This window comes from Pseudoxanthomonas sp. SL93 (assembly GCF_026625825.1).
Classification (GTDB): domain Bacteria; phylum Pseudomonadota; class Gammaproteobacteria; order Xanthomonadales; family Xanthomonadaceae; genus Pseudoxanthomonas_A.
Window position 1 is genome coordinate 3,334,174 of record NZ_CP113065.1, and the last position, 57,198, is coordinate 3,391,371.

Here is a 57,198-nt window from a genome sequence, read left to right on the forward strand (position 1 = left end):
TCAATCGAGACGGAACAAGCGCTACCAGATCGCTACGTTCCAGGATGGTAACGAGGAAGAGGAAATGCGGTACCGACATCACCACACGTCTGGCCATGCCCAGCTTTGAAAGCGCCACGTCGGTGACACCTTGGAAGCCTCCGCCATCCGGCGACGCAATGACATGATCCAACTTGCAGAATTGTGCCAACGTCGGACGCCGCTTCAGTTGTGGATGATCCACGCGGCCGGCTAGCACATACCTCTCGGTAAACAGAGGCCGACTATGTAGTCCTTGTGGAGCTTCAGTAGCCGTCATAAGGGATAGATCGATCTCTCCCCGATCCGCCTTCGTCGCCACGTTTGCTGGCGCACTCTGCAGGATTGCCAGGCGCGAGCTTGGCGCGGCCGCGCGAAGCCTTGCTAGAGCAGGCAACAAGATGGTGAACTCGCCGTAGTCAAAGGCCGCTACTCGCCAAGTCTGCGTTGCCAGCCTGGGGTCGAAAGGGGTTGAGGGAAGGATTGCTTCCGTCAACGTCGCCAATGCGTGCCGCAGAGGCTCGCGTAGTTCGTTGGCTCGTGCGGTGGGCCGCATTCCGCGCGGGCCAGGAAGCAGTAGCGGATCGTCAAAGTATTCCCGTAGACGCGCCAGCTGCACGCTGACGGCCGGTTGGGACAGGTGCAGGCGTCGCGCAGCCCGTGTGACGTTCAGCTCGACAAGCAACGCGTCCAGCGTGATGAGCAGGTTGAGGTCCAAGCGCCGCAGGTAATTAATCATGTAAATACCAAGCATCCACAAAATTCATTTCAACTATAGCGGAGATATCTCCATCCTTGAGCAGACAGGCTCCATCCCGCGCTCAGGGCGCCTCCCGATATTCAGGAGCACTACGATGTCTTTGCGATCCATCCAGCCAACGAATCTTTGGGATTCCTCGCCTTATCTGTTCAGCCAGGTTGTGCAGGCGGATGAGCCTAGACGTTTGGCGTTCATTTCAGGACAGGTTGCGCTGTCAGCGGACGGCTTGCTGGTGGGTGAGGGCGATGTGGACGCTCAAATCAGACAGATCTTCACCAACCTGCGAGCGGCACTTGCCGGAGTGGGCGGCGCGCTGAGTGACATCGCGAGCGTAACGCTGTACGTGAAAGACGTCTCGTACCACAGGAATTACATGAATGTGCAGCGTGAGGAGTTCGCGGGGTGGCGACCCGCGGAAACGCTGGTTCAAGTTTCCGCACTGGCACTGCCGGAGTTGCTCGTAGAGATCCAAGCCATCGCTGTCCTTTAAGCCGAGCAGTGGTCACTCAACCAGCGACGGCATATGCACGAAATCTCCAGCGTGAGTGATGCTCAAGTCCTGTCATGTCTGCGACCTCTCCACACAGGCGTCGCCAGAGCAATGCGCTGAATGATCACGCATCCGACCTGCGATTCTGCAAAGCTTCCTTTCAAAATATAGTGCGAACTCATGAGCAAGACCGTCCTTATCATCTCTGCACAACCGGAGCCCACGTCGCTGACCCAGAGCTTGGCGAGGGTATCTCGCAAGTCCTTGGAGGCATCAGGCCACAAAGTTCTGGTGTCTGATCTCTACGCGATGCGTTGGAAGGCTGTACTTGACGTAGAAGACTTTCCTCATCGGGCGGACTTTAATCGCCTCTCCTTCGGTGCCGAATCGGCACATGCTTGCGCGACCAATCAGCAGGCAGTGGACATTACGACCGAGCAGCAAAAGGTGCTCGCCGCCGACGCCGTGATATTCCATTTTCCGCTGTGGTGGTATGGCATGCCCGCCATCATGAAGGGTTGGATTGACCGCGTATGGGCAGCGGGTCTAGCCCACCAGTACAAGAACGCGGGCAACACGTACCGCTACGGTGAGGGCGCATTCAAAGGGAAGCGCGCAGTGCTTGCAGTCTCTGCGGGTGGTCCCGAAACCGATTACGGGCCGAGGGGCATCAATGGTCCTATTGAGCAGCTGCTCTTTCCGGTGACTCACGGCTCGCTGCACTTCCCAGGCTTCGATGTGCTTCCAACCTTCACGGTCTATGGGGCGGGTCGCATGGAGGCTTCCGAAGTGGCGCATGCCGAAGCACGATGGGAGTCGCGTTTGAAGGGCTTGTTCACGGACGCGCCCATTCCCTTCCGTGCCCAGAACGGTGGCGACTATACGGAACGCTTCGAACTGAAGCCCAGCGTTGCGGTCGGACAAACCGGCCTTATGGCTCATATTGCCGCCACTGACGTCACGAAGAATCTTCAGGATTCGGCGTGAACACGCTCGTGATTCTCAATCGCTCGATCGCTTCGCCAGGCTCGAGTAGATCGTGCAGGGTTTCGCCTTCATCGCGAGCTCTCGTATAACCATGATTAATCAGCGCGATCGCGTAGGCGGCTCGACGCCAACTGCGATGACATCCCGGAATGCCTCCGTAGTGCCGCGTTCCCGCACCTGCGACAAAGCATGACACATGGCGCAACCAGCTGGATGCCGGAACAGATAGGGAAACTCTCCGCTCGCTCCAGCCTTACTCGGATAAGACCCCTGCAACGCTCTTCCCACACAGGAGACCGAAATGGCATTTCGCAATGGAATCAACTCGCTTCTTCATCCGGAAGATTCGGTGCTGCTGCTGATCGACCATCAACCGTATCAACTGGCGAACGTCAACAGTCACGATCCCCAAGCGGTGGTCAACAACACGACAGCCCTGGCCAAGACCGCGCGCGCCTTTGGTGTGCCCACCATCCTGACGAGCGTGCTCGCGGCGCGCGGGGGGCACCTTTTTCCCCATATCACGGACGTGTTTCCCGGGCAGGAGATCATCGACCGAACCTTCATCAATACCTGGGAGGACAGGAAGGTCGTCGATGCCGTCAAGGCGACCGGGCGGACGCAGTTGATCATCGCGGGCTTGTGGACAGAGATTTGTGTCGCCATGCCGGTCATCCATGCCTTGGGCGAGGGCTGGGACGTGACCGTGATTACCGACGCGTCTGGCGCCGTCTCGGTCGAGGCGCATCAGGTGGCCATCCAGCGCATGATCGCTGCTGGGGCCAACGTAATGACCTGGCTGGCGCTGGCCGCCGAGTGGCAGCGCGATTGGGCGCGCACCGAGCATGCGGCCGAACTTGCGGACGTGCTGAAGTACCACGTAGGAGGCAGCGGCATTGTCTACCTGTGGGAGCAGCAGTTGCTCGCTACGCCGGCAGGGTCGGTCTGACCGTTGCGCAGTCGAACACCGGGCCCAGCGCGGTGCATGTAGGCTGCCCGTCGGACGTGATTGCTGCATTCCCGGACGACTGACGTCCGCGATTCGTTCTACTCACCCTGCCGCCGCTGCTCTATCGTCGGTACCTACGATGGTTAGGACACCGCCCATGCATGCAGACGACACCACCGCCGCCCATGTGATCGAGGATGGGACGGACGCCGGCCCAAGAAAGATCGTGTTCCGTACCCGCGGAAGCAAGCATGGGCCGATAACCCGGCTGGTAAGTCCCTCCGATCTGGGTCAGGCGCTCAAGCCGTTCGTGTTCCTGGATCTTTTCGACACGCGGGACATGACGTCATTCCCCAAGTTCGGCTGGCATCCGCATTCGGGCATTGCGACGTTCACCTTCCTCCACGAAGGCGAGGTCGCTTACTCGGACTCGACGGGCAAAAGCGGGATCCTCCCCGAAGGAGGCGTCGAATGGATGCGGGCGGGAAACGGCGTGTGGCATACCGGCGCACCCGTGGGCGACGCGCCCAAGCTGGGCTTCCAGTTGTGGGTGGCGCTGCCTCCGACGGAGGAGAACGCGCCCCCGGAGAGCATCTACCTTGATCCCTGCCAGGTGCCGCAGCAGGGACCTGCCCGGATTCTGCTCGGTTCGCATGACGGGGTAGGCAGTGGCATCCCGGCGCCGGGCGACATGACCTACCTCGGCGTCACGTTGCGCGCCGGCGAGGAGTGGACCTACCTGCCGAGTCCCCGGCACGAGGTGGGCTGGCTTGCCGTCGCCACCGGGGTCTTGCGGGCCGGCGAACAGGTGAGCGCAGGCGAACTGGTCATCTTTGTGGATTCGGAGCAGCCCATCCGGATTACCGCCGACGAAGACACGGCGTTCGTCATCGGATCGGCAGCCCGTCATCCACACGATCTGTGGCTGGGCAACTATTCCGTGCACAGCAGTCGGGAGCGACTGGCCCAGGGCGAGGCCGAGATCCGCCGGCTCGGCATCGCCTTGCGGGATCAGGGACTTTTCAGATCAGCGGACCAGGGTTAGCGCCTCCCTGCCGCCGAACATCGTCGAGGGCGGTGTATGCGCAAGCCGCGCCGCCGCCAGGTCGATGAACTTGGAGACCGCCAGCGGAAGATGCTTCCGGCTGGGATACAGCACGCTCAGCCCGCGGCCCAGGCTCCAGTGGTCTTCAAGCACCCCCACCAGCCGCCCGGTTTCGAGTTCGGCCTTGACCGCTGGTGGCGGCAGCAGGGCGATCCCCAGCCCTTCCACCGCCGCACTTCGCAATGTCTGCACCGTACTGCCGCTCACGCGGATCGGCATTCGGATGCGCATGGCCTGCTGCCCATCGGTGGTCAGGGGCCAGCTGACGTAGCCGCCGGCATGCGGAACACTCACGGCGTGATGGCTCTGCAGTTCCTCCGGGCTGGACGGCATGCCGAATGCGCCCAGATATCGCGGGCTGGCCACCAGGCGCATCCGGTTGGGCGCCACCAGCTGGCGCCCGACGTAGGCCGAGTCTTCCAGCACGCCCTCGCGGAAGGCCACGTCGATACGCTCGGCGATGAGTTCCGACTTGCCGTCGCTCACCACGAAGTCCAGACGCACGTGGGGGTGCTGCGCGAGGAATTCCGCCACCCATGCCATCTTGAAACAGTCGAAGAAGTCCGCCGGGACGCCGACCCTGATCAGGCCGCATGCCTGCTCACTGCCCATCATCGCTTCACGGCCCGCCTCCATCAGCCCGTCCACCTGGCCGACACACCGCTCGTAGAAGGATTTCCCGGCATCAGTCAGGGACAGCTGGCGCGTTGAGCGATGCATCAGTCGCGTGCCGATGCGGTCCTCGAGCTGCTGGACGCGCCGGCTGAGCGTGTTGGCGGGCACGTCCAGCTGCCTCGCTGCGGCGGCAAAACTTCCTTGCCGCACGACTTCGACGAATATCACCACGTTGTTCAGATCAAGCATGGGGCCTCCCAAGTACGGGTGTGCGTCGATGGGCATCACCAGGCAAATTTCGTTTCCAGCCGCACGTAGTCGCTGTCGTGCGCGCCCGCGGCGCGCAGCGCCGCGCCCACGGTGTACCTGACCACTTCGATCGAGCTCGACAGTGCAGGGGTGAACCGGCGCTCCGCCCTCAGTTGTGCGTATGCCCCGGTCCAGGAGCCGCCCCGGCCAGCCATTCCCGCCACCGGGACGAAGGGGAGCGTGTAGACGGCATCGTTCGTGGTTTGGCGCCACAGTGCGCCGATGCCTGCCGTGAGCGTCGTATCCGCCCTCGGGATGATCGAGACCGAAGGCTTGAGGTGGATCAGGTTCGCGTATCCGGTATGTCCGCCCAGCGAGAAGTAGAAACCGTTCGGGAACAGCGGGTAGAGGGTCTCCGCACGGCCATCGTGGGCGTGGCGGTCGCCGGAGGCCACGTCGAACTGCAAGCCGATCCTGGGCGATCCGGGTGTCCCGATGGACGAATACCCGAGACGTGCACCCAGCGCCCACGCTGAGATGTCCGCGCGCCCCACCCTGCCGAACTGCCCCATCGCTTCCACGTCCCAATCGAAGGGCGCCCGCGTACCGACGAAGCGGACATCGACCACTTGCCTGTCCTCCTCACCGAAGGCCTCGAGGTACGCGGCCTGCTTTCGTTGATACAGCGCGTAATACCCGGTCAACTCCCCGTTGCCCCATGCCTGGCGCTCGAGACGGATGCCGGAAAACCGTACGTCGCCGCTCGAGGTATCGTCGAAATGCTCGCGATTCCTGTATTCGACCGGCTGGCTGACCATGGCATACACACGCCATCGTGCTGTCTCCCAGCCTGCCCAGACTGCGTCGAAGGATTGGCGCACGTTGGGCCCGTCGCGGGAGGACATGAACCGTTGCAGGTCGAACGCGATGTCCTGGCGTCCGACCCGCACTTTCAGGACGCCGCGCCCCAGAGGACGGGCGTAGCCGAGGAAGGCGAGCCTGAGGTCCAGCGCATTCGCATCGATGCTGCTGACGACCTTCTTGTCGAACGCCCTTACGTCCTCCACCTGTACGAACCCCTGCCAGCCGGCGCCGAGGCGAACGTCCGCATGGACCTGCGCGCGATGCAGCCCGTACGCGTCGCTGGGAATGGCGGCCACGGTACCCAGCGCAGGTGCGTCGCTGGATTCGAGGATCTCCCGCAACGTCAGCCCGAAAGAAAGATAGCGATCGGGATCGCTGTCGGAGAGGGAGATGTATTTCAGGCCGTCCAAGGCACGGGTGCGTTTGTCCGGCTCGGCCAGGGACGACCAGTCCTCCCGCCAACGATCCGCCTGGAGCACCGGTCGTCCCGCGTCCGTGGAGACCTGATCGTCGGCCATGGCGGCACGCGGCTCGAAGCATCCGGCCAGCGCCACGGCCGCAGACAGGAGCGTCCTGATGTTTCCCCGGCGCTGCATCTCGCGCCCATCCGGATATCGGCGACGCGGGCGGCTGCACCCCTTGACGCCCAACGCCATCACGCGTTCTGCCGCCGCTTCCATCATCGAACCTGACGGGCTGCTCAATCGATTCCAATCCCAGTTCAACCGGATGCATCCTGTGGCGAGGGGACATGGGGGGCGTGGCGAGCGCGTGGGGCCCGATCTGCGCCACGCACCTTGTCATTTCGCTGCCCGCACCGGTAGCGCCATTTTCCGTGCAGCTGTGTCCCGGGAACCGGAACGCCTGGGCGGACGGATTTATGTCAGGCTGTGTTGCGCAACGGGGAACGCCAAGATGGACATCGACGACCTGATGACGTTCGTGGAACTGGCCGAGGCAGGCAGCCTGTCAGCGGCGGCACGTCGGCTCGGTGTGGCCAAGTCGATCGTCAGCAGGCGGCTTGCGCGACTGGAGTCGGAGCTTGGCGTTCAACTCCTCGCACGTACCACGCGCGGCGCGGCGCTCACCGAAGCGGGCATCCTCTTCCGCGAGCATGCAGCCAGGGCCTATGCCGAGATCGACACCTTCCGCGAGATCCTGCAACCCGACGGCGACCTGCGTGGCCGGCTGCGCGTGGCCGCCCCCCTGTCGTTCGGCCCCACCCATTTCGCACCGGTATTCACGGAAATGGCGCGACGACACCCGCACCTCCATCTGCAGACCGTCTACAGCGATCGATTCGTCGATCTGATCGGGGAGGGCTTCGATTGCGCCATACGGGTCGGATATCTGCAGGATTCCAACCTGGTGGCACGTCGTGTCGGACCCATCTACGGAAAGCTGGTCGCCAGCCCCGCCTATATCGAGATGCACGGTGCGCCCGACAGCCCGGACGAGGTCCCCGACCATCCTGCCCTGATGCAGGGCACGGAGACGTGGCAGTTCATGGATGGCGAGCGGGTGGTCACGGTACGTCCGCAAGGACGTTTCAAGGCCGACAATGCCGTCGCGCTGGTCAACGCGGCCCTGGCGGGGCTGGGCATCGCATGGTTGCCCGACGGCCTGACGCAGGAACATGTGGCCTCCGGTGCCCTGGTACCCCTGATGACGCGCTACCCATTGCCGACGGCGGGCATCTACGTGATCCGTCCGCCCAGTCCGCACCCTTCCCGCAAGGTGCGCGTGCTGACCGAGTTGCTGATCGAGTGCTTTGAAGAGGCGCCTCCTCCCGCGAACTTCGGCCGCTAGGCGACAGGCCGTCGTTGCGGTGCGCTGGAAGTTGCGTCGCCATTGCTGACGGTATGGGGGCACTCGTGTCGCGGTGGAATGACGGACCGCCGCGCGATCCATCCATCCATGGACGACTGCACTCCCGCGCCAGCCCTTATCAAGCTCCCCTGGCAACGCTGAAGATCCTCTTCTACCCGAGTGACCCGTTCCGCCGCCGAAGACCCGGATCAGCGATCGCGCACCAAACCCCCCAAGGAGATACCCCGTGAAAGCCCGACTTGCCCTGATGGCCCTCGTGCTGTCCGGCATTACCAGCGGCCACGCCGCGGAAACAAGCGCCGGCGCCGACCTGATCGTCTACAACGCGAAAATCCATACCGGCACGAAGTCGCAGCCGGAAGCCTCCGCGCTTGCGGTGAAAGGAGGCCGCATCTATTCGGTAGGTTCCGACACGGACATCCTGGGCCTGAAGGGAGACAAGACGCGCGTGGTGGATGCGGGGCAGAGGCGCCTGATTCCCGGCATCCATGATGCGCACACCCATGTCCTCAACGAGAGGGGTTACAACTACGTCACGCGATGGGACGGCGTTCCCACCCTCAAGCGTGCGCTCGCCATGTTGAGCGAGCAGGCAAAACGTACCCCGGAGGGACACTGGGTGAAAGTGATCGGCGGGTGGGCGCCGTATCAGTTCGAGGAAAACCGGTTTCCTACCGTGGACGAGTTGCGCAAGGCCGTCCCAGACCGGCCGCTGATCGTGCAGTACGCCTATAACCGTGCTTTCCTGAACGATCTGGCGATGAAGGCCTTCGGCGTGGGAACCGAGAAGTTCCCGACGCCACCGGGTACCGAGTTCGAGAAGGACGCGAGCGGCAACTTTACCGGCGTCGTCCACGGCTTCACCTTCACCTTCATCCCGCTCGAATTCATGGTGCCCCAGCCTTCCTTCGAGGAACAGGTGAGCTCCATCACCAATGCCATCCATGACCTCAATCGCTTCGGCATCACCTCCATCGTCGATGCGGCCCCGTTGATCGGCTATCCCGCAGGGCATGCGCCGATACGGACGCTGATCGACGAGGAGCGCCTCAACGTGCGCTTCCCGTTCATCGATCTGCAGTTCGGCGACGAAAGCAGCGCCAGCCTGGTGGACGCGGAGATCAATGCGGTCACCCGGAAATCGCCGATCAGTGCGGGTCAGAACCTGCATCCCACGATGGCCCATGGTCATGAGTACGAGGGCGCCGGGGAACTGCTCCGGATGGAAGTGCACGATCACGAGAACTTCGACCGGCCGGCCGTCATCATCGATCCCGAGCTCATGCGGACGAAGATGGAGGAGGACATCGGCAAGCTGGTCCGCCATGGCATTCCGTTCCGCATGCATGTCAGCTACAACGAGAACATATCGCCGTTTCTCGATGCCATCGAGAGTGTCGATCGCAAGACGCCGCTGGATGGCCTGCGCTGGAGCATCGAGCATGCCGAAACGATCTCGCCGGAGAACATCGCCCGGGTCAAGAAACTCGGCGGGGGCATCGCCCTGGATACGAAGATGGCCTCCCACGGCGATGGATTCGTAGCGACCTACGGGCGGGAGAAGGCCTGGTATACGCCGCGACTGCGGACGCTGGTCGATAGCGGGGTTCCGCTGGCGATGACGACGGACGCCTTCCGTGCGTCCACCTTCAACCCCTGGATCGGCATCAGCTGGATGACCACGGGCAAGTCGGTATCGGGCTCGCGGATTCTGGCGCCCGACAATGTCCTGACCCGCGCGGAGGCCTTGGCGCTGTTCACGACCGGCGCCGCCTGGTTCGTCCAGCAGGAGGATGAGATGGGCAAGATCGCACCGGGCCACCTCGCCGATTTCGCCCTGCTCGACAAGGACTATTTCACGGTTCCCGAAGACCAGATCAAGACCATCTCCTCGGTGCTGACCGTCGTGGATGGCCGGGTGGTCTTCGGCGCGCAGGCGTTTGCCGGTCTCGCACCCACACTGCCGCCCACGTTGCCCGTCTGGTCGCCGGTGAAGTACTTCGGCGGCCACCATCCGGTCAAGTGAGTTCTCTGCGGCGGGGCCTGCGACGCGCGCGCCCCGCTTCCGGCTCGCTCTCCACGCGGAGGGCGAGTCTCCACCGTGGCCCCCACCTCAGATCGGCAGCCCGCGATCCCAATAGGGCTCGGGCCCGAACCGTTCGATCAGCCAGGCGGTGAAGGCGCGCACCTTCGGTGCCAGTTCGCGCGAGCTTGGATAGATCGCCCACAGCGTCTGTGTGGACACCAGCGGGAAGTCGCGAAGGACGGGCACCAGCGTCCCCGCGCGCAGCTCGTCGGCCGCACACCAGGTAGCCATCAGGGCGAGACCCAGTCCATCGGCTGCCGCGTCACGCACCGCGCCGCCATCGTTGATCCGCAGTGCGGGCGCTACCCGCTTAGCGAACACCTCGCCGGCGGCGTTCCGGAATGTCCACAGGTCGAGCGTGCCGACGACGAGGCACCTGTGCGCATCCAGTTCTTCCGGCGATCCAGGCGCGCCGTGGCGTTCGACATAACGTGGCGATGCCACCAGGACACGCCGGTCGGGTGCGATCCGCTTGGCGATGAACGACGAATCCTTCAGTTCCGCATATCGAACGGCCACATCGAAACCGCCCTCCACCAGGTCGACCAAGCTGTCGGAGATGCGCATGTCGAGCCTGAGATCGGGATAGCGGCCCGTGAACTCGGACAATCCCGGCACGATGTGCATCCGCGCGAACGACGCCGGTGCGGCAATCCTGAGCACGCCGCTCGGCGTCGCTTGCTCACGGCCCAGCGCGCCCCGGGCGATGTCGGCGGCCTCCAGCAGATGTTCGGCATGGGGCAGGAATGCGCGGCCATCCTCCGTCAGGGTGGCCGACCGCGTCGTGCGATGGATGAGCCGCGCGCCGAGTCCCTTTTCAAATGCGGCCAGACGAGCGCTCGCCGCTGCCGGCGTGATACCCAGGTCCCGCGCCGCGGCACTGATGTTGGCCATTCGCGCGATCCGCACGAACAGGGTCAAATCGCTGAAATCCATCACGCCCACCTCGTTCGGGCCAGCACGCATGATCGCTGAAGATCCACCGCCGCGTCACGCACGACCGCGAGTCGCGCCACCCAAGGCCTGAAACAGACCGGCCCGCCATTTTCAATCCGTGTTTGAAGCAGCTTCATGCGGCGCGTGGCTACTGCCCGGGATATCGGCTCCCACTATATCTGGCACCACACGGCCCGACCCGGGCCATTCCCACAACGAGGAAAAATGAAGATGAAACACTCGATGAAAGCCATGGTGCTAAGCCGCTTCGGTGGCGCCGATGCGTTCGAAATGCGCGATGTCCAAGTACCGGACGTTGGTCCCCGCCAGGTGCGCGTGCGCATCCATGCGACGGCCGTCAATCCGCTCGACTATCAGATCCGGCGCGGCGACTACGTCGATCACGTTCCGCTTCCTGCGATCATCGGTCACGATGTCTCCGGCGTGATCGAAGAAGTCGGCTCGCATGTGACCGAGTTCGCCGTGGGCGACGAGGTGTACTACACCCCCAGGATCTTCGGCGGCGCCGGTTCCTACGCCGAGCAGCATGTTGCCGACGTGGAGCTGGTCGGCCTCAAGCCCAGGAACCTCACCCACCTGGAAGCGGCCAGCCTGACGCTCGCTGGCGGAACGGTGTGGGAAGCGTTCGTGACGCGCGCGCAGCTCGCCGTGGGCGAGACGATCCTGATCCACGGCGGTGCGGGTGGCGTCGGCAGCCTTGCAATCCAGGTCGCGAAGGCCATCGGCGCACGGGTCATCACGACCGCACGCGCCACTGATCACGCGTTCGTGCGTTCGCTCGGCGCGGACGAGGCAATCGACTTCATGACCGACGACTACGTGGAAGCCGTCGCCACGATCACCCGGGGACGTGGCGTCAACGTCGTCTTCGACACGATCGGCGGCGATACGCTGGCCAGGAGCCCGCTGGTGCTCGCCGACGCCGGGCGCGTCGTCAGCCTTGTGGACATCGCGCAGCCGCAGAACCTCATCGAAGCCTGGGGCCGGAATGCCAGCTACCATTTCGTCTTCACCCGCCAGAATCGCGGGAAGCTTGACGCGCTGACGGCACTGGTCGAACGCGGCCAGGTGAAGCCGGTCGTCGGCGCGGTCCTGCCGCTTGCGCGCATCGGCGAGGCGCATGCGTTGCTGGAGAACCCGGGCCCCTACGCGCTGCGCGGCAAGGTCGCCATCGATGTAGTGGGGCAGACGGTCTCACTGCCGGCCGGCTCGACGCCGTCCGCCACGGTTGCTTGAGGACGCCCACCATGGTGACCGAACTGGCCCTCCTGAGTATCCGGCCCGGTGAACAAGCATCCTTCGAGGTCGCGTTCGCACGCGTCAGCGGACTCCTCGCGGCGGCAGACGGTCATGACACGCACCGTCTCGTGCCGTCCCTGGACCAAGCGGACCTCTATGTGCTTGAAGTCCAATGGCGGGATCTCGCGGCGCACGTGGACATGTTCGAACCCAGCGACGCGCATGCGCGGTTCATGGCGGCACTGGAGCCGTTCTTCGCTACCGAACCTCGTGTGATCCACGTGCCCGCACGCAGTGCGGACGACTGACACGACGGCCGTGATTCACGGCCGATGTCGCCAACCCGTCAAGCCTGGGCGCGATCTTTTCCCTTTCTCTCCTGCTCATCATCTTCCAAACAAGGAACCAACTCCCATGAAATCCACTGTCACCACCTTCGTCTTCTTCCTGCTTGCAGCCACTTCCTCGGCGACGTTCGCCCGCGAGCCGGTTGCCGAGCCTCAGCGCACCCGCACCGAAGCCACGGCGGAACGCAGCAGTGCGGCGCCCGAAACGGCGTCGACACCCTCGACGCGCCCGTCTTCGTCGGTGGATACCCGCAAGCAGAAGCGCTGCCGCCATTATCACAAGACCGTCGTCATCGCCTGCCGGAAGCCCACGTCGCGCTGATCTCTGCGATGTAGTGCTCGAACCGCGATGTGGATACGGAGGTTGCGGTCTGGGTGCGCTATTCGCGTACCCTCGCCGGCACGCTTCAGCCTCCGGCCGGATCTCAAGTCTGCTTCTGGCCGAAACCGGATATCAGCCGCCAATATCCCGTATCCCTGGATACTCAGCTCTTGCGCATGAGGATCATCTTTTCCTGCGTCATGTCGCGCATGGTGTAGGGAATGCCCCCGGTTCCGTATCCGGATTCCCGGCGACCCGCGAACGGCATCCAGTCGGTGCGGAAGGCCGTAGGGTCGTTGATCATCACCGCGGAGGCATCGAGACGATTGGCCGCGCGAAGCGCGATGTCGATGTCCTGCGCGAAGATGCTGGCCTGGAAGGCGGTGGGCAGGGCATTGGCGCGTGCGATCGCGTCGTCAAGATCGTCGTAGCGATAGACCGCGACTACCGGGCCGAAAATCTCCTGCACGGATACCCGTGCATCACCGGGGGGATCGAGCAGCACCGTCGGCTGCAGCGTCGTCTCGGAGAGGCGCCTGCCGCCTGTGGCGAGCCTGGCGCCTCCCTTGACCGCTTCGTCGATCCATTCCGCGACCCGGTCCGCCTCGCGCGGCAGGATCAGCGGACCCACCTCGGTGTCCTTCAGCGTGGGATCGCCGGTACGCAGTCTTTCGACGCGTGCGATGAGTCGGTGCGTGAAGTCGTCGGCGATGTGGTCGTGGACGTAGATGCGCTGCGTCGATACGCAGACCTGGCCGGCATGGTAATACCCGCCCTTCACGATCGGCTCGATGATCCTGTCGAGGTCGGCGCTGCGGTCGACGATGGCAGGCGCAACGCCGCCATGCTCCAGGGCCGAGCGCGCACCATGGGCGAGCTTGGCATGCAATGACCAGCCGACCCTCGCCGAGCCGATGAAACTCAGGAAGGCGATCCGCGTGTCGGTCGCCAGCTTTTCGGCCAGCTCGTTGCCTTCCGGCACAAAGCTCTGGCACCAGGGCTCGGGCAGGCCGGCCTCATGGGCCAGCGCGACGAACTCGAGGCAGGACAGTGGCGTCGTGCTCGCGGGCTTGATGATGACCGGGCAGCCGACCGCGATGGCGGGGGCCACCTGGTGGACGATCAGGTTCAACGGATGATTGAACGCCGAGATGGCCGCCACGATGCCGATGGGCTCTTTCGTGGTGAACGCCCAACGGTTCTCCGCCGCCACTGACAGCCCCATCGGTATTTCGCGGCCTGCGAAGTTGCGCAGTTCGTCGGCGGCATTGTGGACGCCGTCGATGGCGCGCGTGGTCTCCACGATGGCGTCGGGCAGCGGCTTGCCACCCTCGCGCGCGATCTGCATCGCGAGATGGTCGCGCCTGTCCTCCATCAGGGCGGCGAGCCTGCGCAGGATCGCAATGCGCTGGTGCGGCTTGAGCCAACCGTCACGATCCTTGAACGCGCGTTCGGCGGCCTGCAGCTTGCGCTCCAGCGCCGCCGCATCGTCGGTGTCCACTTCCGCGATCGGAGAACGATCGAAGGCCTGCACGACTTTCAGCATGGTGGGTTTCCTTGCACTTCGGGTATCACCGGGAGGAGCAGCGCGCCGCTCGCTGCTTGTTCCCGGGGCGGCCAGGCATGAGCTGTCGCATCACTGTGGGAGCCCTCACGCACACTCCAGCCCTGGCGATTGACGGCGCAGTTCATCGACCAGCACGCGCGTGTTCTCGGAATAATCGATAGGCACGTCGACCAGATGCACGCCGCCGCCAGCGAAGGCGGCTTCGAGCGTCGGCACGAGCTCCTCCACCGCAGTCACCCGCGATCCCTTTGCGCCGTAGGCCTGGGCATAGCGCACGAAGTCGGGGTTGCCGAAGCTCATGCCGAAATCCGGGAAGCCATCCACCGCCTGCTTCCAGCGGATCATGCCGTAGGCGCTGTCGTTCAGGATGACCACGACCAGGTTCAGGCCCAGTCGCACGGCGGTTTCCATTTCCTGGGAGTTCATCATGAAGCCGCCGTCGCCGCAGACCGCCATCACGCGACGCTGCGGATGAAGCATGGCCGCCATCATCGCCGAAGGCAGGCCGGCGCCCATCGTGGCGAGTGCATTGTCCAGCAGCAGCGTATTGGCGACGCGCGTGCGGTAGTTGCGGGCGAACCAGATCTTGTACATGCCATTGTCGAGGCAGACGATGCCGTCGTCCGGCATGACCGTGCGCACATCGTGGACGAGGCGCTGGGGCGTGACCGGGAAGCGGTCCTCCTCTGCGCGGTCGTTGAGGCGGGCAAGGATCTTCTGGCGCAGGTCGATCATTCCTTCATCGGGAGAGAGTCGACCTTCCAACCGCATGGCGAGCGATTCCACGGACGCGCCGATATCGCCGATCACTTCGATGTCCGGGTGGTAGACCTGTTCGACCGTGGCGGACTGGTAGCCGACGTGGATGACTTTCGGTCCGCCGGCTTCCTTCATCAGGAAGGGCGGCTTCTCGACCGTGTCATGGCCAATGGCGATGATCAGGTCGGCGCGCGCGACGGCTTCGTGGACGTAATCGCCCTCCGAGAGCGCGGCGGTCCCCATGTAGAGGTTGGAGCCGCCGGTGACGGCGCCCTTGCCCATCTGCGTATTGAAGAACGGCAGTCGGGTGCGTGCCACGAAAGTCGACAGCGCGTCGGTCAGCCACGGTCGGCTCCCGGCCGCGCCGATCATCACCAGCGGCCGCTTGGCGGCGAGGATGGTCTCCGTGGCCCGGTCCAGCGCGGCAGGAGGGGCGATGGCGCGCTCGAGTGGATGGACTGGAATGACCGGCGCATGCTCGACTTCCTCTGCCGCGACGTCTTCAGGCAGCTCGAGATGCACGGGCCCGGGACGCTCCTCCATCGCAACGCGGAACGCATCACGCACCGTCGTCGGGATGGCCGCCGCGCTGACGATCTGGCGGGACATCTTGGTCAGTGGCCTCATGGACGCCACGATATCGACGATCTGGAAGCGCGCCTGCTTGGCGCTCATCACCGCTTTCTGGCCGGTGATCAGGATCATCGGCATGGCGCCGAGATGGGCATAGGCTGCCCCGGTCGAGAAATTCAGCGCGCCGGGACCCAGCGTGGCGAGACACACGCCGGGCCTGCCCGTCAGCCGTCCGTGCGTCGCTGCCATGAAGGCGGCGGCCTGTTCGTGGCGTGTCAGGACGAGCTGGATGCGCGACGTCCGCAGCGATTCCAGGAAATCCAGGTTCTCCTCGCCAGGTACACCGAAGATACGGTCCACGCCCTCGTTCTCGAGTGCGTCAACCAGTAAGGCAGAGCCCTTGCGCATGGTCCGGATCCTAGTGGCAGTGAATCGGGCAGAACAACGGGACGAAGGTCGTGCGCGGCGAGTCTAGCAAGCGATACGTTAACGTCGCGGCGCGCGCGGAGGTGTTCCCTGATCCGCACCGCGGTGGCAGCGCACGCCCCCTTCGAATGGCGGACCGCCACGGCTTCGCTGCGATCGCTGGTCACGCCGCGTCGAGCGTGGACGACGGCGCGGGCGAGGATCTCGAGACGTGACCCTCGCACCGGCGGCGCATGCCGCCGGTGGAGAAGGGAATGACCACGACCCTCCGGTAGGCGATGGACGGTCGACCATGCCGCCTACGCCCGGCATGCCCGCGCATCAGATGGCCGGCGATGCCGCCTGCGGCAGTCGCGCGATCACCTTGATCTCGAAGTCGAACCCCGCCAGCCAGTTCACGCCGATCGCCGTCCAGTTCGGATAGGGCGCCGCCGGGAAGACCTCGTTCTTGACGGCCAGGACGGTGTCGAACTGCTGCTCGGGGTCGGTATGGAACGTCGTCACGTCGACGATATCGTCAAGCCCGCAGCCTCCTGCCTTCAGGGTGGCCTCGAGATTGGCGAATGCCAGGCGCACCTGCGCCTCGAAGTCCGGTTCGGGCGAACCATCGGTGCGGCTGCCGACCTGGCCGGACACGAACAGCAGGTCGCCTGACCGGATCGCGGCGGAATAGCGGTGCGTGGCGTACAGGTCGTGCCGACCGGCGGGGAAAACGGCATCACGCTTAACCATGGGGAATCTCCTTGCATTGCCGGCGGCGCCGGCCCAGGGCGACCACTCTAGGCAGCGATGCCCCCGGGATAAACACGCCAATCGCGGGATTACTGTTTGTAGAATCCAAACAATCCCCCACCTTCCGGATCCGCCATGGACCGCATCGATGCCATGCAGGCGTTCGCCCGCGTCGTGGAAACCGGCAGCTTCACCAAGGCCGCCGACACGCTGCAGGCCAGCAAGACGCGCGTGACGCAGCTGGTGCAGCAGCTGGAAACGCATTTGCGGGTGAAGCTGCTCCATCGCACCACGCGCAAGGTCAGCGTCACCGCCGACGGCGCGGCCTACTACGAGCGCGTCGTGCGCCTGCTGGCCGACCTGGACGATGCCGAGACCAGCCTGTCCGCCGCGTCGGCTTCGCCACGCGGGCGGTTGCGGGTGGATGTGCCGGCGCCGCTGGCCAGTCTGATCGTGGTGCCCGCGCTACCGACCTTCCACGCACGCTATCCCGACATCCAGCTCGACCTCGGCGCCAGCGACCGCAAGGTGGACCTGATCGACGAGAACGTGGACTGCGTGGTGCGGGGCGGCGAACTCACCGAATCTTCGCTGCGTGCCCGCCACGTGGCGGACCTCGCGCTGGGCGTGTATGCCGCGCCCGCCTACCTGGGCCGCGCCGGCACGCCCGCGCATCCGCAGGCACTGGAGGACAGCCACCACCGCATCATCGGCTATCGCGGCTCGCGCACCGGCGCGCCGCTGGCGTACGCGATGCGGCGTGGCGACGAACAGGTCCGCGTGCAGGGCCGGCACGTGCTGTCGGTGGACGATGGCAATGCCTATCTGGCCGCAGGCGTGGCCGGCCTGGGCGTGCTGTGGCTTCCGCACTACATGGCACGCATTCCACTCGCGCGCGGCGAGCTGGTGCCGCTGTTCGAAGACTGGCAGCTCGATGCGATGCCGCTGTACGTTGCGTTCCCGCCCAGCCGGCATGTGAGCCGCAAGCTGCGCGTGTTCATCGACTGGATCGTCGAACTGATGGCGCAGCATGCGCCGGCCATCCAGCCGCCGGCCTGATCCGCTCCGCCTGCTTTTCCATGACCGCCGGTCGTGCATGCGTGCAACCGGATGCGGGTTGGCGATGATCCATTCCGCGCGCAGCCAAGGATCTCTTCAAGGCTTTCACACCGCTCCCGCTAGGCTGGGCCTTCCCCCAGCATCAGGGAAGCGCAGTGCCGAAGCTCCAGCACACGGATTGGCCCGCCCGCCTCTGGGTGATCCGCCACGGGCAGAGTGCCGGCAACGTCGCGCGCGATGCGGCCGAACTCGCCGGCGCCACGCTGATCGATCTCGCCCATCGCGATGCCGATACACCGCTCTCCGAACTGGGTGAACGGCAGTCGCAGGCGCTGGCCGCGTGGTTCGACGCGCTGCCGGCCGACGAGCGTCCCACCCACCTGATGAGTTCGCCCTTCGTGCGGTCGTACCAGACGTGTGCGGCGATCGCGACGCGCCTGCGCATCGATGCCGATGAGATCTCGCTGGATGAGCGCCTGCGCGAGAAGGAGTTCGGCATCCTGGACCGCTACACCAGCCAGGGCATCCGGGCGACTTTCCCGGAACTGGCGGAGCAACGCGCACTGGTAGGCAAGTTCTATTTCCGTCCGCCGGGCGGCGAAAGCTGGTGCGACGTGATCCTGCGCCTGCGCAGCGTGGTGGAAGTGCTCAGGCGCGACCATGTCGGCGACCGTGTCGTGATCGTGGCGCACCAGGTCATCGTCAACTGCTTCCGCTACCTGCTCGAATGCATGGACGAGAAGGCCATCCTGGAGATCGACAGGCTGGCGGATGTTCCCAACTGCTCGATCACCGAATACGGCTTCGTGCAGGGAAACGAAGGCGAGCGCTTCGCCCTGCGGCGGGCAAACTACGTGCCTCCGGAACTGGAAGACCACGCCACCGTCACCGTCGCGGCAGACGCACCCGCAGGCCCGAAATGAAGCGTGTCCACGCACCGGTGCCCGTGGATGCCAGGCTGCTGCGTGCCTGGCCACTTCCCGCGCCCGACGCCATCCGCAGCAAGGAAGATCGTGGCCGCGTGCTGGTGGTTGCCGGCTCGCCGGACGTACCGGGTGCCGCGTTGCTGGCCGGCGAAGCGGCATTGCGTGCCGGCGCGGGCAAGCTGCAGATCGGCACACCGGCCAGCGTGGCAGCGGGCTTGGCACTTGCCGTTCCGGAGGCGAAGGTAACGCCGCTGTCCACGACGGGCAGCGGCGGTTGCCGCTCGTCGCCGGCGCTCGAGCAGGCATGCGCCGCCGCCGACGCGGTCCTGATCGGCGCCGGCATGGACGACACGCCAACCCTGCGCAACCTGGTCGCCCGCTTGTCCCGGCATGCCGCGGGCGTGGTGGTCGCCGATGCAGGTGCCATCGCCGCATTCCAGCACGTGCATGGATTCCGGTCTGCCCCGGTCATCACGCCGCATGCCGGCGAGATGGCGTCCTTGCTGGACACGCCGATCGAAGACGTGCACGCGCGGCCAGCGGAACTGGCACGGGAATTCGCGGCGCGTGCGCGGGTGATCGTCGTGCTGAAGGCACCGGAGACGCTGATCGCCGCTCCGGATGGACGCCTGTGGCGGCACACCGGGGGCGGACCCGGACTGGGAACATCGGGTTCGGGTGACGTCCTCGCCGGCATCATCACCGGGCTGGCCGCCCGGGGCGCGAGCGCGGAACAGGCCGCCGTCTGGGGGGTGTACCTGCATGCCCGTGCCGGTGAGGCGCTTGCCAGCGCGCAGGGCAGCCTTGGTTTCCTGGCGCGCGAACTGCCAGCGCAGGTGCCGCGTCTGCTGGAAGCACTCGGTCCATCGCCATCGAAAGCGGTACGGAGCGGCAAGCCACGCCGCACGCGGACAGGGGCCGCGGCATGACTGCGCGCAAGCGAGCAGGCCGTCGCCCGCCTGACAGCTTCGTCCGTGTCAGGGGCGCGCGCGAACACAACCTCAAGGACATCGATGTCGATGTGCCGCGCGATGCGCTGGTCGTGTTCTCCGGCATTTCGGGGTCCGGCAAATCATCGCTTGCCTTCGGCACCCTCTACGCGGAAGCGCAGCGTCGCTATCTGGAATCGGTGTCGCCGTATGCGCGCCGCCTGATCGACCAGGCCGGCGTGCCGGACGTGGACAGCATCGAGGGACTTCCGCCCGCGGTAGCGCTGCAGCAGCAACGCGGCACTCCCAACGTGCGTTCCACGGTGGGCAGTGTCACCACGATTTCCAGTTCGCTGAGGATGCTGTACTCCCGCGCGGGCACCTATCCCGCCAACCAGCCGATGCTGTACGCGGAGGACTTCTCTCCCAATACGCCGCAGGGTGCCTGCCCGCATTGCCATGGCCTGGGCCACGTCTACGATGTCACCGAGAAACTGATGGTGCCCGACCCCTCGTTGAGCATCCGCGAGCGTGCGATCGCAGCGTGGCCGCCCGCCTGGCATGGCCAGAACCTGCGCGACATCCTGGTCACCCTGGGCTACGACGTCGACGCGCCCTGGCGGACGCTTCCTCGCAAGGATCGCAACTGGATCCTGTTCACCGACGAACAGCCCACCGTGCCGGTCTATCCCGGCTTCACGCCGGCGGAGACGCGCACCGCCCTGCGTCGCAAGACCGAGCCCAGCTACATGGGCACCTTCATCGGCGCGCGGAAGTACGTGCTGCACACCTTCGCCACCACGCAGAGCGCGCAGATGAAAAAGCGCGTGGCACGCTTCATGACCGGTGCCCCCTGTCCCGTGTGCAAGGGGCGGCGGATCAAGCGCGAAGCCTTGTCGGTGACCTTCGCCGGCATGGACATCGGAACGCTCTCCCAGTTGTCACTGGACCGCATCGCCCAGACGCTGGCGCCCGCGGCGCTGGGGAAATTTTCCCGACCCGCCGGCACCGGTACGCGGAGCAAGGCAGCCAGCCGGCACGATACCGCCCAGCGCGTGGCCAAAGGCGGCCTGGCCCACGCCGGCAGCACGGATGTACGCCGCACGCCGGACTTGTCCGAAGAGAAGCGCATCGCGGCGGCACGCATTGCACAGGACCTGACCAGGCGGATCGCCGCATTGCAGGCCCTGGGCCTCGGCTACCTGTCGCTGGATCGCACCACGCCCACCTTGTCCGCCGGCGAACTGCAGAGACTGCGGCTGGCGACCCAGATCCGCTCGCAGCTCTTCGGCGTGGTTTACGTGCTGGACGAACCCACCGCCGGCCTGCATCCGGCGGATGCCGATGCACTCCATGAGTCCCTCGACCAGTTGAAGGCGGCCGGCAATACGCTGTTCGTGGTCGAACACGACCTGGACATGCTGCGTCGCGCGGACTGGCTGGTCGACGTGGGGCCGGGCGCGGGACAACATGGGGGACGCGTGCTCTACAGCGGCCCGCCGGCCGGCTTGCAGCAGGTGGCCGAGTCCCATACCCGACGCTACCTGTTCCCCACCGGTGCGGTGACGCCGCGCACCCGCCGCGAAGCTTCGGGATGGTTGGGGCTTGCGGAGGTCCATCGCAACAACCTGCATGGCATCCACGTCCGTTTTCCGCTGGGCGCCTTGACCGCAGTGACGGGCATCTCGGGCTCCGGCAAGTCGAGCCTGGTGAGCCAGGCGTTGGTCGAACTGGTGAGTGACCATCTGGGCCATGAACCCGTTGCCGAAGACCATGACATCGAACTGCGGCAGCCCCCGGAATCCGCCCGCGCGTCCGGCAGGCTGGTGGAGGGCGCGGCGGCGATCGATCGCCTGGTGAACGTGGACCAGAAACCCATCGGCCGTACACCACGTTCCAACCTGGCCACGTACACGGGCCTGTTCGATCACGTCCGCCGGTTGTTTGCGGCCACTCCCGCGGCCAGGGCCAGGAAGTTCGGTGCCGGCCGCTTCTCTTTCAATGTGGCGCAGGGACGGTGCCCGACGTGCGAGGGCGAAGGCTCCGTGCATGTCGAGCTGCTCTTCATGCCCAGCGTGTACGCGCCGTGTCCTACCTGCCATGGCAGCCGCTTTAACGAGAAGACGCTCCAGGTGCGTTGGCGCGGGAAGGACATCGCGCAGGTACTGGCGATGACCGTCGACGAGGCATCGGCGCTGTTCCGGGAGGAAGCGTCGGTCTGGCGACCGCTGCACCTGCTGCAGGACATCGGGCTTGGCTATCTGCGGCTCGGCCAGCCGGCAACCGAGCTCTCCGGCGGCGAGGCCCAGCGCATCAAGCTCGCCAGCGAACTCCAGCGGGCCCAACGCGGCCACACGCTGTACGTGCTGGACGAGCCCACCACGGGCCTGCACCCCGCCGACACGGACAAGTTGATGACGCAGTTGCACAGCCTGGTCGACGCCGGCAACACCGTCATCCTGGTGGAGCACGACATGCGCGTGGTCGCCCACAGCGACTGGGTGATCGATGTCGGGCCCGGGGCGGGCGAACAAGGTGGGCGGATCGTGGCGGAAGGCACGCCCGAAAAGGTTTCGCGTTCGAAAGGCCCCACGTCGCGCTACCTGGCCGATGCCCTGCGCGGAAGCCGGGCCGCTTGAAGCTTCGTCCCGTCCGATCTGTTCCACCTCGGCTCTGATCGCACCCTATGCATGACGCCTGCACGCCGTTGCCGCGCGATTTCTACCGCCGTCACCCGACCGCGGTGGCGCCCGAACTGTTGAACAAGATCCTGCTGCGGGACGACGGCCGTGCGGGCCGGATCGTCGAGGTGGAAGCCTACGCGGGCAGCGAGGATCCGGCGGCGCACTCGTTCCGCGGCCGGACGCCGCGCAATGCGACCATGTTCGGTGAACCCGGGCACCTCTATGTCTATTTCACCTACGGAATGCACTGGGGTTCCAATGCAGTGTGCGGCGATGAAGGTGAAGGCGCCGGTGTTCTCCTGCGGGCGCTGGAACCACTGCATGGCCTGGATGCCATGCGCCAGCTGCGGGGCGCCGGCAAACGGGATACGGACCTCTGCAGCGGCCCGGGCAAGTTGTCGCAGGCGATGGGCATCACCCGCGCGCTTGATGGGGCCGACCTGACGACAGGCGACCGGGGCATCCGGATCGTGTCCGACGGCACCCCGCCTCCACGGGATGTCGTCGTCGGTCCACGGATAGGCATCAGCCGCGCGCAGGACTTTCCCTGGCGCTGGCATCTGCAGGGACATCCGCACGTGTCGGTCAAGCCGCGGCGAAGCGGCTGACGAATCGTGGCCGCGATCGCCGTTGCGCGCACGCTGTCGCCGATCCATGCACGTCGAAACGGATGCTGGCGTTCAATGCGGGGTCGACCGTCGGGGCGCAGGTGGCTGCGCAGCGTCCGTGCCAACGGTCGGCCATTCCGACCCGGGGTTTCTCGTGCGGTGTGGCGTACGGAGGACGGCCGGCCTTGCACCGGATGCGGCAGGCGACGGTCCTGATCCGGTGATCGGGGATACGTGTCCGTTCGCCCAGCGGGCAGCCCACCCCGCCGCACGCCGGAAACTTGCGGCGGCGGCAGCCGGATCGCGTGAAGCTGTTTCACCTGCAGTGAGGAAGACGACCCAGCCTTGCCGCTGCGGTGATATGCGCAACACTTCCCTCTCGTCGTGATACATCACGACCTGCGTGTCGTCTACAGCGTGCCAACGACACCCCGGGGGCAATTGCTGCAGTACAAGTACATCGATGGCCATGCGCCACCTCCTTGCGCCATGGCAGTTCAACGCCTGCCAGGCTGATGGTCCTGCTTGTACACCCGCGTGCGCCACAGCCCGTGACGAAACAATCACCGGGCGTGCACGCCACGCGCACGGCGTGTTCACCGGCTGGGGCGCACGGTGCAACGACGCGAGGCGTCCGGCTTCGCGGTACCCGGAGTAAGTGATGAGCCAGATCAGGAATCAGAGCGGCCAGACCGGCCAGGGTGGCCAGGGCCAGCGCGACAAGGGTGGCCAGGAGCAGGGCCCAGGCAAGAGCGGCCAGGGCCAGCGTGATGGCGGAACCAAGGACCAGAGCGGCCAGGGACAGCAGGGCAAGGAGCAGCATGAGAGCGGTGGTGGCCAGCGGCGCGGTGGCCAGGGTGGCGGCGACAGCGGCGAGGAGTAAGCCTTCGGCTGCATCGTCGAAGGGAAACACCGGGGGCGCAACGCGCTCCCGGCATGCTTGCGGCAGTCAGGGCGCTCTTACGCTTGCCCAGGTCGGCGCATGGTCACTGGCCTTCTCCTGCAGCCGTACCCAGCGATCCACCCCCGCGCCTTTCAGGCCCTTTGCCAGCACCGGGTTGAGCAGGACGTGGTCGATCCGAAGTCCGCGGTCACGCTCGGCGTGTTGCCGGAAATAATCCCAGAACGTGTACACCGGCTCCGCGCCGAAGACCGTCCGCAGCGCGTCGGTCCATCCTTGGCCAAGAAGCGTTTCGTACGCCCGGCGCACCTCCGGCTGCATCAACGCGTCTTTCTTCCACGCTTTGGCGTCGTAGACATCCTTGTCGGTCGGGATGACGTTGAAGTCTCCCAGGATGGCAACGGGGTGCGGCAGGTCGACCAGCCCTTGCGCATGCCGCGCCAGTCGCGCCATCCATTGCAGCTTGTAGTCGAACTTGGGGCCCGGCTGCGGATTGCCGTTGGGCAGGTAGATGCCGGCGACCAGCACGCCGTGAATCGCGGCCTCGAGATATCTGCTCTGGCGATCCCTGGGGTCACCGGGCAACCCGCGACGCGACTCCACCGGCACCATCCCGCGCCCCAGCAGGGCCACGCCGTTCCAGGAACGCTCGCCTTGCCAGAGGGCCCCGTATCCGGCTTTCTCCAGTGCGTCGACGGGAAAGGCGTCGTCGACGGCCTTGAGCTCCTGCAAGGCCACGATGTCGGGCTTTTCCCTCGCAAGCCATGCCAGCAGATGCGGCAGCCTGGCGCCGATGCCATTGAGGTTGAAGGTTGCGAGCTTGAGGGTGGTGCGTGCCATGCTGGGCTTTCCCGGAAATGCGCAGCGGGCGCCCACCGACCATAAGCGCGGTGGAATCGGCAGGGTGTGAAATGCAGAAAGAGCGATACGGGACCGGAAGGCGTTCCTCTGGCGGAGTCGCGCCATGCAAGGCGCGTCGCGTTGTCCCGGACGCCTGTTCTCGCCAACGGCTCCACGCGAGCTTAGTATCGTGAAGAGCGTCGTGTGACCGGTGCAGCGCTGCTCGTGCGTCGCCACCGGCTTGAGGCCGCACACGCGACTCCTCCGGGTCACGCGGAGCGCCGGGTCGCCCTACAAAGGACAACCATCATGAAACCCCAACCCAACGCGACAGCGGCCGCCGAAGACCTGGCCGGCACAGGAAGCGACGGCAGCGTCGCTGCCGACTGCATCATCATTGGCGGTGGTCCTGCAGGCCTGACCGCTGCCACATACCTGCGCCGCTTCCACAGGCGCGTGCAACTCTTCGACGATGGTTGCAGCCGCGCACGCTGGATACCCGAGACGCACAACTGTCCCGGTTTCCCGCAGGGTGTGTCCGGTGAGCGCCTCCTGCAGAAGCTGCGGGAGCAGGCGTCCACCTATGGCGTCGAGCCCATCCGCCGTCGCGTTGTCCATCTTTCGGCCGGTCCCGAGGGCTGGGAAGTGCGGGACGAGAGCCAGACGTGGCAGGCGCGCAGCGTCATCCTGGCAACCGGCGTCCGCGACCGTCTTCCAGACCTGAAGAGCGGTTCCATCGATGACGCGATCGCGCGCGGCCTGATCCGCCTCTGCGCGATCTGCGACGGATACGAGGCCACGGACCAGAACATCGGCGTGGTCGGGCCATTGGTGTACGGCATCCGGCACGCCTGCTTCCTGCGCTCGTTCTCCTCGCGTGTCAGCGTGGTTCCCGTGGCCGATACCGAGGTGACCCCGGCGGCGCTTCGCGAGGAATGGCTGCGCCGTGCCGGCGAGCTCGGGATCCAGGTGCTGCCCGAGCTGCGTGATCTCTCGTGCGAGGACGACACCTGCGAAGCCCGCGATGTGGCAGGCGGCACGCACCGGTTCGATACGCTCTATGCCGCCATGGGCGCGCCGGCACGCAGCAATCTGGCCGCAAGCGCGGGTGCAGCCATGGGGAAAGAAGGCGCCATCCTCACCGATGACGATCTGCAGACATCGCTGCAGGGGCTCTACGCCATTGGCGATGTGGTGACGGATCTGAACCAGATCTCCGTGGCTTTCGGCCATGCCGCGATCGCCGCCACCGCCGTCCATCGACGCTTGAGCCCGGCCCTGCGCTGAACGGGGCCAACGCCGCGGCCTGTCCGGCTCGCACATGTTCGCCACCGGTGCATCTCGCTGCAGGAGGCGCGAAGGGAGAAATGAACGCGAGGTTCGGTGGATCGCTGGGGCGCGCGCGTTTTCGCGTCGGCGTCATCATCGAACCTGTCTACTCCGGGAGCACGTTAGTCGGATACGCCAAGGTGACGCGGGACATTACAGAGAAGTACAACGCCATCCAGCACCTTCGGGAGGCTGAGCACGCGTTGGCCCAGTCCCGCAGGATCGAGGCGATCGGCAAGCTGACGCTTGGCATCTCCCACGACTTCAACAACATCCTTTCGGTGATCCTCGGCAGCCTCGATCTCATCGGCAAGGGCGAGCAGGACCCGCGTCGACTCAAGCTGCTGTCCACCGCCGCCAAGGCGGCCGAACGTGGAAGCCAACTCTCCGCCCGGATGCTCGCCTTCGCACGCGGGCAGAACCTGTCGCCCGACATCCACGACGTGCACACGCTGATCTCGGACTCCACGGGTGTCCTGTCGCGATCCGCTGAACCGGTCCCATGCAGCATGCATATGGGCGCTTCCTCATCCGTCGTCCGCATTGACGCGGCACAGTTCATGGCCGCCCTGGTGAATCTGGTCGTCAACGCGAGAGATGCGGGGGACGTCACCGGCATGCGCATCACCACGACGGTCCGCCATCCCGACATGCATCTGCACGTCGACGCGAAGGCCAACACCCGCTATCTCTGGACCTCGGTCGCCGACAACGGGCCGGGCATGTCGGAAGAGACCCAGGCGCGCGCGATGGAGCCCTTCTTCACCACCAAGGACGTCGGCAACGGGAGCGGGCTTGGCTTGAGCCAGGTGTTCGGGTTTGCGGCCCAGTCGGGGGGCTTCGCCAGCATCGAGAGCGTGGAAGGCGAAGGGACGACGGTCTCGATAGCGATTCCCCTGTGGGAGGGTACCGATGGTCAGGCCACAAGTGCTCTACGTTGAAGATGACGAGCTCCTTCGCACGGTGACCACGATGGCGCTGGAAGATGCCGGATTCGAGGTGGTGCAGGCGTGTGACGGGACAGTCGCGAGACACCTGCTGTCCCGGCGGGCCTACGCCCATGTGCTCAGCGACGTCAGCATGCCCGGCGGCGTGAGTGGCGTCGCCGTGGCGACCGAAGCCCTGCATCGTAATCCGGGCTGCACGGTCGTCCTGGTCTCGGGCCATCCTGAAAGCGAGCATGGCACGCTGCCCACCGGTGTCCGCTTTCTCCACAAGCCTTACCGCATGAACCAGCTGACGGCGGCGCTGGCGACGCCCGTTGCCGCCCCCGGTCAATAGCGCGTCTGGCAGTCCGTGCAGAAGAACGAACGCCGTTTGCGCACGCCCAGGTATTCCTTCGTGATGCGTCGGCCGCATTGGGGGCAGGTGGATTTGGTATGCACCTGCCAGTGCTTCCGCAGGACGAACTGCTTCTTCCATTCAAGGAACTCGAAGCTGTACTGGCGGGCCTGCGCGATCATCTCGCCCAGCTTGCGCGGGGGAAGCGCGCCCACTTCAGTGGCGGGATGGACGCCGATGCGGAAGAGCACCTCGTTCTTGATGATGTTGCCTACACCCGCAAAGATGTCCTGGTCCAGCAGGGCATCGCAGACCAGTACCGAAGGCTGGGATTTCAGTTTTGTCCTGGCGAGACGGGGATTCCATTCCGGGCTCATCACGTCGATGCGCCAGTCGTAGGTGTCGTCCAGCGCTCCCTCGATGTACTTCAGCGATGACGCGTAGAAGTTCAGCACGCCATTGTCGAACGTCAGCGACATGCGGGGATTGGCGGGCTTTTCTTCATCGATCAGGTACGAGCCGAACATCAGCATGTGCACGCGCGTGCTGAAGCCACGGAACTCGATGAGGAAATGTTTCCCCCAACTGCGTAGCGCAACGACGCGCTTGCCTTCCATGCGGCCCAGGTCGAGCTTGCTGTTGCCCGACGCCTTGCGGACGGTCTTGCCGCTGAAGTGGGCCGCCGCTTCCTTCAGGATGACGATGGAAGGACCCTCAGGCACGTGCACGTCCTCGCGGTGTCGGGCGCGATGACGTCGCCCGCAGCAGATCCTGCAGGCGGGCCGCATTGGCGGCCGCATGACCGTGCGCGGTATTGTCGAAGATGACCCACGGACGGGCAGGCCACTTGCGTGAAACGACCGCGGCCGCCAGCTGCTGCAGGCTGTCTTCTGTGTACGCGCTGTAGTACATCCGCGGCGAACCGTGCCAGCGCCAGTACGGCCAGGGCGATCGCGCATCGGGGCGTCCGGCCTCCTCGACCAGGGCCGGGTCCGCGCCGACGCGACCGACGTCGTATCGCTGCAGCAATGCCTCAGCGGCGCTCGAGAACCAGCTGGCATGGCGGGGTTCGCAGACAAGCGGCGCGTCCGAGCGACGGCGGAACAGGCGGAAGAACGTCGAGGCGACACGGGCGTCGAGCACGTGGCTGGGAGAAAGCTGCAGCAGGAAACCCCCCAGCTTGCCGCCAAGCGCCTCCGCCTCGCCCAGGAAGCGGTCAAGCACCGGACCGCACTGGCGAAGCGCCAGTTCGTGGGAAATCATCTTGGGGAGCTTGACCGAGAAGCGGAAATCCCTCGGCACCGAGGAGGCCCATTTCGCATAGGTGGCCGGCTTGTGCGGCCGATAGAACGACGAGTTCACTTCCACCACCGGGAAACGCGTGGCGTATCGCGCCAGCATCGATTCGCCTTCGCCGAACAGCGCCAGGCTCTGGCGGGGAATGGACCAGCCTGCACAGCCGACCTTGATTGCCTGCATTGCGCTGGGTCCTTGCAACGGGTTGCCGTAGGAAATGCCGCCGGGGGTCGATGTCTTCAGCAGGCGCCCGATTGGAGCGCCATCATCCGGACGGTCGGCACCGTGCATGCACGATGCCGACACGTACCACGTAGTACTTCAGGTCCGGCCTAGTTCGCCGCGCCTTCCAGCTGCTTGGCCTGTGCCAGGTGGGTGGCGACATGCTCACGCGTTGCAGCCAGGTGTGTCGTGACTTCGGCACGGCCGGCGGCCGGTATCAGCTTGCTGTCCAGCGCCGCGAGGGCCTCCGTATGGTCCTTCACCATGGCAGCGACATAGGCCTTGGAATAGGCGTCGCCGCTCTTTTCGTCCAGCATCGCCAGCGCCTGCTCGCCCTTCTTGCGCTGCGCATCGGCATGGGGCGCGGCGCTCTCGGGATTGAGCGCGGACGTCTTGTCGCGGTTCTCGGTGTGCTGGTCGATCATCATCTGCGCATAGGCAGCGACCGGCCCCTTGACGCCCTTGGAGAGGGCCTGCTTGCCCGCGGCGATTTCATGTTCGTTGATCGCGTTCAACACGCCAAGGGCGTTGCGCTCGGCCATGGACGCCTGGACGTCGGGTTGGTCGGTGGACGCCATGGCTTCGGTTGATTCATCGGTGGGGTCGGCGTTCGTTACGGGCACGGCGTCCGACGTTTCCGCCATGACGTCATTCGTGTCGTCGTTGTCGCGACAGGCGGACAGGGACACGACACCGATCGAGACGGCGGCGAGGACGAACAGGTGGCGAACTTTCATGATGCAACTCCGGTTTTGGGATGGGGGGCCGAACCGGGATTGCCTTCAGGATGGAAACCTGTCCGTGTGTTGGCCTGGTACTAGGGAACGCCTACGCACGTGAACACAATGTGGAATATCGCGAGACGTTTATCCTGGCGTGAAGGGCTTGCGAAAAACGTGCGTCATTCCTCGCGCGATTTCTTCCTCGTCAACCACTGACCCACGAGTGCGGTCAGCAGAATGCAGCTGTTGGTCACGATGAAAACCCAGTTGTCCAGCAGCACGGAGTAGACGATGAACAAGGCGGACGCCGTGGCCTGGCCGATGAACAGCCACGCGGACACACCTTCCTGCTGCCCATCCTTGACCTGCTTGATGATCTGGCGGACCAGCGTGACCAGCAGGATCGCTGATGCGGTCCATCCGATGATGTCGGCCATGGCGTTGCTCCATAAGAATGCAGGGCGGGTGAAGCGCAATGGCCGGTGTCCCGGCCATTGCGCTTCACCGCTTGGCGTCGTTGCTTACAGAAGGGGCGGATCCGTCTCCCTGGCAAAGTGCTTGTGCTGGGCCATGGCCGTCAGGAACGCATCGATGGATGCTGTATCCGCCGTGTCCCGGATGATCAGGCCGGTGTCGGCCGGATCATTCAGCACGCCGGTGGATTCCACGAAGGCTGCGGCGTCGCCCACTGCGAGGATCGTCTTGCAGTGGCGGAACTGGTCCTTGATGAATTCGCAGGCGCGGCCGTCCAGGCCCCACGCTTTCGCGGCCTGTTCGCCATCGGGAACCGCCACCGCATCGAACAGCACCGAAGGTTCGTTCTCGAAGGAGGCATCCGCGTCTACCGCGCTGCCATCCGCTGCGGTGAACTGACCCACACGGTGACCGACCAGGCGACCGATTGCCCCTTGCGCCAGCAGGGCGGACTGCAGTGCGGCCACGGTGTAGGCATTGACCCCATCGCCGACGAAGATGGCGACCTTCCGGGTGTCGATGCCGGGCACGCCCGGTCGCGCGAACATGGACAGCGGCGCGGACACGCTCACTTCTGCCGTCGGCGGCTTGGCCAGTGCACGCGGCATGGCGTCGGGCAACGCCATCCCGAGCCCCGCCGCCACCTGGGACGCGAGGTCATCCGAAACGTTGCGCAGCATCGACACGACCCGGGTGCGGATGGCGGGGACGGTCAACTTGGAAAGTTCGAACCGGTAGGCGGCAACCACATGCGCCTGCTCGATCGGCGCAAGGCTGTTGAAGAACAGGGTTGCCTGGTTGAAGTGCTCGGCGAACTTCTCCGGCTTGCCGCGCACTTCGTCGGCATCGATGGGTTCCGGGAACGACACGAAGCCCGCGCCGCCCGCCTGGAACGGGCAGCCGCCGCCCAGCGAGTTGGGCTCATAGGCCACCTTGCCGCGGTGGATGGCCTGGCGGTGCATCCCGTCGCGCTGGTTGTTGTGCACGGGCGCGACGGGCGCATTGATGGCGATCTCATGGAAATTCGGGCCACCCAGGCGGGAGATCTGCGTATCCACGTAGGAGTGGATGCGGCCGGCGAGCAGCGGGTCGTTGGTGAAGTCGATGCCCGGCACGACGTGGGCCGTGCAGAACGCCACCTGTTCGGTCTCGGCGAAGAAGTTGTCCGGGTTGCGGTCCAGCACCATGCGGCCGATCGGCTCGATGGCCACCAGTTCTTCGGGAATCAGCTTGGTCGAATCGAGCACATCGAAGGAGAACGCATCCGCATCCTCTTCCGAGAAGACCTGCACGCCCAGCTCCCATTCCGGATAGGCGCCGGATTCGATCGCCTCCCAGAGGTCACGGCGGTGGTAGTCGGGATCGCAGCCGGAGATCTTCACCGCTTCGTCCCACAGCAGCGCATGGGTGCCCAGTACGGGCGTCCAATGGAACTTGACGAACTTCGACAGGCCTTCCGCATTGACGAACCGGAAGGTATGCACGCCGAAGCCCTGCATCATCCGGTAGCTGCGCGGAATCGCGCGATCGGACATCAGCCACATCAGCATATGGGTGGATTCCGGCATCAGCGACACGAAGTCCCAGAAGGTGTCGTGGGCCGAGGCCGCCTGCGGCATGGCGTGATGCGGCTCCGGCTTGACGGCATGCACCAGGTCCGGGAACTTCATGGCGTCCTGAATGAAGAACACCGGCATGTTGTTGCCGACCAGGTCCCAGTTGCCCTCGTCGGTATAGAACTTCACCGCGAAGCCACGGACATCGCGCGCGGTGTCCTTGCTGCCGCGTTCACCGGCGACCGTGGAGAAGCGCACGAAGACAGGCGTACGCTTGCCTGCCTGCTGGAACGGCGCTGCGCGCGTGATCGCGGACTGGTCGCCGTAGCTCTCGAAATAGCCATGCGCCCCGGAGCCCCGCGCATGCACGATGCGTTCGGGAATCCGCTCGTGATCGAAATGGGTGATCTTCTCGCGAAGGATGAAATCCTTGAGCAGCGCAGGCCCGCGCAGCCCGGCTTTCAGTGAGCTCTGATTGTCGGCGACCGGCACGCCTTGGTTCGTCGTCATGCGCTGGCCGGAACTGTCCACCCGCACGCGGTCCAGCGGCGCGACCGTCGGGTTCGCACCTTCCGGCGCGCGGCTTCCGGTCTTCTCCGAGGTGTTCGTCTCGGACAGCGTGCTGCCGCCGACGAGATCGGAAGGCGGAATGATCTGCGTGCCCTCGGGAGGATCCGTGGCCAGCTCACGGCCGTACTCGGCGGCCTTGTTCTCGTTGAATGGCAGTGCGGCAACCGTGGCGTCCGTGTCGGCGGCGCGTTCGGCAAGCAGATCGCCAGTAGCGCGCGGCGGCGGCGAAGAAGCCGCGCTGTCCGAGTTGCGGGCCGCGGACTTGCCGGCCACGGATTTCTTCCCGTTGGCGGCGGGCTTGCGGGAAGTAGGCATGGGTGTACTCCGAAGATGAACGTCACTGACGCAGTGATGCCACTGTGGTCCTTGCGTCGTGACAGCGCTGTGCATGTGACGATCGCGCGAAGAAACCCGTGCATGAATTATTCGATGTCCGACGGGCGGTTCAGCGGATCGCCACGATGCTGCGCGTTCATCGTCGGCACCGTCACTGTCGCCTAACCCGGCGCGCGCATGATGCCGTGCTCCAACAGAGGAAGACCGGTATGACACGCGACATCCTGAAGACACTGAAGAACGAACATGACGACCTCCGCAAGCTGTTCGCCGAGATGGAGAAGACCACCGACCGCGCGAAGAAGTCGCGTGCGGATCTCCTGGCCTCCATCGAAAAGGGATTGATCCCGCATGCGAAGTGGGAGGAGCTGGTCTTCTACCCTGCGTTCATGGCGCGCGCGGACCGCGAAGGCCTGAAGGTGCATGCGGAGGCGCTGCAGGAACATCGTGCCGTCGAACTGACGGTCCTGCCCGACCTGAAGACCAAGCAGGTCGATTCCGCCGATTTCGCCGGTTCGGCGAAGGTGCTCGGCGAGTTCGTCGATCACCACGCCAAGGAAGAAGAGACGACGATGTTCAGGATGGTGCGCAAGCTGTTCTCCAAGGAAGAGCTCGCGAGCATGGATGAGGACTACGAGAACTGGAAGGATTCGCCGGCGGCCGCCAAGGAATTCAAGAATGCATCGCGTCAACCGAGCCCGGTGCCCGTTGCCTGATTTCCACCGTCGCGACTTATGTCGCATGGTGGGGTTTGCATGCTTCGGCGATCTGCTTTCAGTTCGTCTCCGCCCGTCGTGCCTGTCGCGATCGCACAGGATCGGCGCCAACATCACGCCGTGTTGATTGCGGTGGGCACATGGTGGTCTGCCCTGCGCGAGACCAGAACCCATGAAAGCACTGACATACCAAGGCGCCCGCGATGTGCGGGTGGAAACGGTCGACGATCCCCAGCTGGTAGCGGCCGACGACATCCTCCTGCGGGTCACGGCAACGGCCATCTGTGGCTCGGACCTGCACATCTATCGCGGAAAGATCCCGGGGATGAAGGATGGCGACATCCTCGGCCATGAATTCATGGGCATCGTCGAGGAGGCAGGACCGGCCGTCACCCGCGTGCGGAAGGGCGACCGCGTCGTCATTCCCTTCGTGATCGCCTGCGGGCAGTGCTTCCATTGCCTGCTCAACGAGTTCTCCGCTTGCGAGACCACGAACACCGGCAAGGGTGCCGCGATGAACCCCAAGCAGATCAAGCCGCCGGCGGCGCTGTTCGGCTACAGCCATCTCTATGGCGGCGTGCCGGGTGGGCAGGCGGAGTTCGTGCGCGTGCCCAAGGCGAACGTCGGTCCGCTGGTGGTGCCGGACGCGCTGTCCGACGAACAGGTCCTGTTCCTCTCCGACATCCTGCCGACGGGCTACCAGGCCGTGTTGAACGCCGGCGTGGGCGCGGGTTCCACCCTGGCGATCTTCGGCGCGGGCCCGGTGGGCTACATGTCGGCCGCGTGCGCCCGCATGCTGGGCGTCGAAACCATCTTCATGGTCGATCACAACGCGTACCGGCTTGATTTCGCGCGCGATACCTACGGTGTGATTCCGATCAATTTCGACGAACAGGAAGATCCGGCCGAGTACATCATCGAGGCGACGGCGGGACGCGGTGTGGACGCCAGCATCGAGGCGGTCGGCTTCGAGGCCAAGGGAAGCGCCACCGAAACGATACTGACCACGTTGAAGCTGGAAGGCTCAAGCGGCAAGGCCTTGCGCCAGTGCATCGCGGCGACGCGTCGTGGAGGCACGGTGAGTGTCCCCGGTGTCTATGCCGGCTTCATCCACGGGTTCCTGTTCGGTGATGCATTCGACAAGGGCCTCACCTTCAAGATGGGGCAGACCCACGTGCAGGCGTTGCTGCCCGAACTGCTCGAACACATCGGCGACGGCGACCTGGCCCCCGAAGTGATCATTTCCCACCGCATGAATCTGGCGGACGCGGCTAAGGGGTACGAGATCTTCAACGGGCGCGAGGACGCGTGCAGGAAAGTGGTGCTCACGCCCGGCTGACCGCAAGTCGCCGGGTGAAGTGCTGGGTGAGCAGCGCGACGCCTTTACTCGCTGTGGAATGAGCGGGCAGCGTTCGGTGCTGCCGCTCACCGTCCATGGCCTGGCCACGAAGTCCGGCCGAGCGACGCCACCAGGAAATCCACGAAGGCCCGCACGCGCAATGGCATGTGGCGGCCCGAGGGATAGAGCAGGTTGAAGGGGCGGCTGCGGCCGCCATGCCGAGGCAGGATTTCCACCAGCCGCTGCTGTGCGATCTCGCGTTCGACCGTGAAGCGGTAGGCCTGGAAAACACCGGCGCCGCTGCACGCCAGCGACACGCCACCCAGCACGTCCTCGGACAGCAGGAACGGGCCATCGGTCTCCAGCTCGATGTCGGTGGCGCCTTCCTTGAACAACCACGGGATGCGTCGTCCGGTGCTGGGCAGTTCGAACTGGATGCAGTCGTGTCCGGCCAGGGCGCCGAGCGAGTCGGGAACGCCGCGTCGCTGCAGATAGTCGGGCGAGGCGACCAGGACAAGTTCGGCGTCTTCCAGATGGCGCGCCACCAGGCCCGACTCCGGCGGCTTGCGCACGCGCACCGCCAGGTCGAAGCCCTCGGAAGCGAAATCGATGTTGCGATTGCCGATGTGGATGTCGGCCTGGATGCGTGGATGCAGCCGGTGGAATTCCGCCAGCAACGGCAGCAGGCGGTAATGCCCGTAGGTGGTCGGCACGCTGATGCGGATGCGGCCGACGGGTTCGGACTGTTCGCCGGAGGCTTCACGGTCGGCTTCGGCAAGCTGTTCCAGCGCCTGCCGGCAATGCGTCCAGTAGGCGCGGCCGGCGTCGGTCAGGCGGATGTGGCGCGTGGTGCGCACGAACAGGCGCACGCCCAGCCGTTCCTCCAGCCGTGCCACCGACCGGCTGACGGCGGCCGGGGTGACGCCCGCTGCGGTGGCGGCGCGGGTGAAGCCGCCCATTTCCGCCGCCAGGCAGAACAGCTCCAGGCTGCCGACCAGCACATCATCGAATTGTCGGCGCATTCGTTACTCCACGTAACAGGTGAAGTGAATTGTGGCGGATTTATCGGCTGCGGAGTGAGGAATAGAGTCCTTCCACCGCCGAAAGGCCTTTCCCGCACCCACAGGAACTTCCATGAGCACCAAGACCGTCATCATCACCGGCGCCTCCAGCGGCATCGGTTTCGCCATCGCCCGCGCCTACCTGCAGCGGGGCGACAACGTCGTCGCCAACGCCCGCACGCTGGAACGCCTGCAGGCCGCGGCCGGGCAGCTGGGCCAGCCCGCCAACCTGCTGCTGGTGCCCGGCGACGTGGCCGAGCCGGCGACCGCCCAGCGCCTGGTCGCCGCCGCGGTCGAACGTTTCGGCCAGGTCGACGTACTGGTCAACAACGCCGGCATCTTCACCGCCAGGCCGTTCACCGAGTACACCCCGGAGGATGTGCAGGCCCTGGTCGACACCAACCTGAAGGGCTTCTTCTTCACCTCGCAGGCAGCGGCCGCGCACATGCGCGAGCGTCGCGCCGGCCACATCGTCAACATCACCGCCAGCATCGCCGACCAGCCGCTGAAGTCCGTGCCGGCCGCGTTGCCGGTGCTCATCAAGGGCGGCATCAACCAGGCCACCAAGGCGCTGGCGCTGGAGCTGGCCGCGCACAACATCCAGGTGAACGCCGTGGCGCCGGGCATCGTCGATACGCCGCTGTACACCGAGGAGATGCACGATTTCCTCAAGGGCCTGCAGCCCGCCGGACGCATCGGTACCGTCGACGAGATCGCCGAAGCCGTGCTGTACCTCGGTGATGCGGCTTTCACCACCGGTGTCGTGCTGCCGGTCGATGGCGGCATGGCCGCCGGTCATTGGTGATCCACCCGGGGCCACGCGTGTGGCCCCCTCGCCAATCAGGAGAATCCCAATGCCTTTCGTCCATGTCAGCATCACGCGCGACGGTGCCTCGCAGGCCCAGAAACGCCAGGTGGTCCGCGAGATCACCGATACTCTCGAGCGCGTCCTGGGCAAGCAGCCCGACCTCACCCATATCGTCATCGCCGAAGTGGAGACCGACGACTGGGGCCACGGCGGGGAACTGGTGACGGACCGCCGCCGTCGTGATGCATCGCCCCGCTGAAAACCCGAGGAGCGCCGCCGCCATGTCACTGCCACGATCGGAAAATCTGATGCGCCGGCTGGGCATGGCGGCGCCCCTGCTGCTGTCGCCGATGGCAGGCGTGGCCGATGCCGCGCTCGCCATCGCCGTGGCCCGCGCAGGCGGGCTGGGTGCGATCGCCGCGGCCACGCTGTCCATCGAGCAGCTGCACGAACAGACCCGGCGTTTCCGCGACGCGGTGGATGCGCCGTTGAATCTCAACTTCTTCGCGCACACGGTATCGCCACCGTCGCCCGCCGACATCGAACGCTGGCGCGCGGCGCTGGCGCCGCTGCATGAGCAGCTCGGCCTGAGCCTGCCGACGCAGGTTGCCGCCGGACGGCAGCCGTTCGATGAGGAAGCACTCGCCGCGGTCGAGGCGCTGCGGCCGCAGGTGGTCAGTTTCCATTTCGGCTTGCCCGATGCATCTCTGCTGGAACGCGTGAAGGCGACCGGCGCGTTCGTGCTGTCCAGCGGGACCACCGTGGCGGAAGCCAGCTGGCTGCAAGCCCGCGGTGCCGACGCCATCATTGCGCAGGGTTGGGAGGCGGGCGGGCACCGCGGCATGTTCCTCGATACCGACGTCGGCGCCCAGGTGGGCACGCTGTCGCTGCTGCCCCAGATCGTCGACGCGGTGGAGGTGCCCGTCATCGCAGCCGGCGGCATCGCGGACGGACGCGGACTGGCGGCGGCGCTGATGCTCGGCGCGTCGGCAGTGCAGGTGGGGACCGCCTTCCTGCGCAGTCCGGAAGCGCGCACGTCGCCCGCGCATCGCGCGGCGCTGGCCACGTCCACCGACGATGCCACGCGCGTGACCAACGTGTTCACCGGTCGACCTGCGCGCGGCCTGCTCAATCGACTGATGCGCGAACTTGGCCCGATGTCGTCGGAAGCGATCGCGTTCCCTTATGCCGGCAGCCTGCTGGCAGCGCTCAGGGAACATGACCCGGGCGGCGATTTCGTTCCGCTCTGGGCTGGCCAATCCGCGCCGCTGGCGAAGGCGATGGGCGCGGAGGAGATCACCCGCGGCATGATCGACGAAGCGCTGGACGTGCTGCGCGACACCGGTGTTTCGTCCGCATCATGGGCGGCAAAGCGTTCCTGAGGCGCGGTGGCAGGGGCGCGCGCCTTGTTCATCGCGTACGTCACGTGAATCGATCACGCGTCGGGCAGGGCACACACGTCTTCGAAGGCGCTCCGCTCGATACCGTCCACGCTCACCAGCCGATCCAGGCGGATGGCGCTGCCGTCATCCAACTGCATGTATTCCATGGCATTGCGCGCATAGAGGTCGCGGATGCGCGTTTCGACGATCCGCAGTGTCTCCTGCTCGTCCAGGTAGCGGATGACGGCGGCGCGCCCGCGGACGGCGGACGCTTCCAGGACGTCGTGGAACTCGCAGTTGATCGGGACATAGGCTTGCATCGGGGGCATCTCCGTTGGCCATCGCGCGGGCATGCGGGCAAGCGGGCACGCTGGACCATTGATAGGGATCCGCTGGCCGCGCGGTGGCGACCAGCGGAGACGGCGCTGCATCAGCGCAGTTTGACGCCGGGGAAATCCACCGGCACCGAGAACGCCACGTTGATGTAGTTGGTGAACAGGTTCAGGGCGACGTGCGCCAGGATCTCGACGATCTCTTCGTCGCCGAATCCTGCCGTGCGCAGCTGCTGCACGTCGGCGTCGTCGATCTGGCCGCGCCCTTCCACCACCCGCAGGACGAAGCGCAGGGCGGCCGCCGTCTTCGGATCTTCGGATTCGCCGCCCTGTGCCGCGGTCATTTCCTGGCTGCTGGCGCCCGCCTTGCGGCCCAGCGCAGTGTGCGCCGCCAGGCAGTATTCACAGGCATTGCGGTTGGCGATGGCTACGGCGATCTGCTCGCCCAGCTTGGCGGGGATGACGCCATTGCCCAGCGCGCCAAACGAGCCCCACATGCTCTTCAGGGCGGCGGTGGAGTTGGCGACGGCGCGGAACATGTTGGGCGTGGCGCCGAACGCGGCGTGGATCTGGCCGAGCAGGACCTGGCGTTCGTCCGTGGTGTCTTGGGGGTTGATGAGGGGTACGCGGGACATGAGGGGAGTTCCTGTTGAAGTGCCGGCCGGGATGGCCGGGTGGCGGTCATAATAGGAACCCGATCAGGACGGTTGGTGGCTATATGTCGCTAAAAGATGTCATTTCGTCCAGCACTGCGCCCGCTGCCACCGACGCCGCCAGCCCTGCGATCGACCGCCTGACGCCGGTGCTGGAACGGTTCCGCGTGCACGCCTCGCTCTTCCATTCCGGACCGCTGTGCGGTCACCAGGTCTTCGATGCCCGGCCGGGCCGCGGGTTCCTGCACGTGCTGCGGCGGGGCGAGATGGACATGCTGCATCGGCAAGGAACGCGGCTGGCGCGCCTGCACCTCTCCGAGCCCACGCTGCTCCTGTTTCCGCGCGCGGTGCACCACGAATTCATCAATCCGCCGCGTGACGGCTCGGACTTCACCTGCGCCACCCTGGATTTCGATGGCGGCAGCCGGAATCCGATCGTCCAGTCGCTGCCGGACGTCATCGCCCTTCCCCTGGAACGCATCGAGGGCCTCGGCGCGACGCTGGACCTGCTGTTCGCCGAATCCGACCAGCTGCGCTGCGGTTCCAAGCTGCTCGCCAACCGCCTGTTCGAAATCGTGCTGATCCAGGTGCTGCGCTGGATCATCGATCATCCCACCGAAGCGCATGTCTCGCAGGGCATGATGATGGGATTGGCCGATCCACGACTGGCCAAGGCGCTGATGGCGATGCACGCGGCGCCCGATGCGGACTGGACGCTGGAGCGCATGGCCGCGAACGCGGGCATGTCGCGCAGTGCCTTCGCCGCTGCGTTCAAATCCGCAACGGGCACCACGCCGGCGGCGTACTCGCTCGACTGGAAACTCAACGTCGCCAGCTCGCTGCTGCGGGGCGGCCGTTCCGTCAAGCAGGTCGCGCTGGACCTGGGATTCGCGGATGCGCCGACACTCTCTCGCGCTTTCCGTCGAAGGACAGGCGCCTCTCCGCGCGAATGGCTGGCCTCACACCTCGACGCGAGCTGATCGGCGCGACGACGCACCGCATGCCGAGGGCACCGGTGCCGCGCGCTCAGGCATCACTCGGTCCTTCCAGCCGCTTGCTCCAGGATTCCACCTGGTTGCGCTCGAGCCGGTGCCGGATGAGCTTCTGCCACGACGGCGGCAAAGGCAGCTCGCTGGCGGATTCCAGCAGCGCGTGGTCGAGGGTGCGATGGAACAGCATCTGCACCAGTTGGCTGAGCGGCCATTGCGGGTAGGGGCGTTCCAGGATACGGAGCGTGTCGCCGGCAGCCACCGCGCCGGGTTCGATCACGCGGTAGTACCAGCCGGTGCGGCCGCTGGCCTGGAGCCGGCCCGCCATCCGGGGTTCGCCGAAACGGTCATTGAGCTTCCAGCACGGCTGCCGGCCCTGCGAGACCTGCAGCACGGCGGTGCCGGCCTGCACGATGTCGCCGAAGTGCACCGTCTCTTCCGTCCAGCCGAGCGTCGAGAAGTTCTCGCCGAACGCACCGGGCGCGCCCAGCAGCGGATGGCCCAGTTCTTCTCGCCATGCCTCGTAGTGATCGAACGGGTAATGGTGCACCGCCTTGTCCGGACCACCGTGGACGCGCAGGTCGGCCTGCTCGTCGCCGAGCAGGCCCAGTGGCGTGACCTGCAGTCGCGCGCTGACCGGCGTCTTGGCAATGGCGCTGGTGCTGCCGGCGCGCGTATAGGGCTGCACCTTGCCCACGTGCAACGCCAGCAGTGGCGTGGTCATCGTCGTCATGCCGGGTGTGCCGACAGCAGGTCGCGCATGGCATCAACTCGTCCGGTCATCGTGGGTCGTCGCAGGCGTGGCGGATGCCGATGCCGAGATCCCAGCGGGACCCCGGCGTCGGGGGCATGCCAGCGTACCATCCGTACAGTCCCGGCCACCTGTCCGTGCGTGCGCATCCGTGCAGCGACGACCGGCGCGGTCAGCGCTTCGGAACGTCGGCCTTCAGCAGTGCGCGGATCCTGGCTTCGGTTTCCTCGTACTGCCCTTCGCCGAAGTGCTGGTACACGATGCGTCCTTCCTGGTCGATCAGGTACATCGCCGGCCAGTAGCGGTTGCCGTAGGCATTCCAGGTATCGTAGGCATTATCCTGCGCGACCGGATACGTGATGCCGAACCGCTGAACGGCGGCGCGCACGTTGTCCAGCTTCTTCTCGAAACCGTATTCGGGCGTATGCACGCCGATCACGACGAGCCCCTGGTCGCGGTAGCGCGCATGCCACTGCTTCACGTGGGGCATCACGCGCACGCAGTTGATGCACGAGTACGTCCAGAACTCCACCAGCACCACCTTGCCGCGCAGGTTGCGCAGGCTCTGTGGCGGGCCGTTTAGCCAGGCATCGATGCCGGTGAACTCGGGTGCCATCGCGGCCGGCGCGGCCTGCGTGGGCTGGACGGGGTCGGCCTGCACGTTGGGCGAGCAGGCGGCGGAAAACACGCAGGCCGCCAGCAGGGTGGCCAGGGAAGCGAACTTTTTCATGGGATCAGAGTCCTTGCGAGAGAGGGGGAAGCCACTGGGTGGCCCAGGCGGACACGAACACGTCGTACTGGAGCAACTGCAGCACGGCGACTGCGACGGCGACTGCACCGAAGCATTTGCGCAGCAGGTCGGCATGGCGCTGCAGGAAGGGAAGGCGCGCGTTGATCCAGTGGCCGCCGTAGGCGATCAGCAACATGGGAATGCCGGCACCCACCGCATACACGCCGAGCAGCGCGCTTGCCTTCGCGGGTTGCTGTGACGACGCGGCAAGCGCCAGCACCGATGCCAGCACGGGGCCGGCGCACGGCGTCCACGCCAGTCCCAGCGATGCCCCGATGATCAGCGCGCCCGGCCGACCGCCGATGCCCGCCAGCGCCATCCGTGGCGGCGCGATGCGGCTCCATTGCTGCTGCGTCCACGCCACCGCGCGTTCGAAAGGCGTCGGCCGGAAGCAGGCCAGGCCGGCCAGCATCAGCACGATGATGGAACCGGTGCGGATGCCGGCCTGCAGTTCGCCGGACGAGGCGGCCAGCGTGCCCAGCAGGATGCCGCTGGCCGCGAAGGTGCCGACGAACCCGCCGATGATCCACAGCGGCGTGGCGCGATCACGGCCTGTTCCCGTCGCCAGCACGATGGGCAGCACCGGAAGGATGCAGGGCGAGAGGATGGTGGCCATGCCCGCGAGGGCAGCCAGGGTGTATTCGATCATCGGAAATCCAGCCGTGGGGTGCGGGAGCTCATTCCATCGCGCGCGTGTCACTGCAACGTGTCCGGCGATCCGGGGATTCGTATCCGGATCGCCGGTGCAAGCCGGGCGATACGTTCTGTTACGCGATGCCTCAGGTCAGGCGGATCTGCACATCGATGTTGCCGCGCGTGGCCTTCGAGTACGGGCAGGTGCGATGCGCTTCGTCGACGATGGCCTGCGCTTGATGTGCTTCCAGGCCGGGCAGCGCGATGTTCAGCCGCGCCTGCAGCTGGTAGCCCTCGCCCAGGGTGCCGAGGTCCACTTCCGCATCGATGGCGGTACCGGCGGGCAGCTCGATGCGCAGCTTGCGCGCGGCGAAGCCCATGGCGCCTTCGAAGCAGGCGGACCAGCCGGCGGCGAACAGCTGTTCGGGATTGGTGCCGGGACGGCGGCTGCCGGGCGGCGACAGGGCGATGTCGAGTTGGCCATCGTCGCTGCGTGCATGGCCTTCACGGCCGCCGGTGGTGTGGGTCTTGCCGGTGTAGAGAACGGTGTCGAGTGTGTTCATGGGAATCTCCGTTTGGGGTGTGTCGGGTTGCGAGGTGTCGGGTGGACGCGGTGCCTGCCAGCCGCCGGTGCGGGCGTCCGGTTACAGGTGGATGGCATCGACGACGGCCTGGACGAATTCCGCCGGTGTTTCCTGTGGCGGGTTGTGGCCGATGCCGCCGGTGAACGTGCGATGCTCGTACTTGCCGGTGAACTTCGCGGCATAGGCTTCCGGCTTCGGGTGCGGCGCGCCGTTGGCATCGCCCTCGATGGTGATCGTCGGCACGGTGATGACGGGCGCCTGCGCCAGGCGTTGTTCCAGCGCGGCGTACTTCGGCTCGCCTTCGGCCAGGCCAAGCCGCCAGCGGTAGTTGTGGATCACGATGGCGACGTGGTCCGGGTTGTCCAGCGCGGCGGCGCTGCGGTTGAACGTGGCGTCGTCGAATGCCCACCGGGGCGAGGCCAGCTGCCAGATCTGGCGGGCGAAGTCATGCGTGTACTGCGTGTACCCGGCCTGGCCGCGCTCCGTGGCGAAGTAGTACTGGTACCACCACTGCAGTTCCGCCGAAGGCGGCAAAGGCTTGCGGCTCGCCTCCTGGCTGCCGATCAGGTAGCCACTGACCGACACCAGCGCCTTGACGCGTTCGGGCCATATCGCGGCCACGATGTCGGCCGAGCGCGCGCCCCAGTCGTAGCCGGCCAGGGTGGCGCGACGGATCTTCAACGCATCCATCAGCGCGATGACGTCCGATGCCAGGGCGGCGGGCTGCCCGTTGCGCGGCGTGTCGGCGGACAGGAACCGCGTGGTGCCGTAGCCGCGCAGGTGCGGGACGATCACGCGATAACCGCGCGCGGCCAGCTGCGGCGCCACCTCGGCGTAGCTGTTGATGTCGTAAGGCCAGCCGTGCAGCAGGATGATCACTTCACCCCGCTTCGGGCCGAGGTCGGCGTAGCCGATGCGCAGGTCACCGGCCTCCACCTGCCTGTCCGCCACCAGCTCGGCGGGCGGGGTGCGGTCGGAAGCGGCGGTGGGCGTGGCCGCGGCGGCGACGCCGCTCAGCAGCAGGCCCGACGCCAGCAGCCATGGCAGCCAGCGCAGGCCACGGCGGGCAACGGCAGGGAATGAAGATGGGGTAGCGGACATGGTGGATCCTCCGTCAGGGTGGATGGAAGGGAAGCGGTGGGGTGCGCGTTCGTCGTGCGCGTCTCAGATGGCGTAGCCGCCATCCATCGTCAGGCTGGCGCCGGTCATGTAGCCGGCGTCGGCGCTGACCAGGTAGGCGGCGAGTGATGCGACTTCTTCCGGCCGGCCTACGCGCTGCAGCGGGCTGCGCTGGATCAGCGGCTCCAGGAAGCTGGCGGTGATGTCGGTTTCGATCGGGCCCGGCTGGATGTTGTTGATCGTGATGCGGCGCGGCGCCAGGTCCAGCGCCAGCTCGCGCACCAGCGTGGCCACGGCGGACTTGGTCATCGCATAGACGCTGCTGCCGACGGAACCGCTGCGCTGGGCGGTGTTGCTGCCGATGGTGATGATGCGCCCGCCGTCCGCCATCTTCGCGGCGGCAGCCTGGATGGCGAGGAACACGCCGCGCACGTTGACCGCGAGCATCTGGTCGAGCATCGCGAGCGGGAACTGATCCAGCGGACTGCCCTGGTAGATGCCGGCGTTGACCACCGCGACCTGCAGCGGCCCCAGGCGCGCGGTGGCATCGGCGACGGCGGCGATGATGGCGTTGTGATCCGCCGCGTCCGCCTGCAGGGCGATGGCCTGGCCGCCCGCGGAGCGGATGGCGGCGACCACCTCGTCGGCCTTGTCGGCGCGCGAGGCGTAGGTCAGCGCGACGGCGTAGCCTTCGTGCGCCAGGCGGCGGGCGATGGCGGCACCGATGCCGCGCGAGCCGCCGAACACCAGCGCGGCCTGGGGGGAGGGAAGGGCGGAAGTGGGCATGGCGTGTCCTTGGGAAGGTGCCAACGGAGGCTCCGTCGGCGATGGACACATTCCGCGCCTGCCGCGTATCGGCGACGTGTCGCGCACACCCCGGATTTGTCAGCCAATGGCCGGAATCGGGCCGCGGATACATTCCGATACAAAGGCGCTGGCGGCCGCCCCGGGGCGAGGCGCTACCATCCGTCGCTGGCGCCTGTCGCGCCGTGGAATCCGGAGCCGAACACATGTCATCCCACACCGATCATGTGCTGGTCGTCGACGACGACCGGGACATCCGCCAGATGGTCGGCGACTACCTGCGGCGCAACGGGCTGCGGGTCAGCCTGGCCGCGGACGGGCGCGAGATGCGCGCCACGCTGGAAACCAGCGACATCGACCTGATCGTGCTCGACGTGATGATGCCCGGCGAGGATGGGCTGTCGCTGTGCCGCAACCTGCGTGCGGGCCGGCACAAGACGGTGCCGATCGTGTTGCTGACCGCGCGCGATGACGAGACCGACCGCATCATCGGGCTGGAAATGGGCGCCGACGATTACGTGACCAAGCCGTTCTCGTCGCGCGAACTGCTGGCGCGCATCAATGCAGTGATCCGCCGCGCACGCATGCTGCCGCCCAACCTGCAGGTCAGCGAGGCAAGCCGCCTGTTGGGCTTCGGCGACTGGCGCCTGGACACGACCGCACGCCATCTGCTGGATGCCGAGGGCACGGCGTATCCGCTGAGCGGTGCGGAGTTCAGGCTGCTTCGCATCTTCATCGACCACCCGCAACGCGTGTTGAGCCGCGACCAGCTGCTGAACCTCACCCAGGGACGCGACGCGGAGATGTTCGACCGTTCCATCGACCTGCTGGTCAGCCGGCTGCGCCAGCGTCTGGGTGACGGCGCGCGCGAGCAGACCTACATCAAGACCGTACGCAGCGAAGGCTATGTGTTCAGCCAGCCCGTCGTGCTGATCGGCGAAGACGCATGAGCGCGACGCCCCCCGGACCCTTTTCGCGCCTGCTGCCCCGTACCCTGCGTGCGCGGCTGTTGCTGATCCTGGGTGCCGGCCTGCTGCTGGCACACGCGCTGTCGTTCTCGGTGCTGTTCCAGGAGCGCATGGATGCCACGCGCTCGATGATGTTGAGGAACCTGTTCGAGGACGTGCCCGTCAGCGTGGCGTTGCTGGAGCGTCTCCCGCCCGCGCAACGCGAGGAATGGATCCCGCGCCTGGAACGGCGGACCTATCGTTACCTGCTGCGTCCGGCGCAGACGGGAACGCCCCTGGCGAGCGATCGCGCGCGCCAGGTGACGGGTCTGATCGACGATGCGCTGGATCACCGTTATGCGTTGCGTCCGCGTGCGGTGTCGTCCGTTCCGGAGCGCTACGAGGTGGAACTGACGTTGCGGGACGGGCAGCCGGTGACCATCGAGGTCACGCCGGCGCCGATGCCGGTCGCCCGCTGGTTGCCCTGGGTGCTGGCGGCACAGGTCGTGCTGCTGCTGGCGTGCGTCGGCGTGGCGGTGCGCCTGGCCACGCGACCGCTGGCGCAGCTGGCGCTGGCGGCCGAGCGCATGGATCCCGCGGGAAAAGGCGAGCCGCTGGCGCAGGACGGGCCCGTGGAAATCGCCAAGGCGGCGCAGGCGCTCAACACGCTGCAGGCGCGCGTCGCCAACCACGTGTCGGAGCGCACGCAGATCCTGGCGGCCATCTCCCACGATCTGCAGACCCCGATCACCCGGCTGCGCCTGCGGGTGGAGGCACTGGACGACAACGCCGAACATGCGCGGCTGCTCGATGACATCGACCAGATCAGCCAACTGGTGCGTGACGGCCTCAACTACGCCCGCAGCGCGAACGTGGCGATGGGGCCATCGGTGCGGCTTGACCTGCTCGCCTTCCTCGACAGCGTGGTGGGCGACTACCAGGACACCGGCAAGGCCGTGCAGCGCATCGACGGCGATACGGCGTCGATGCATACCCATCCGCAGGTGTTGCGCCGCATCCTGCAGAACCTCATCGACAACGCGCTGGCGTACGCCGGCAGTGCCGAAACACGGGTGCGGTTGCTGGACGGCGGAAGGATCTGCATCGATGTCCTGGATCGTGGCCCGGGCGTGCCCGAGGACCAGTTGGAAGCGGTGAAGCAGCCCTTCCATCGTTTGGAGGCGTCGCGCAACCGGTCCACCGGCGGCACCGGCCTGGGACTCGCCATCGCGCAGCAGCTCACGCATGCGCTGGGCGGGGAGCTGGTACTGGCCAACCGCGAAGGTGGGGGGCTGCGTGCCACCCTGCTGCTGGACACGAAGAGCTAGCGCGCGTTCATGCGTGCGACCCTGCGCCCTGCGACAATGCGCGCCCCGCACGTTCCTGCAGGAACCTCCCCGGACATGTGATTCAAGCGTTCCCCCCCAGCAACGGAGCCGTCCAGTGCCTCACCGGACGCTCCCGCCGACTGTCTGCGCGCAATGCGTGCGCTGCTCTCCTGGAGGAACCCATGCCCGAGATACGCGTCAGCGTTTCCCACCTTTCCTTTGCCTGGCCCGACGGCACTCCCGTGCTGGCCGATGTGTCGTGCGTGATCGGTCCGTCCAGGACCGGCCTTGTCGCTCCCAACGGCGGCGGCAAGAGCACCTTGCTGCGCCTGATCGCAGGCGAACTCCCGCCACAGGCCGGACGGATCGAGGTCTTCGGCGACGTTGGCTATCTGCCACAGGATCTGATGATGCATCCCGAAGCGCGCGTGGCGGACGTGCTCGGTGTGGCCGATGGGCTGCATGCGCTGGAGGCGATCGCGGCGGGTGACACCGATCCGGTGCTGTTCGAACGCGTCGAAGGGCAGTGGGACCTGCGCGAGCGCGTCGAGGCGATGCTGGGAAGGCTGGGCCTCGAGGATGCTGCCCCGTCGCGGCGCATCTCCACCTTCAGTGGTGGCCAGATCATGTCGCTCGCGCTTGCCGGACACCTGTTGCGACGGCCTGCCGTGCTGCTGCTCGACGAGCCCAGCAACCATCTGGATCTCACCGCGCGCAGACGGCTCCGCGACGTGCTTGCCGATTACCGCGGCATCCTGATCGTGGCGAGCCATGACCGGGAACTGCTCGAAGGCATGGAGCAGATCGTCGAGCTGAGCCCGCGCGGCCTTCGCGTCTTCAACGGAGGATTCGGTGCCTACCGGGCGGCGGTTGCGTCCGAGCGGCGTGCGCAGGAGCAGCACATGCATCATCTCCGCCAGGAGCTGCACCGCGAGAAGCGCGAGTTGCAGCAGGCGCGCGAGCGCAATGAAAGGCGCACGGGAAACGCCAGGCGCACCCGGGCGGATGCAGGCCTGCCCAGGATCGTGGCAGGCAATCGCGCACGCGCCGCCCAGGTCTCGGCGGGCAAGGCGGAAGGCGTGCATGGACATCGTGTCGGCGAGCTGCGCGGGCAACTCCAGCTCGCGCGCGCCAGCACGTCTGCATCGTCCGTGCCCTCATTCGTGCTGCCCGCCACGCGTGTTGCCGATGGGCACCTGCTGCTCGTCGGCGAGCACCTGCGGGCACGCGCGGGAAGTCGCACGCTGTTCGGCGAGCACGGTGTTTCGCTCACGCTGCGTGGGCCGGATCGGGTCGCCCTGCTGGGCGACAACGGGACCGGCAAGACGACGTTGCTGAAGATCCTGTCGGGCGAATGCGCGCCGACCGCGGGAACGCTCCGGCGCGGATCAACCCGTATCGCCCGCCTGTCGCAGCGGCTGGAGCATCTGGATCCGTCGCTCAGCGTGGCGGAGAACTTCGAACGCGCCACTCCCGGCATGACCACCCAGCAGCGTGCCGATCTGCTGGCGCGGCTGCATTTCCGCAGCGATCGCATGCAGCGGCCCGCGCGTGCACTTTCCGGTGGTGAGCGCGCCAGGCTGTCGCTGGCCTGCGTGCTGCATGCGCACCCCGCCCCGAACCTGCTGCTCCTGGATGAGCCCACCAACCATCTGGACCTCGATGCCACCGCCGAACTGGAAAGCGCGTTGCAGGGCTTCGAAGGTGCGATGGTGGTGGTCAGCCATGACCTTCCCTTCCTTGAAGCCATCGGCACGACCCGCCGGTTGCGGCTGACACCCGGAGGACTGCTGGACGTCCCGTGAGCGCGGCTGGAGGAAATCGGCGTGATCGCGGGGTCCGTGCTCCGCCGTGCACGGCCTTTCACGCGCCTGTACCTGCCGGGATGCAAGGATGGGCTCCACGTCGGTCGCCCACCCCACAGGATTCCCGATGCCCCAGGTCTGGAGGGTATTCAGCCGCTGGTTGCGTTTGCGCCGCCGCCTCTGGCGCTGGCGCCGCTCGGCAACCCAGAAACCGGTACAGGCGGAAGAACCGCTTCGCTCGCAGCTGTTCAACGTCGAGCAGATGGAAGTGCATGGTCGCGCGCTGGCCCGCGCGCATCGTGTCCGTGCGCGCCCCGGCCCGGAGCGCCTGCTTGACCGGCTGGAAGAGAACGAAGGCCTGCTGGACGACGTCTGCACGCTGCTGACCCGCATGGTGCAGGAAGACATGCGGATCACGCCCGCCGGCGAGTGGTTGCTGGACAACTACTATCTGGTCGAAGAGCAGATCCATACCGCACGTCGCCATCTTCCCAAGGGCTACAGCCGCCAGCTGCCCTCGCTGAGCCAGGGCCCGTCGGCCGGGTTGCCGCGCGTGTACGACCTGTCGCTGGAGGCCATCGCGCACGGTGATGGCCGCATCGATGCCGAAACCATCAGCCGCTTCGTCGCGTCGTACCAGTCCATCACGCCGCTGAAGCTCGGCGAGCTGTGGGCGATCCCGATCATGTTGCGCCTGGCGCTGATCGACAACCTGCGGCGCATGGCCGTGCGGGTGATGCGCGACAGCGCCGACCACCGGCTGGCCGGCGAATGGGCCGAGCAACTGAACCTCACCGCGGCGGAAAACCCCAAGGACGTGGTGCTGGTGATCGCCGACATGGCGCGTTCGCGCCCGCCGCTGTCCGGCGCCTTCGTCTCCGAGCTGACCCGCGGGCTGCAGGGCCGTGGCGGCGTGTTCTCCATGCCGCTCACCTGGCTCGAGCAGTGGGCCGCCGATGGCGGTCACCGCATCGAGGAACTGGTGCACCTGGAAAGCCAGCAGCAGGCGGCGGACCAGGTATCCATCAGCAACAGCATCGGCAGCCTGCGTTTCCTCGCCAACATGGATTGGCGGGAATTCGTGGAAAACATGAGCGTGGTCGAGCGCACGCTGCACCTGGATCCGGCGCGTACCTATGCCGCGATGGATTTCAGCACCCGCGACAGCTACCGCCACGTGGTCGAGAAGATGGCGCAGCGGAGCGGCGCCAGCGAGCAGGAAGTCGCCGACACCGCCTTGCGCCTGGCGCAGGAGGCTGCCACCGCCGATCCCGCGGACTACCGTGCGCATGTCGGCTTCTACCTGGTGGACGACGGCGTGGCGCAGACGCAGGCGGCGGTGGCGGCGTCGGCGCAGGGCCACCGGCACGCACGCCTGCGGCGGCATCGCGTTTCCCTGCTGGTCTACCTGCTGCCGATCGCAGCCATCATCGGCATGTTCACGTGGGGGCTGATGGCGTCGGGTCCGTCCGCGCAGAGCGTTTCCCCTTGGGTGTTGGCGGCGCTGGCGCTGCTGGCCTTCAGCGAGCTGGGCATCGCACTGGTCAACTGGGCGGCCACCCTGCTGGTGCCGCCGCGGCCGTTGCCGCGGATGGATTTTTCCAAGGGCATCCCTGCCGATGCGCGCACGCTGGTCGTGGTACCCAGCATGCTCGGCAGCGCGGAAGGCATCGACAGCCTGGTCGAGGGGCTGGAAGTACGCTTCCTGGCCAATCGCGACCGCTACCTGCATTTCGCGCTGCTGACCGACTTCCTTGACGCGGACGAGGCATCGCTGCCAGGTGATGAGGCATTGCTTGCGCGCGCGGCGCGCCGGATCGAGGAACTCAATTCCCGCTATGCCCCCGAACGCGCGGGCGAGGGCGGCGGCGATCTTTTCTTCCTGTTCCACCGGCCGCGGCAATGGAACGACCGCGAGCGGCGCTGGATGGGATACGAACGCAAGCGCGGCAAGCTGGCGGCACTGAACCGGCTGCTGCGCGGCGGCTCCGGCGAGGACTTCCTGCGCGTGGTCGGCGACACCACCCCGCTGGCGCAGGTGCGCTACGTGATCACGCTGGACACGGACACGCGCCTGCCGCGCGATGCCGCGCGCGAGTTCGCCGGCACCCTGGCGCATCCGCTCAACCGTGCGTCGTTCGATGCGCGCCACCGTCGCGTGGTGCGGGGCTACGGCATCCTGCAGCCCAGCGTGGGCACCAGCCTGAGTGGTCGCAGGAGCTCGCGCTATGCACGCATGTTCGGCAGCGAGCCGGGCATCGATCCCTACACGCGCACCGTCTCGGACGTGTACCAGGACCTGTTCGGCGAGGGGTCCTTCGTCGGCAAGGGCATCTACGACGTGGATGCATTCGAGCACGCGCTCGCGGACCGTTTCCCCGACAACCGCATCCTCAGCCACGACCTGCTGGAAGGGTGCTACGCGCGCGCCGGCCTGGTCAGCGACGTGCGCCTGTTCGAGGACTATCCGTCGCGCTACGCTGCGGACGTCAAGCGGCGCTACCGGTGGATCCGCGGTGACTGGCAACTGTTGCCGTGGCTGTTGCCGTGGGTGCCCCGCCGCGAGGGCGGCTTCGAGCGCAACCCGCTGACGTGGCTGTCGCGCGGCAAGCTGCTGGACAATCTGCGCCGCAGCCTGGTGCCCGCGGCCACCACCGCGCTGCTGGTGCTGGGCTGGCTGTTCGCGCCACAACCGCTCGCCTGGACCGCGTGGCTGCTCAGCCTGTGGTTGGTGCCCGTGCTGGTGCCGGCGCTGCGCGAAGTGTTCTCCATCCCGGTGGACATGCCGCTGGAAACCCACCTGCTGCAGGTGGGCCGGTCCACGCTTCGCCAGGTGCTGCGCGCCGCGGTGACGCTGGCCTGCCTGCCGTACGAAGCCTTCTTCAGCCTGGCGGCCATCCTGCGCACCCTGTGGCGGTTGCTGGTCACGCGCCGGCACCTGCTGCAATGGAATCCGTCCAGCGAAGTCGAGCGCAGCCTTGGCAGCGGCATGGGTGCCGAACTGCGCAGCATGGCGGCCGCGCCGGTGTTCGCGGTGGCGGTCGCGGTACTGCTGGCCCTGAGGCAACCCGCATCGCTGTGGGTGGCCATGCCGCTGCTGCTGCTGTGGTTGTCCTCGCCGGTGCTGATGGCATGGATGGGCCGCCCGCCCGCCCATCGCGCCGCCAACCTGTCCGCCTCGCAGCTGGCGTTCCTCGGCAAGCTGTCGCGGCGCACCTGGGCGTTCTTCGAAACCTATGTGCGCGCCGAGGACCACTGGCTGCCCCCCGACAACGTGCAGGAGCATCCCGCGCTGGTGGTGGCGCGCCGCACGTCGCCCACCAACATCGGGCTGTCGCTGCTGGCCAACCTGTCGGCGTATGACTTCGGCTACCTGCAGGCGGGCGGGGTGATGGAGCGCACGCGCCTGGTGTTCGCCACGCTGGAGCTGCTGCCGCGCCATCGCGGGCACTTCTACAACTGGTACGACACCGAGACACTGCGTCCGCTGCCGCCGGCCTACCTGTCCACCGTGGACAGCGGCAACCTGGCGGGACACCTGCTGACCCTCCGCCAGGGTCTGCTGGGGCTGGCGGATGCCCCGGTGCTGGCCCCGTGCACGTTCGCCGGGCTGGTCGATACGCTGGCCGTGCTGGAAGACGCGCGCCGCGAGGCACTGTTGGACGGAGAGATCCTGTCCGGCGCCCTGATGGCATTCCGCACGGCGCTGTCTTCCACCCTGGCGGAGCCACCCGTCACCGTGCATGAGGCCGAGCGCACGCTGGCGCAGCTGGTGGTGCATGCGGACGACATCCTCGCCGCGTGGCCAGCCACCTTGCCTGACGAAGGAGACGCGCCGCACTGGCCCACCCGCCTTGCGGAGGCATGCCGCTCCGCGCATGCGGAACTGGTGTTCCTGGTGCCCGACTTCGCATCGCAGGAGGCACGCACCGAACGGATCCCCACGCTGCGCGAGCTGCAGGAACGCAACGCCCGCCCACTGGCCAGCAAGCGTGCACGCGAACGCATCCACCAGCTCGAACGACTGGCCCACATCGCGGGGCAGTTCTCGCTGATGGAATACGAGTTCCTGTACGACCGTTCCCGCCACCTGCTGGCGATCGGCTACAACCTGGACGAGCACCGCCTGGACAGCGGCTTCTACGACCTGCTGGCGTCGGAGGCGCGCCTGTGCAGTTTCGTCGCCATCGCACAGGGACAGCTGCCGCAGGAAAGCTGGTTCGCGCTCGGCCGCCTGCTGACCGAGGTGAACGGCGATGCCACGCTGCTGTCGTGGAGCGGCTCGATGTTCGAGTACCTGATGCCGCAGCTGGTGATGCCGAGCTATCCGGACACGTTGCTTGACCAGACCTCGCGGCACGCCGTGGAGGCACAGATCGCCCATGGCGCGCACCACGACGTGCCGTGGGGCATTTCCGAATCCGGCTACAACACCGTCGATGCGCGCATGAACTACCAGTACCGTGCGTTCGGCGTGCCGGGGCTGGGCCTGAAGCGCGGGCTGGGCCAGGACCTGGTCATCGCGCCGTATGCCAGCATGATGGCGCTGATGGTGGCGCCGGAGGCCGCCTGCCAGAACCTGCAACGATTGGACGCACTGGGGTTCGGTGGCCACTTCGGCCTGTACGAAGCCATCGACTACACGCCGGCGCGCGTACCGCACGGGCAGGAATGCGTGGTGGTGCGTTCGTTCATGGCCCACCACCAGGGCATGGGCTTCCTGTCGCTGGTCCATCTGCTGAGGCAACAGCCCATGCAGCGCCGGTTCGTGGCCGATGCCGAGTTCCAGGCGACGCTGCTGCTGCTGCAGGAACGCATCCCGCACACGGGCGTGTTCCACCCGCACGAGGCCGAGACGCTCGGCGCGCGCGCCACGCCCACCGAAACGGAAACCCAGCTGCGCATCCTGCGCAATCCGGGGACCTCGCGTCCTGCCGTGCAGCTGTTGTCCAACGGCCGCTACCACGGCCTGCTTACCCATGCCGGCGGTGGCTACAGCCGCCATCGGGACATGGCGGTCACCCGCTGGCGCGAGGACGGCACGCGCGACCACTGGGGGAATTTCTGCTACCTGCGCGATGTCGAAAGCGGCGAGTTCTGGTCCACCTCGCTGCAGCCCACCTGCGTGCCGGTCGACCAGTACGAGGCGATCTTCTCCGATGCCAAGGCCGAGTTCCGCGGGCGCAAGCGGGGCTATGACAGCCATCTGGAAATCGCCATTTCCGCCGAGGACGACATCGAACTGCGACGCCTGCGCCTGAGCAACCGCAGCCGCCGCACCCGCACCATCGAGATCACCACGTACGCCGAGGTGGTGCTGGCGCCGGCGATCGCGGACGAGGCGCATCCGGCCTTCAGCAACCTGTTCGTGCAATCGGAGATCGTGCGCGAGAAGCAGGCGCTGCTGTGCACGCGGCGGCCGCGCGCGCACGACGAAGTGCCGCCGTGGATGTTCCACCTGGTGGCCGTACACGACGCCGACATCAGCGCGATCTCGTACGAAACCGATCGCGCGCGCTTCCTGGGCCGCGGCAACACGCCACGCGCGCCGCATGCGCTGTCGTCGGCGGAGGCGCTGACCGACAGCGAGGGTTCGGTGCTGGACCCGGTAGTGGCGATCCGCTGCCGCATCCAGCTGGATCCGGGCCAAACCGCCATGATCGACATGGTCTACGGCGTCGGCGTGGACCGCGAGGCCTGCACGGACTTGATAGACAAATACCGCGACCGCCGCCTGGCCGACCGCGTCTTCGACCTGGCCTGGACCCACAGCCAGGTGGTCAGGCGCCAGATCAACGCATCCCAGGCCGACGCGCAACTCTATGAGCGTCTGGCCGGCCTGATGGTCTACGCACACCCGCTGCTCCGTGCCGACCCCGCCGTGCTGTTGCAGAACCAGCGTGGCCAGTCCGGCCTGTGGGGCCATGCGATTTCCGGCGACCTGCCGATCGTGCTGCTGCAGATTTCCGACGCGGACAACATCGAACTGGTCCGCCAGATGGTGCAGGCGCATGCGTACTGGCGATTGAAAGGCCTGCGTGCGGACCTGGTGATCTGGAACGAGAGCCAGACCGGCTACCGGCAGCAGCTGCAGGACCAGATCCTCGGCATGATCTCGGCCGACCCGGAAACCAACGTGCTGGACCGGCCCGGCGGCATCTTCGTGCGGCCCGGCTACCAGATGTCGCAGGAAGACCGCATCCTGCTGCAGTCGGTCGCGCGCGTGATCATCAGCGACCAGCAGGGCTCGCTGGCCGCGCAGGTCGGCCGCCATGAACCGGTCGAGCGGAGCATCCCCGCGCTGCTGCCGGAAGGACCGGTGGAAGAGCAACCGGACCTGCAGGCCACCAGTGGGCTGCCGCCGCCCCCGCAGGTCGATGAAGAGAACGACGCCTGGCCGTTTGAAGCCGCCGCCACCGAGGTGCTCTACGACAACGGGACGGGTGCGTTCTCGGCCGACGGCCGCGAATACCTCATCACCACCCAGGACGGCGCGCCCACGCCGGCACCGTGGTCGAACGTGCTGGCGAACGAGAAGCTCGGCACGGTCGTCAGCGAGAGCATGGTGGGCTACACCTGGTTCGAGAACGCGCACGAGTTCAGGCTGACGCCGTGGCACAACGATCCTGTCTCCGACAGCGGCGGCGAAGCGTTCTACCTGCGCGACGAGGAAACCGGCCACGTGTGGTCGCCGACGCCGCTGCCCAGGCGCGGACATGGCGCGTATCGCACACGCCACGGCTTCGGCTACAGCGTGTACGAACACATGGAAGACGGCATCGCCAGCGAGCTGTGGGTCTACGTGGCCGTCGAGGATGCGGTGAAGTTCTCGGTGCTGAAGCTGCGCAACCTGTCCGGCCGGCCACGGCGGATCTCCGCCACCGGCTATGTGGAATGGGTGCTGGGCGACCTGCGGATGAAGTCGCAGATGCATGTGATCAGCGAGCAGGATGGCGCCACGGGCGTGCTTACCGCACGCAATCCGTACAACACCGAGTTCAACGGCCGCGTCGCCTTCTTCGACACCGACGCCAACGGGTGCACCTACACCACCGACCGCACCGAATTCCTCGGTCGCAACGGCAGCCTGGCCCATCCGGCGGCGTTGCGTCGCGAGCGCCTTTCAGGCCGGCTCGGCGTGGGGCTGGATCCGTGTGCCGCCATCCAGGTGCCGCTGGTGCTGGTCGACGGACAGGAAACCGAAACCGTCTTCCGGCTGGGCATGGGCAAGGACCGTGACGAGGCCCTGCAGCTGGCGCGGAGGCTGCAGGGTGCGCAGCGTGCGCACGATGCACTGGACGCGCTGCGCATCCATTGGCGCCAGTTGCTGACCACCGTCCAGGTGGAGACACCGGACCCGAGCGTGGACGCGCTGGCCAACGGCTGGCTGATGTACCAGACACTGGCGTGCCGCTACGTCGCGCGCAGCGGCTACTACCAGTCCGGTGGCGCCTTCGGCTTCCGCGATCAGCTGCAGGACACCATGGCGACCATCCATGCGAAGCCTGCGCTGACCCGCGAGCACCTGCTGCTGTGCGCTGCCCATCAGTTCCCGCAGGGCGACGTGCTGCACTGGTGGCATCCGCCGCAGGGACGTGGCGTGCGCACCCGCTGCTCGGACGACTACCTGTGGCTGCCACTGGCCGCGTCGCGCTATCTGCAGGTGACCGGCGATGCCAGCGTGTTCGACGAGGACGTCCGGTTCATCGATGGGCGGCCGGTCGGTCCCGACGAGGAGTCGTATTACGACATGCCGGTGGTGTCCCATCTGCGCCAGTCGTTCTACCAGCACTGCGTGCTGGCCCTGCAGCGCGGCTGCCGCCTGCTGGGCGAGCGCGGGCTGCCATTGATCGGCACGGGCGACTGGAACGACGGCATGAACCGCGTCGGCGAAGCCGGGCGCGGCGAAAGCGTCTGGCTGGGCTTCTTCCTCTACGACACCCTGCAGCGCTTCGTCGAGGTCGCCCGGGCGCGCGACGACGGCGTGTTCGCCGAGTACTGCCTCGAGCAGGCGGAGCGCCTGCGCGGGAACATCGAGGCCCACGCCTGGGACGGGCAGTGGTACAGGCGCGCGTGGTTCGACGACGGCAGTCCGCTGGGTTCCACCGCCAGCGATGAATGCAGGATCGATTCGATCTCGCAGAGCTGGTCCGTCCTGTCCGGTGCGGCGGACCCGGCGCGTGCGAAGCAGGCGATGGCGTCGCTCGACCAGCACCTGGTGCGGCGCGAAGCGGGACTCATCCAGCTGCTCGATCCGCCCTTCGACAAGACACCGAAGGATCCGGGCTACATCCGCGGCTATGTGCCCGGCGTGCGCGAGAACGGCGGGCAGTACACGCACGCCGCGGTGTGGGCGGCCATGGCGTTCGCGCACCGTGGCGATGCCACGCGTGCGTGGGAACTCGCGCGCATGATCAATCCCATCCACCACGCGCAGGACGCCGAGGCCACCGCCATCTACAAGGTGGAGCCCTACGTGCTAGCGGCGGACGTCTACGGCGTGGCCCCGCACGTGGGCCGCGGCGGGTGGACCTGGTACACCGGCTCGG

The 57,198-nt window shown here is 66.5% G+C and carries 49 protein-coding genes and 1 pseudogene (2 of these 50 cut by a window edge); 28 read left to right on the top strand and 22 right to left on the bottom strand.

Translation table 11 applies throughout. The features are described 5' to 3' along the window. On the bottom strand, window positions 1-757 hold the 5' portion of the coding sequence (locus tag OVA13_RS15615; protein WP_267791375.1) for a LysR family transcriptional regulator. 140 nt of this gene lie to the left of the window's left edge; 757 of the gene's 897 nt are visible here — the first part of the coding sequence; it begins with the start codon at window positions 755-757; its stop codon lies beyond the left edge, outside the window. Window positions 758-872: 115 nt separating this feature from the next. Here OVA13_RS15615 and OVA13_RS15620 point away from each other — a divergent pair, with 115 nt between their 5' ends. From OVA13_RS15620 to OVA13_RS15635, 4 genes are all read left to right on the top strand, one after another. Further along, window positions 873-1,268, top strand: coding sequence for a RidA family protein (locus OVA13_RS15620; RefSeq protein WP_267791376.1), 396 nt, complete (start codon window positions 873-875; stop codon window positions 1,266-1,268). Between the two features lie 180 nt (window positions 1,269-1,448). Then, window positions 1,449-2,255 (top strand): NAD(P)H-dependent oxidoreductase, encoded by an 807-nt coding sequence (locus tag OVA13_RS15625; protein WP_267791377.1) that lies wholly within the window; start codon window positions 1,449-1,451, stop codon window positions 2,253-2,255. Between the two features lie 301 nt (window positions 2,256-2,556). Beyond that, window positions 2,557-3,204 carry a hydrolase gene (locus OVA13_RS15630; protein ID WP_267791378.1) on the top strand — a complete coding sequence of 216 codons (648 nt, stop codon included), beginning with the start codon at window positions 2,557-2,559 and terminating at the stop codon, window positions 3,202-3,204. Between the two features lie 157 nt (window positions 3,205-3,361). Then, on the top strand, window positions 3,362-4,249 hold the full coding sequence (locus OVA13_RS15635; protein ID WP_267791379.1) for a pirin family protein: 888 nt from the start codon (window positions 3,362-3,364) through the stop codon (window positions 4,247-4,249). Here the strand turns inward: OVA13_RS15635 and OVA13_RS15640 are convergent. Together OVA13_RS15640 and OVA13_RS15645 are read right to left on the bottom strand one after the other, a co-directional pair. Then, on the bottom strand, window positions 4,232-5,173 hold the full coding sequence (locus OVA13_RS15640) for a LysR family transcriptional regulator (protein ID WP_267791380.1): 942 nt from the start codon (window positions 5,171-5,173) through the stop codon (window positions 4,232-4,234). The two genes, OVA13_RS15635 and OVA13_RS15640, sit on opposite strands and share 18 nt — an antisense overlap. Window positions 5,174-5,208: 35 nt before the next feature. After that, complete coding sequence (locus OVA13_RS15645) at window positions 5,209-6,762, bottom strand: alginate export family protein (RefSeq protein WP_267791381.1); 1,554 nt, start codon at window positions 6,760-6,762, stop codon at window positions 5,209-5,211. A 190-nt stretch (window positions 6,763-6,952) separates the two neighbouring features. On the opposite strand from OVA13_RS15645, the gene OVA13_RS15650 reads away from it, so the two are divergent. Continuing rightward, entirely contained in the window at window positions 6,953-7,846 is an 894-nt protein-coding gene (locus tag OVA13_RS15650) for a LysR family transcriptional regulator (RefSeq protein ID WP_267791382.1), read from the top strand. A gap of 247 nt (window positions 7,847-8,093) precedes the next feature. Continuing rightward, window positions 8,094-9,893 carry an amidohydrolase gene (locus OVA13_RS15655; protein WP_267791383.1) on the top strand — a complete coding sequence of 600 codons (1,800 nt, stop codon included), beginning with the start codon at window positions 8,094-8,096 and terminating at the stop codon, window positions 9,891-9,893. 87 nt (window positions 9,894-9,980) lie between these two features. Here OVA13_RS15655 and OVA13_RS15660 read toward each other — a convergent pair whose 3' ends face one another. Next, window positions 9,981-10,889: a LysR family transcriptional regulator gene (locus OVA13_RS15660; protein WP_267791384.1), complete on the bottom strand. Its 909-nt coding sequence runs from the start codon at window positions 10,887-10,889 to the stop codon at window positions 9,981-9,983. A 225-nt stretch (window positions 10,890-11,114) separates the two neighbouring features. On the opposite strand from OVA13_RS15660, the gene OVA13_RS15665 reads away from it, so the two are divergent. The 3 genes from OVA13_RS15665 to OVA13_RS15675 all read left to right on the top strand — a co-directional run bounded on the left by OVA13_RS15665 (window position 11,115) and on the right by OVA13_RS15675 (window position 12,818). Further along, complete coding sequence (locus tag OVA13_RS15665) at window positions 11,115-12,146, top strand: zinc-dependent alcohol dehydrogenase family protein (RefSeq protein ID WP_267791385.1); 1,032 nt, start codon at window positions 11,115-11,117, stop codon at window positions 12,144-12,146. Between the two features lie 11 nt (window positions 12,147-12,157). Further along, entirely contained in the window at window positions 12,158-12,457 is a 300-nt protein-coding gene (locus tag OVA13_RS15670; protein ID WP_267791386.1) for an antibiotic biosynthesis monooxygenase family protein, read from the top strand. A gap of 106 nt (window positions 12,458-12,563) precedes the next feature. Then, window positions 12,564-12,818 (top strand): hypothetical protein, encoded by a 255-nt coding sequence (locus OVA13_RS15675; RefSeq protein WP_267791387.1) that lies wholly within the window; start codon window positions 12,564-12,566, stop codon window positions 12,816-12,818. Between the two features lie 163 nt (window positions 12,819-12,981). Here OVA13_RS15675 and OVA13_RS15680 read toward each other — a convergent pair whose 3' ends face one another. The 3 genes from OVA13_RS15680 to OVA13_RS15690 form a co-directional block, all read right to left on the bottom strand. After that, window positions 12,982-14,364, bottom strand: a complete 1,383-nt coding sequence (locus OVA13_RS15680) for an aldehyde dehydrogenase family protein (protein WP_267791388.1) — start codon at window positions 14,362-14,364, stop codon at window positions 12,982-12,984. Window positions 14,365-14,469: 105 nt separating this feature from the next. Continuing rightward, the gene (locus OVA13_RS15685; RefSeq protein WP_267791389.1) at window positions 14,470-16,125 is read right to left on the bottom strand and encodes an acetolactate synthase large subunit; all 1,656 of its coding nucleotides are present in this window, start codon (window positions 16,123-16,125) and stop codon (window positions 14,470-14,472) included. Window positions 16,126-16,464: 339 nt separating this feature from the next. Further along, entirely contained in the window at window positions 16,465-16,875 is a 411-nt protein-coding gene (locus OVA13_RS15690; RefSeq protein WP_267791390.1) for a RidA family protein, read from the bottom strand. 135 nt (window positions 16,876-17,010) lie between these two features. On the opposite strand from OVA13_RS15690, the gene OVA13_RS15695 reads away from it, so the two are divergent. From OVA13_RS15695 to OVA13_RS15720, 6 genes and pseudogenes are all read left to right on the top strand, one after another. Next, window positions 17,011-17,934, top strand: coding sequence for a LysR family transcriptional regulator (locus tag OVA13_RS15695; protein WP_267791391.1), 924 nt, complete (start codon window positions 17,011-17,013; stop codon window positions 17,932-17,934). A gap of 155 nt (window positions 17,935-18,089) precedes the next feature. Beyond that, the gene (locus OVA13_RS15700; RefSeq protein ID WP_267791392.1) at window positions 18,090-18,857 is read left to right on the top strand and encodes a histidine phosphatase family protein; all 768 of its coding nucleotides are present in this window, start codon (window positions 18,090-18,092) and stop codon (window positions 18,855-18,857) included. Beyond that, window positions 18,854-19,720 (top strand): annotated as a pseudogene (locus OVA13_RS15705) (NAD(P)H-hydrate dehydratase); the annotation flags it as partial. The gene OVA13_RS15700 and the pseudogene OVA13_RS15705, both read left to right, overlap by 4 nt. 65 nt (window positions 19,721-19,785) lie before the next feature. Continuing rightward, on the top strand, window positions 19,786-22,428 hold the full coding sequence (locus OVA13_RS15710; protein WP_267791393.1) for an excinuclease ABC subunit UvrA: 2,643 nt from the start codon (window positions 19,786-19,788) through the stop codon (window positions 22,426-22,428). A 47-nt stretch (window positions 22,429-22,475) separates the two neighbouring features. Beyond that, window positions 22,476-23,081 carry a DNA-3-methyladenine glycosylase gene (locus OVA13_RS15715; protein WP_267791394.1) on the top strand — a complete coding sequence of 202 codons (606 nt, stop codon included), beginning with the start codon at window positions 22,476-22,478 and terminating at the stop codon, window positions 23,079-23,081. Between the two features lie 661 nt (window positions 23,082-23,742). Then, window positions 23,743-23,964, top strand: coding sequence for a hypothetical protein (locus tag OVA13_RS15720; RefSeq protein ID WP_267791395.1), 222 nt, complete (start codon window positions 23,743-23,745; stop codon window positions 23,962-23,964). 66 nt (window positions 23,965-24,030) lie between these two features. Here OVA13_RS15720 and xth read toward each other — a convergent pair whose 3' ends face one another. Next, complete coding sequence (gene xth / locus OVA13_RS15725; protein ID WP_267791396.1) at window positions 24,031-24,822, bottom strand: exodeoxyribonuclease III; 792 nt, start codon at window positions 24,820-24,822, stop codon at window positions 24,031-24,033. Window positions 24,823-25,131: 309 nt separating this feature from the next. Here xth and OVA13_RS15730 point away from each other — a divergent pair, with 309 nt between their 5' ends. The 3 genes from OVA13_RS15730 (at window position 25,132) to OVA13_RS15740 (ending at window position 27,432) form a co-directional block, all read left to right on the top strand. Continuing rightward, on the top strand, window positions 25,132-26,109 hold the full coding sequence (locus tag OVA13_RS15730) for an NAD(P)/FAD-dependent oxidoreductase (RefSeq protein ID WP_267791397.1): 978 nt from the start codon (window positions 25,132-25,134) through the stop codon (window positions 26,107-26,109). Between the two features lie 80 nt (window positions 26,110-26,189). Further along, window positions 26,190-27,092 (top strand): sensor histidine kinase, encoded by a 903-nt coding sequence (locus OVA13_RS15735; RefSeq protein WP_267791398.1) that lies wholly within the window; start codon window positions 26,190-26,192, stop codon window positions 27,090-27,092. A gap of 31 nt (window positions 27,093-27,123) precedes the next feature. Further along, entirely contained in the window at window positions 27,124-27,432 is a 309-nt protein-coding gene (locus OVA13_RS15740; protein ID WP_267791399.1) for a response regulator, read from the top strand. Here OVA13_RS15740 and OVA13_RS15745 read toward each other — a convergent pair. The 5 genes from OVA13_RS15745 to OVA13_RS15765 all read right to left on the bottom strand — a co-directional run bounded on the left by OVA13_RS15745 (window position 27,426) and on the right by OVA13_RS15765 (window position 32,824). After that, complete coding sequence (locus OVA13_RS15745) at window positions 27,426-28,154, bottom strand: DNA-formamidopyrimidine glycosylase family protein (RefSeq protein WP_267791400.1); 729 nt, start codon at window positions 28,152-28,154, stop codon at window positions 27,426-27,428. The genes OVA13_RS15740 and OVA13_RS15745 overlap by 7 nt on opposite strands. Continuing rightward, window positions 28,147-28,911, bottom strand: coding sequence for a DUF72 domain-containing protein (locus OVA13_RS15750; protein ID WP_267791401.1), 765 nt, complete (start codon window positions 28,909-28,911; stop codon window positions 28,147-28,149). Before OVA13_RS15750 ends, OVA13_RS15745 begins: the two co-directional genes overlap by 8 nt. A gap of 149 nt (window positions 28,912-29,060) precedes the next feature. Then, window positions 29,061-29,687: a DUF4142 domain-containing protein gene (locus OVA13_RS15755; protein WP_267791402.1), complete on the bottom strand. Its 627-nt coding sequence runs from the start codon at window positions 29,685-29,687 to the stop codon at window positions 29,061-29,063. 164 nt (window positions 29,688-29,851) lie between these two features. Beyond that, window positions 29,852-30,109, bottom strand: coding sequence for a PQ-loop domain-containing transporter (locus tag OVA13_RS15760; RefSeq protein ID WP_267791403.1), 258 nt, complete (start codon window positions 30,107-30,109; stop codon window positions 29,852-29,854). An 84-nt stretch (window positions 30,110-30,193) separates the two neighbouring features. Further along, window positions 30,194-32,824: a catalase gene (locus OVA13_RS15765; protein WP_267791404.1), complete on the bottom strand. Its 2,631-nt coding sequence runs from the start codon at window positions 32,822-32,824 to the stop codon at window positions 30,194-30,196. On the opposite strand from OVA13_RS15765, the gene OVA13_RS15770 reads away from it, so the two are divergent. After that, window positions 32,818-33,324, top strand: coding sequence for a hemerythrin domain-containing protein (locus OVA13_RS15770; protein WP_267791405.1), 507 nt, complete (start codon window positions 32,818-32,820; stop codon window positions 33,322-33,324). The two genes, OVA13_RS15765 and OVA13_RS15770, sit on opposite strands and share 7 nt — an antisense overlap. Before the next feature lie 172 nt (window positions 33,325-33,496). Continuing rightward, the gene (locus tag OVA13_RS15775) at window positions 33,497-34,663 is read left to right on the top strand and encodes a zinc-dependent alcohol dehydrogenase (protein ID WP_267791406.1); all 1,167 of its coding nucleotides are present in this window, start codon (window positions 33,497-33,499) and stop codon (window positions 34,661-34,663) included. A gap of 86 nt (window positions 34,664-34,749) precedes the next feature. Here the strand turns inward: OVA13_RS15775 and OVA13_RS15780 are convergent, their stop codons facing one another. After that, a complete protein-coding gene (locus OVA13_RS15780) occupies window positions 34,750-35,685 on the bottom strand; it encodes a LysR family transcriptional regulator (protein ID WP_267791407.1) in 936 nt (311 codons plus the stop codon). A gap of 112 nt (window positions 35,686-35,797) precedes the next feature. On the opposite strand from OVA13_RS15780, the gene OVA13_RS15785 reads away from it, so the two are divergent. From OVA13_RS15785 to OVA13_RS15795, 3 genes are read left to right on the top strand one after another with little or no spacing between them, the layout of a single operon-like run. After that, window positions 35,798-36,529, top strand: coding sequence for an SDR family NAD(P)-dependent oxidoreductase (locus OVA13_RS15785; protein WP_267791408.1), 732 nt, complete (start codon window positions 35,798-35,800; stop codon window positions 36,527-36,529). Between the two features lie 49 nt (window positions 36,530-36,578). Next, entirely contained in the window at window positions 36,579-36,791 is a 213-nt protein-coding gene (locus OVA13_RS15790; protein WP_267791409.1) for a tautomerase family protein, read from the top strand. A 22-nt stretch (window positions 36,792-36,813) separates the two neighbouring features. Continuing rightward, window positions 36,814-37,914, top strand: coding sequence for an NAD(P)H-dependent flavin oxidoreductase (locus OVA13_RS15795; RefSeq protein WP_267791410.1), 1,101 nt, complete (start codon window positions 36,814-36,816; stop codon window positions 37,912-37,914). 53 nt (window positions 37,915-37,967) lie between these two features. Here OVA13_RS15795 and OVA13_RS15800 read toward each other — a convergent pair whose 3' ends face one another. Together OVA13_RS15800 and OVA13_RS15805 are read right to left on the bottom strand one after the other, a co-directional pair. Further along, on the bottom strand, window positions 37,968-38,234 hold the full coding sequence (locus OVA13_RS15800; RefSeq protein WP_267791411.1) for a hypothetical protein: 267 nt from the start codon (window positions 38,232-38,234) through the stop codon (window positions 37,968-37,970). 110 nt (window positions 38,235-38,344) lie between these two features. Then, window positions 38,345-38,881, bottom strand: coding sequence for a carboxymuconolactone decarboxylase family protein (locus OVA13_RS15805; RefSeq protein WP_267791412.1), 537 nt, complete (start codon window positions 38,879-38,881; stop codon window positions 38,345-38,347). A gap of 83 nt (window positions 38,882-38,964) precedes the next feature. Here OVA13_RS15805 and OVA13_RS15810 point away from each other — a divergent pair, with 83 nt between their 5' ends. Beyond that, complete coding sequence (locus OVA13_RS15810; protein ID WP_267793550.1) at window positions 38,965-39,879, top strand: AraC family transcriptional regulator; 915 nt, start codon at window positions 38,965-38,967, stop codon at window positions 39,877-39,879. Window positions 39,880-39,925: 46 nt separating this feature from the next. Here OVA13_RS15810 and OVA13_RS15815 read toward each other — a convergent pair whose 3' ends face one another. From OVA13_RS15815 to OVA13_RS15840, 6 genes are all read right to left on the bottom strand, one after another. After that, window positions 39,926-40,621 carry an MOSC domain-containing protein gene (locus tag OVA13_RS15815; RefSeq protein ID WP_267791413.1) on the bottom strand — a complete coding sequence of 232 codons (696 nt, stop codon included), beginning with the start codon at window positions 40,619-40,621 and terminating at the stop codon, window positions 39,926-39,928. 190 nt (window positions 40,622-40,811) lie between these two features. Continuing rightward, on the bottom strand, window positions 40,812-41,369 hold the full coding sequence (locus tag OVA13_RS15820; protein WP_267791414.1) for a thioredoxin family protein: 558 nt from the start codon (window positions 41,367-41,369) through the stop codon (window positions 40,812-40,814). Between the two features lie 4 nt (window positions 41,370-41,373). After that, complete coding sequence (locus OVA13_RS15825) at window positions 41,374-42,078, bottom strand: cytochrome c biogenesis CcdA family protein (protein ID WP_267791415.1); 705 nt, start codon at window positions 42,076-42,078, stop codon at window positions 41,374-41,376. Window positions 42,079-42,208: 130 nt separating this feature from the next. Continuing rightward, window positions 42,209-42,625 (bottom strand): organic hydroperoxide resistance protein, encoded by a 417-nt coding sequence (locus tag OVA13_RS15830; protein WP_267791416.1) that lies wholly within the window; start codon window positions 42,623-42,625, stop codon window positions 42,209-42,211. Between the two features lie 81 nt (window positions 42,626-42,706). Then, the gene (locus tag OVA13_RS15835; RefSeq protein ID WP_267791417.1) at window positions 42,707-43,747 is read right to left on the bottom strand and encodes an alpha/beta fold hydrolase; all 1,041 of its coding nucleotides are present in this window, start codon (window positions 43,745-43,747) and stop codon (window positions 42,707-42,709) included. Window positions 43,748-43,810: 63 nt separating this feature from the next. Continuing rightward, entirely contained in the window at window positions 43,811-44,551 is a 741-nt protein-coding gene (locus OVA13_RS15840; protein ID WP_267791418.1) for an SDR family NAD(P)-dependent oxidoreductase, read from the bottom strand. Between the two features lie 224 nt (window positions 44,552-44,775). Between OVA13_RS15840 and OVA13_RS15845 the strand changes: the two genes are divergently transcribed. From OVA13_RS15845 to OVA13_RS15860, 4 genes are all read left to right on the top strand, one after another. Then, window positions 44,776-45,519: a response regulator gene (locus OVA13_RS15845; RefSeq protein ID WP_267791419.1), complete on the top strand. Its 744-nt coding sequence runs from the start codon at window positions 44,776-44,778 to the stop codon at window positions 45,517-45,519. After that, window positions 45,516-46,844: a HAMP domain-containing sensor histidine kinase gene (locus OVA13_RS15850; RefSeq protein WP_267791420.1), complete on the top strand. Its 1,329-nt coding sequence runs from the start codon at window positions 45,516-45,518 to the stop codon at window positions 46,842-46,844. The genes OVA13_RS15845 and OVA13_RS15850 overlap by 4 nt, the downstream gene beginning before the upstream one ends. Before the next feature lie 182 nt (window positions 46,845-47,026). Then, window positions 47,027-48,649 carry an ABC-F family ATP-binding cassette domain-containing protein gene (locus OVA13_RS15855; protein ID WP_267791421.1) on the top strand — a complete coding sequence of 541 codons (1,623 nt, stop codon included), beginning with the start codon at window positions 47,027-47,029 and terminating at the stop codon, window positions 48,647-48,649. Between the two features lie 127 nt (window positions 48,650-48,776). After that, on the top strand, window positions 48,777-57,198 hold the 5' portion of the coding sequence (locus OVA13_RS15860) for a glycoside hydrolase family 94 protein (protein ID WP_267791422.1). The gene runs 278 nt beyond the window's last position; the window shows 8,422 of its 8,700 coding nt (coding positions 1-8,422); its start codon is at window positions 48,777-48,779; its stop codon lies beyond the right edge, outside the window.

What these genes read in the sequence shown, in the direction of transcription:
- OVA13_RS15855 (WP_267791421.1), top strand. Translation starts at nt 47,027, where the DNA reads ATGCCCGAGATACGCGTCAGCGTTTCCCACCTTTCCTTTGCCTGGCCC.
- OVA13_RS15635 (WP_267791379.1), top strand. Translation starts at nt 3,362, where the DNA reads ATGCATGCAGACGACACCACCGCCGCCCATGTGATCGAGGATGGGACG.
- OVA13_RS15660 (WP_267791384.1), bottom strand. Translation starts at nt 10,889, where the DNA reads ATGGATTTCAGCGATTTGACCCTGTTCGTGCGGATCGCGCGAATGGCC.
- OVA13_RS15775 (WP_267791406.1), top strand. Translation starts at nt 33,497, where the DNA reads ATGAAAGCACTGACATACCAAGGCGCCCGCGATGTGCGGGTGGAAACG.
- OVA13_RS15740 (WP_267791399.1), top strand. Translation starts at nt 27,124, where the DNA reads ATGGCGCTGGAAGATGCCGGATTCGAGGTGGTGCAGGCGTGTGACGGG.
- OVA13_RS15805 (WP_267791412.1), bottom strand. Translation starts at nt 38,881, where the DNA reads ATGTCCCGCGTACCCCTCATCAACCCCCAAGACACCACGGACGAACGC.
- OVA13_RS15680 (WP_267791388.1), bottom strand. Translation starts at nt 14,364, where the DNA reads ATGCTGAAAGTCGTGCAGGCCTTCGATCGTTCTCCGATCGCGGAAGTG.
- OVA13_RS15795 (WP_267791410.1), top strand. Translation starts at nt 36,814, where the DNA reads ATGTCACTGCCACGATCGGAAAATCTGATGCGCCGGCTGGGCATGGCG.
- OVA13_RS15780 (WP_267791407.1), bottom strand. Translation starts at nt 35,685, where the DNA reads ATGCGCCGACAATTCGATGATGTGCTGGTCGGCAGCCTGGAGCTGTTC.
- OVA13_RS15815 (WP_267791413.1), bottom strand. Translation starts at nt 40,621, where the DNA reads ATGACGACGATGACCACGCCACTGCTGGCGTTGCACGTGGGCAAGGTG.
- OVA13_RS15790 (WP_267791409.1), top strand. Translation starts at nt 36,579, where the DNA reads ATGCCTTTCGTCCATGTCAGCATCACGCGCGACGGTGCCTCGCAGGCC.
- OVA13_RS15830 (WP_267791416.1), bottom strand. Translation starts at nt 42,625, where the DNA reads ATGAACACACTCGACACCGTTCTCTACACCGGCAAGACCCACACCACC.
- OVA13_RS15710 (WP_267791393.1), top strand. Translation starts at nt 19,786, where the DNA reads ATGACTGCGCGCAAGCGAGCAGGCCGTCGCCCGCCTGACAGCTTCGTC.
- OVA13_RS15735 (WP_267791398.1), top strand. Translation starts at nt 26,190, where the DNA reads ATGAACGCGAGGTTCGGTGGATCGCTGGGGCGCGCGCGTTTTCGCGTC.
- xth (WP_267791396.1), bottom strand. Translation starts at nt 24,822, where the DNA reads ATGGCACGCACCACCCTCAAGCTCGCAACCTTCAACCTCAATGGCATC.
- OVA13_RS15800 (WP_267791411.1), bottom strand. Translation starts at nt 38,234, where the DNA reads ATGCAAGCCTATGTCCCGATCAACTGCGAGTTCCACGACGTCCTGGAA.
- OVA13_RS15845 (WP_267791419.1), top strand. Translation starts at nt 44,776, where the DNA reads ATGTCATCCCACACCGATCATGTGCTGGTCGTCGACGACGACCGGGAC.
- OVA13_RS15650 (WP_267791382.1), top strand. Translation starts at nt 6,953, where the DNA reads ATGGACATCGACGACCTGATGACGTTCGTGGAACTGGCCGAGGCAGGC.
- OVA13_RS15665 (WP_267791385.1), top strand. Translation starts at nt 11,115, where the DNA reads ATGAAGATGAAACACTCGATGAAAGCCATGGTGCTAAGCCGCTTCGGT.
- OVA13_RS15825 (WP_267791415.1), bottom strand. Translation starts at nt 42,078, where the DNA reads ATGATCGAATACACCCTGGCTGCCCTCGCGGGCATGGCCACCATCCTC.
- OVA13_RS15850 (WP_267791420.1), top strand. Translation starts at nt 45,516, where the DNA reads ATGAGCGCGACGCCCCCCGGACCCTTTTCGCGCCTGCTGCCCCGTACC.
- OVA13_RS15640 (WP_267791380.1), bottom strand. Translation starts at nt 5,173, where the DNA reads ATGCTTGATCTGAACAACGTGGTGATATTCGTCGAAGTCGTGCGGCAA.
- OVA13_RS15835 (WP_267791417.1), bottom strand. Translation starts at nt 43,747, where the DNA reads ATGTCCGCTACCCCATCTTCATTCCCTGCCGTTGCCCGCCGTGGCCTG.
- OVA13_RS15690 (WP_267791390.1), bottom strand. Translation starts at nt 16,875, where the DNA reads ATGGTTAAGCGTGATGCCGTTTTCCCCGCCGGTCGGCACGACCTGTAC.
- OVA13_RS15685 (WP_267791389.1), bottom strand. Translation starts at nt 16,125, where the DNA reads ATGCGCAAGGGCTCTGCCTTACTGGTTGACGCACTCGAGAACGAGGGC.
- OVA13_RS15630 (WP_267791378.1), top strand. Translation starts at nt 2,557, where the DNA reads ATGGCATTTCGCAATGGAATCAACTCGCTTCTTCATCCGGAAGATTCG.
- OVA13_RS15840 (WP_267791418.1), bottom strand. Translation starts at nt 44,551, where the DNA reads ATGCCCACTTCCGCCCTTCCCTCCCCCCAGGCCGCGCTGGTGTTCGGC.
- OVA13_RS15715 (WP_267791394.1), top strand. Translation starts at nt 22,476, where the DNA reads ATGCATGACGCCTGCACGCCGTTGCCGCGCGATTTCTACCGCCGTCAC.
- OVA13_RS15770 (WP_267791405.1), top strand. Translation starts at nt 32,818, where the DNA reads ATGACACGCGACATCCTGAAGACACTGAAGAACGAACATGACGACCTC.
- OVA13_RS15720 (WP_267791395.1), top strand. Translation starts at nt 23,743, where the DNA reads ATGAGCCAGATCAGGAATCAGAGCGGCCAGACCGGCCAGGGTGGCCAG.
- OVA13_RS15820 (WP_267791414.1), bottom strand. Translation starts at nt 41,369, where the DNA reads ATGAAAAAGTTCGCTTCCCTGGCCACCCTGCTGGCGGCCTGCGTGTTT.
- OVA13_RS15760 (WP_267791403.1), bottom strand. Translation starts at nt 30,109, where the DNA reads ATGGCCGACATCATCGGATGGACCGCATCAGCGATCCTGCTGGTCACG.
- OVA13_RS15675 (WP_267791387.1), top strand. Translation starts at nt 12,564, where the DNA reads ATGAAATCCACTGTCACCACCTTCGTCTTCTTCCTGCTTGCAGCCACT.
- OVA13_RS15730 (WP_267791397.1), top strand. Translation starts at nt 25,132, where the DNA reads ATGAAACCCCAACCCAACGCGACAGCGGCCGCCGAAGACCTGGCCGGC.
- OVA13_RS15695 (WP_267791391.1), top strand. Translation starts at nt 17,011, where the DNA reads ATGGACCGCATCGATGCCATGCAGGCGTTCGCCCGCGTCGTGGAAACC.
- OVA13_RS15785 (WP_267791408.1), top strand. Translation starts at nt 35,798, where the DNA reads ATGAGCACCAAGACCGTCATCATCACCGGCGCCTCCAGCGGCATCGGT.
- OVA13_RS15620 (WP_267791376.1), top strand. Translation starts at nt 873, where the DNA reads ATGTCTTTGCGATCCATCCAGCCAACGAATCTTTGGGATTCCTCGCCT.
- OVA13_RS15670 (WP_267791386.1), top strand. Translation starts at nt 12,158, where the DNA reads ATGGTGACCGAACTGGCCCTCCTGAGTATCCGGCCCGGTGAACAAGCA.
- OVA13_RS15810 (WP_267793550.1), top strand. Translation starts at nt 38,965, where the DNA reads ATGTCGCTAAAAGATGTCATTTCGTCCAGCACTGCGCCCGCTGCCACC.
- OVA13_RS15625 (WP_267791377.1), top strand. Translation starts at nt 1,449, where the DNA reads ATGAGCAAGACCGTCCTTATCATCTCTGCACAACCGGAGCCCACGTCG.
- OVA13_RS15755 (WP_267791402.1), bottom strand. Translation starts at nt 29,687, where the DNA reads ATGAAAGTTCGCCACCTGTTCGTCCTCGCCGCCGTCTCGATCGGTGTC.
- OVA13_RS15750 (WP_267791401.1), bottom strand. Translation starts at nt 28,911, where the DNA reads ATGCAGGCAATCAAGGTCGGCTGTGCAGGCTGGTCCATTCCCCGCCAG.